At 62.4% G+C, this 57,055-nt stretch carries 58 protein-coding genes and 3 tRNA genes (2 of these 61 running past the window's edge); 41 read left to right on the top strand and 20 right to left on the bottom strand.

Annotated features, from left to right (window positions below; translation table 11 throughout):
- A protein-coding gene (locus EEB12_RS13705; RefSeq protein WP_020905848.1) for an alpha/beta hydrolase crosses the window boundary here: on the top strand, positions 1-90 show its 3' end. 921 nt of this gene lie to the left of the window's left edge; only the last 90 of its 1,011 coding nucleotides appear in the window; the start codon falls outside the window, past its left edge; the stop codon is at positions 88-90.
- A gap of 20 nt (positions 91-110) precedes the next feature.
- On the opposite strand, the gene EEB12_RS13700 is transcribed toward EEB12_RS13705, so the two are convergent.
- The 3 genes from EEB12_RS13700 to hisC form a co-directional block, all read right to left on the bottom strand.
- Positions 111-980 (bottom strand): MYG1 family protein, encoded by an 870-nt coding sequence (locus tag EEB12_RS13700; protein ID WP_021342509.1) that lies wholly within the window; start codon positions 978-980, stop codon positions 111-113.
- A gap of 37 nt (positions 981-1,017) precedes the next feature.
- A complete protein-coding gene (locus EEB12_RS13695) occupies positions 1,018-2,712 on the bottom strand; it encodes a bifunctional metallophosphatase/5'-nucleotidase (RefSeq protein WP_021342510.1) in 1,695 nt (564 codons plus the stop codon).
- Between the two features lie 100 nt (positions 2,713-2,812).
- The gene (gene hisC / locus EEB12_RS13690; protein WP_021342511.1) at positions 2,813-3,889 is read right to left on the bottom strand and encodes a histidinol-phosphate transaminase; all 1,077 of its coding nucleotides are present in this window, start codon (positions 3,887-3,889) and stop codon (positions 2,813-2,815) included.
- Between the two features lie 61 nt (positions 3,890-3,950).
- Here hisC and EEB12_RS13685 point away from each other — a divergent pair, with 61 nt between their 5' ends.
- The 10 genes from EEB12_RS13685 (at position 3,951) to EEB12_RS13640 (ending at position 11,908) form a co-directional block, all read left to right on the top strand.
- The gene (locus EEB12_RS13685) at positions 3,951-4,670 is read left to right on the top strand and encodes a dienelactone hydrolase family protein (RefSeq protein WP_019746473.1); all 720 of its coding nucleotides are present in this window, start codon (positions 3,951-3,953) and stop codon (positions 4,668-4,670) included.
- A 96-nt stretch (positions 4,671-4,766) separates the two neighbouring features.
- A tRNA-Ser gene (locus tag EEB12_RS13680) sits at positions 4,767-4,858 on the top strand.
- Between the two features lie 82 nt (positions 4,859-4,940).
- Positions 4,941-5,013: transfer RNA gene (locus EEB12_RS13675), tRNA-Arg, on the top strand.
- Between the two features lie 187 nt (positions 5,014-5,200).
- Complete coding sequence (locus EEB12_RS13670; RefSeq protein WP_029537413.1) at positions 5,201-5,977, top strand: helix-turn-helix domain-containing protein; 777 nt, start codon at positions 5,201-5,203, stop codon at positions 5,975-5,977.
- Between the two features lie 156 nt (positions 5,978-6,133).
- Complete coding sequence (locus EEB12_RS13665; RefSeq protein ID WP_020968170.1) at positions 6,134-7,168, top strand: iron-siderophore ABC transporter substrate-binding protein; 1,035 nt, start codon at positions 6,134-6,136, stop codon at positions 7,166-7,168.
- A complete protein-coding gene (locus EEB12_RS13660; protein WP_029254260.1) occupies positions 7,165-8,208 on the top strand; it encodes a FecCD family ABC transporter permease in 1,044 nt (347 codons plus the stop codon). Before EEB12_RS13665 ends, EEB12_RS13660 begins: the two co-directional genes overlap by 4 nt.
- Positions 8,205-9,257 carry a FecCD family ABC transporter permease gene (locus tag EEB12_RS13655; protein WP_069146648.1) on the top strand — a complete coding sequence of 351 codons (1,053 nt, stop codon included), beginning with the start codon at positions 8,205-8,207 and terminating at the stop codon, positions 9,255-9,257. The genes EEB12_RS13660 and EEB12_RS13655 overlap by 4 nt, the downstream gene beginning before the upstream one ends.
- Positions 9,254-10,069: an ABC transporter ATP-binding protein gene (locus EEB12_RS13650; protein ID WP_069146647.1), complete on the top strand. Its 816-nt coding sequence runs from the start codon at positions 9,254-9,256 to the stop codon at positions 10,067-10,069. The genes EEB12_RS13655 and EEB12_RS13650 overlap by 4 nt, the downstream gene beginning before the upstream one ends.
- The gene (locus tag EEB12_RS13645) at positions 10,066-10,695 is read left to right on the top strand and encodes a pyridoxamine 5'-phosphate oxidase family protein (RefSeq protein ID WP_003943810.1); all 630 of its coding nucleotides are present in this window, start codon (positions 10,066-10,068) and stop codon (positions 10,693-10,695) included. Before EEB12_RS13650 ends, EEB12_RS13645 begins: the two co-directional genes overlap by 4 nt.
- A gap of 34 nt (positions 10,696-10,729) precedes the next feature.
- Positions 10,730-11,908, top strand: coding sequence for a cation:proton antiporter (locus EEB12_RS13640; RefSeq protein WP_069146645.1), 1,179 nt, complete (start codon positions 10,730-10,732; stop codon positions 11,906-11,908).
- A 1-nt stretch (position 11,909) separates the two neighbouring features.
- Here EEB12_RS13640 and EEB12_RS13635 read toward each other — a convergent pair whose 3' ends face one another.
- The 5 genes from EEB12_RS13635 to EEB12_RS13615 all read right to left on the bottom strand — a co-directional run bounded on the left by EEB12_RS13635 (position 11,910) and on the right by EEB12_RS13615 (position 16,360).
- A complete protein-coding gene (locus EEB12_RS13635) occupies positions 11,910-13,148 on the bottom strand; it encodes an alpha/beta hydrolase family protein (RefSeq protein WP_069146644.1) in 1,239 nt (412 codons plus the stop codon).
- 79 nt (positions 13,149-13,227) lie between these two features.
- Positions 13,228-13,917, bottom strand: coding sequence for a DUF998 domain-containing protein (locus EEB12_RS13630; protein ID WP_141487949.1), 690 nt, complete (start codon positions 13,915-13,917; stop codon positions 13,228-13,230).
- 10 nt (positions 13,918-13,927) lie between these two features.
- Positions 13,928-14,332 (bottom strand): very short patch repair endonuclease, encoded by a 405-nt coding sequence (locus EEB12_RS13625; protein WP_019746481.1) that lies wholly within the window; start codon positions 14,330-14,332, stop codon positions 13,928-13,930.
- Between the two features lie 10 nt (positions 14,333-14,342).
- A complete protein-coding gene (locus EEB12_RS13620) occupies positions 14,343-15,218 on the bottom strand; it encodes a hypothetical protein (RefSeq protein ID WP_019746482.1) in 876 nt (291 codons plus the stop codon).
- Positions 15,215-16,360, bottom strand: a complete 1,146-nt coding sequence (locus tag EEB12_RS13615; RefSeq protein WP_153211133.1) for a DNA cytosine methyltransferase — start codon at positions 16,358-16,360, stop codon at positions 15,215-15,217. The genes EEB12_RS13620 and EEB12_RS13615 overlap by 4 nt, the downstream gene beginning before the upstream one ends.
- A gap of 238 nt (positions 16,361-16,598) precedes the next feature.
- Between EEB12_RS13615 and EEB12_RS13610 the strand changes: the two genes are divergently transcribed.
- A complete protein-coding gene (locus tag EEB12_RS13610) occupies positions 16,599-17,186 on the top strand; it encodes a putative glycolipid-binding domain-containing protein (protein ID WP_019746484.1) in 588 nt (195 codons plus the stop codon).
- An 11-nt stretch (positions 17,187-17,197) separates the two neighbouring features.
- Here EEB12_RS13610 and EEB12_RS13605 read toward each other — a convergent pair whose 3' ends face one another.
- Positions 17,198-18,172, bottom strand: coding sequence for a prephenate dehydrogenase (locus EEB12_RS13605; protein ID WP_069146643.1), 975 nt, complete (start codon positions 18,170-18,172; stop codon positions 17,198-17,200).
- 48 nt (positions 18,173-18,220) lie between these two features.
- Here EEB12_RS13605 and EEB12_RS13600 point away from each other — a divergent pair, with 48 nt between their 5' ends.
- The 4 genes from EEB12_RS13600 to EEB12_RS13585 all read left to right on the top strand — a co-directional run bounded on the left by EEB12_RS13600 (position 18,221) and on the right by EEB12_RS13585 (position 19,700).
- Positions 18,221-18,760: a tRNA adenosine deaminase-associated protein gene (locus EEB12_RS13600; protein ID WP_047888780.1), complete on the top strand. Its 540-nt coding sequence runs from the start codon at positions 18,221-18,223 to the stop codon at positions 18,758-18,760.
- Positions 18,761-19,222 carry a nucleoside deaminase gene (locus EEB12_RS13595; protein ID WP_047271540.1) on the top strand — a complete coding sequence of 154 codons (462 nt, stop codon included), beginning with the start codon at positions 18,761-18,763 and terminating at the stop codon, positions 19,220-19,222.
- Between the two features lie 139 nt (positions 19,223-19,361).
- Positions 19,362-19,553 (top strand): CsbD family protein, encoded by a 192-nt coding sequence (locus tag EEB12_RS13590; protein ID WP_003943869.1) that lies wholly within the window; start codon positions 19,362-19,364, stop codon positions 19,551-19,553.
- 56 nt (positions 19,554-19,609) lie between these two features.
- Positions 19,610-19,700 (top strand) — tRNA-Ser (locus tag EEB12_RS13585).
- 226 nt (positions 19,701-19,926) lie between these two features.
- On the opposite strand, the gene EEB12_RS30505 is transcribed toward EEB12_RS13585, so the two are convergent.
- Entirely contained in the window at positions 19,927-20,100 is a 174-nt protein-coding gene (locus EEB12_RS30505) for a hypothetical protein (RefSeq protein WP_003943953.1), read from the bottom strand.
- 245 nt (positions 20,101-20,345) lie between these two features.
- On the opposite strand from EEB12_RS30505, the gene EEB12_RS13580 reads away from it, so the two are divergent.
- From EEB12_RS13580 to EEB12_RS13570, 3 genes are all read left to right on the top strand, one after another.
- Positions 20,346-21,029, top strand: coding sequence for a YceI family protein (locus EEB12_RS13580; RefSeq protein WP_069146641.1), 684 nt, complete (start codon positions 20,346-20,348; stop codon positions 21,027-21,029).
- A gap of 123 nt (positions 21,030-21,152) precedes the next feature.
- The gene (locus EEB12_RS13575) at positions 21,153-21,503 is read left to right on the top strand and encodes a YidH family protein (protein ID WP_029537421.1); all 351 of its coding nucleotides are present in this window, start codon (positions 21,153-21,155) and stop codon (positions 21,501-21,503) included.
- Positions 21,504-21,842: a DUF202 domain-containing protein gene (locus EEB12_RS13570; RefSeq protein WP_041814532.1), complete on the top strand. Its 339-nt coding sequence runs from the start codon at positions 21,504-21,506 to the stop codon at positions 21,840-21,842.
- Here the strand turns inward: EEB12_RS13570 and EEB12_RS13565 are convergent.
- Positions 21,808-22,749, bottom strand: coding sequence for a sterol desaturase family protein (locus EEB12_RS13565; RefSeq protein WP_141487948.1), 942 nt, complete (start codon positions 22,747-22,749; stop codon positions 21,808-21,810). The two genes, EEB12_RS13570 and EEB12_RS13565, sit on opposite strands and share 35 nt — an antisense overlap.
- A gap of 128 nt (positions 22,750-22,877) precedes the next feature.
- On the opposite strand from EEB12_RS13565, the gene EEB12_RS13560 reads away from it, so the two are divergent.
- Entirely contained in the window at positions 22,878-23,333 is a 456-nt protein-coding gene (locus tag EEB12_RS13560; protein WP_003943908.1) for an RrF2 family transcriptional regulator, read from the top strand.
- Positions 23,334-23,345: 12 nt separating this feature from the next.
- Here EEB12_RS13560 and EEB12_RS13555 read toward each other — a convergent pair whose 3' ends face one another.
- The gene (locus EEB12_RS13555; protein ID WP_141487947.1) at positions 23,346-24,455 is read right to left on the bottom strand and encodes a GGDEF domain-containing protein; all 1,110 of its coding nucleotides are present in this window, start codon (positions 24,453-24,455) and stop codon (positions 23,346-23,348) included.
- Between the two features lie 250 nt (positions 24,456-24,705).
- Here EEB12_RS13555 and EEB12_RS13550 point away from each other — a divergent pair, with 250 nt between their 5' ends.
- The 5 genes from EEB12_RS13550 to EEB12_RS13530 all read left to right on the top strand — a co-directional run bounded on the left by EEB12_RS13550 (position 24,706) and on the right by EEB12_RS13530 (position 32,351).
- Entirely contained in the window at positions 24,706-25,335 is a 630-nt protein-coding gene (locus tag EEB12_RS13550) for a TetR/AcrR family transcriptional regulator (protein ID WP_007731646.1), read from the top strand.
- A 71-nt stretch (positions 25,336-25,406) separates the two neighbouring features.
- Positions 25,407-27,761 (top strand): MMPL family transporter, encoded by a 2,355-nt coding sequence (locus EEB12_RS13545; RefSeq protein WP_141487946.1) that lies wholly within the window; start codon positions 25,407-25,409, stop codon positions 27,759-27,761.
- Positions 27,762-27,875: 114 nt separating this feature from the next.
- Entirely contained in the window at positions 27,876-29,609 is a 1,734-nt protein-coding gene (locus tag EEB12_RS13540; RefSeq protein WP_141487945.1) for an ABC transporter ATP-binding protein, read from the top strand.
- On the top strand, positions 29,606-31,537 hold the full coding sequence (locus EEB12_RS13535) for an ABC transporter ATP-binding protein (protein WP_020968186.1): 1,932 nt from the start codon (positions 29,606-29,608) through the stop codon (positions 31,535-31,537). Before EEB12_RS13540 ends, EEB12_RS13535 begins: the two co-directional genes overlap by 4 nt.
- A gap of 70 nt (positions 31,538-31,607) precedes the next feature.
- Positions 31,608-32,351, top strand: a complete 744-nt coding sequence (locus EEB12_RS13530) for an IclR family transcriptional regulator (protein ID WP_141487944.1) — start codon at positions 31,608-31,610, stop codon at positions 32,349-32,351.
- 5 nt (positions 32,352-32,356) lie between these two features.
- On the opposite strand, the gene EEB12_RS13525 is transcribed toward EEB12_RS13530, so the two are convergent.
- Together EEB12_RS13525 and EEB12_RS13520 are read right to left on the bottom strand one after the other, a co-directional pair.
- A complete protein-coding gene (locus tag EEB12_RS13525) occupies positions 32,357-33,538 on the bottom strand; it encodes a multidrug effflux MFS transporter (RefSeq protein ID WP_133728637.1) in 1,182 nt (393 codons plus the stop codon).
- A 7-nt stretch (positions 33,539-33,545) separates the two neighbouring features.
- The gene (locus tag EEB12_RS13520; RefSeq protein ID WP_141487943.1) at positions 33,546-34,397 is read right to left on the bottom strand and encodes an alpha/beta fold hydrolase; all 852 of its coding nucleotides are present in this window, start codon (positions 34,395-34,397) and stop codon (positions 33,546-33,548) included.
- Positions 34,398-34,498: 101 nt separating this feature from the next.
- Between EEB12_RS13520 and EEB12_RS13515 the strand changes: the two genes are divergently transcribed.
- From EEB12_RS13515 to EEB12_RS13445, 15 genes are all read left to right on the top strand, one after another.
- On the top strand, positions 34,499-34,984 hold the full coding sequence (locus EEB12_RS13515) for a hypothetical protein (protein WP_141487942.1): 486 nt from the start codon (positions 34,499-34,501) through the stop codon (positions 34,982-34,984).
- Complete coding sequence (locus tag EEB12_RS13510; protein WP_019746497.1) at positions 34,981-35,379, top strand: hypothetical protein; 399 nt, start codon at positions 34,981-34,983, stop codon at positions 35,377-35,379. The genes EEB12_RS13515 and EEB12_RS13510 overlap by 4 nt, the downstream gene beginning before the upstream one ends.
- Before the next feature lie 81 nt (positions 35,380-35,460).
- The gene (locus EEB12_RS13505; protein WP_007731634.1) at positions 35,461-36,750 is read left to right on the top strand and encodes an aromatic ring-hydroxylating oxygenase subunit alpha; all 1,290 of its coding nucleotides are present in this window, start codon (positions 35,461-35,463) and stop codon (positions 36,748-36,750) included.
- A 122-nt stretch (positions 36,751-36,872) separates the two neighbouring features.
- Complete coding sequence (locus tag EEB12_RS13500) at positions 36,873-38,216, top strand: M20 family metallopeptidase (protein ID WP_007731632.1); 1,344 nt, start codon at positions 36,873-36,875, stop codon at positions 38,214-38,216.
- A complete protein-coding gene (locus EEB12_RS13495) occupies positions 38,216-39,172 on the top strand; it encodes a 3-(2,3-dihydroxyphenyl)propionate dioxygenase (protein WP_007731630.1) in 957 nt (318 codons plus the stop codon). Before EEB12_RS13500 ends, EEB12_RS13495 begins: the two co-directional genes overlap by 1 nt.
- 30 nt (positions 39,173-39,202) lie before the next feature.
- Positions 39,203-40,075, top strand: coding sequence for an alpha/beta fold hydrolase (locus tag EEB12_RS13490; RefSeq protein WP_141487941.1), 873 nt, complete (start codon positions 39,203-39,205; stop codon positions 40,073-40,075).
- 109 nt (positions 40,076-40,184) lie between these two features.
- Complete coding sequence (locus tag EEB12_RS13485; protein ID WP_141487940.1) at positions 40,185-41,141, top strand: NAD(P)-dependent oxidoreductase; 957 nt, start codon at positions 40,185-40,187, stop codon at positions 41,139-41,141.
- Between the two features lie 187 nt (positions 41,142-41,328).
- Positions 41,329-42,312: an ABC transporter substrate-binding protein gene (locus tag EEB12_RS13480; protein ID WP_141487939.1), complete on the top strand. Its 984-nt coding sequence runs from the start codon at positions 41,329-41,331 to the stop codon at positions 42,310-42,312.
- Complete coding sequence (locus tag EEB12_RS13475) at positions 42,309-43,172, top strand: ABC transporter ATP-binding protein (RefSeq protein WP_007731623.1); 864 nt, start codon at positions 42,309-42,311, stop codon at positions 43,170-43,172. Before EEB12_RS13480 ends, EEB12_RS13475 begins: the two co-directional genes overlap by 4 nt.
- On the top strand, positions 43,169-44,005 hold the full coding sequence (locus EEB12_RS13470; RefSeq protein ID WP_021342537.1) for an ABC transporter permease: 837 nt from the start codon (positions 43,169-43,171) through the stop codon (positions 44,003-44,005). Before EEB12_RS13475 ends, EEB12_RS13470 begins: the two co-directional genes overlap by 4 nt.
- Positions 44,006-44,018: 13 nt before the next feature.
- Positions 44,019-44,804, top strand: coding sequence for a class II aldolase/adducin family protein (locus EEB12_RS13465; protein ID WP_070385912.1), 786 nt, complete (start codon positions 44,019-44,021; stop codon positions 44,802-44,804).
- Positions 44,805-44,971: 167 nt separating this feature from the next.
- A complete protein-coding gene (locus EEB12_RS13460; RefSeq protein WP_141487938.1) occupies positions 44,972-45,982 on the top strand; it encodes an NAD(P)/FAD-dependent oxidoreductase in 1,011 nt (336 codons plus the stop codon).
- 3 nt (positions 45,983-45,985) lie between these two features.
- Positions 45,986-46,306 (top strand): DUF362 domain-containing protein, encoded by a 321-nt coding sequence (locus EEB12_RS13455; protein WP_021342539.1) that lies wholly within the window; start codon positions 45,986-45,988, stop codon positions 46,304-46,306.
- On the top strand, positions 46,306-47,130 hold the full coding sequence (locus EEB12_RS13450; RefSeq protein WP_021342540.1) for an alpha/beta fold hydrolase: 825 nt from the start codon (positions 46,306-46,308) through the stop codon (positions 47,128-47,130). The genes EEB12_RS13455 and EEB12_RS13450 overlap by 1 nt, the downstream gene beginning before the upstream one ends.
- A gap of 167 nt (positions 47,131-47,297) precedes the next feature.
- Positions 47,298-48,200 carry an IclR family transcriptional regulator gene (locus EEB12_RS13445; RefSeq protein WP_007731601.1) on the top strand — a complete coding sequence of 301 codons (903 nt, stop codon included), beginning with the start codon at positions 47,298-47,300 and terminating at the stop codon, positions 48,198-48,200.
- Between the two features lie 11 nt (positions 48,201-48,211).
- Here the strand turns inward: EEB12_RS13445 and EEB12_RS13440 are convergent, their stop codons facing one another.
- The 5 genes from EEB12_RS13440 to EEB12_RS13420 all read right to left on the bottom strand — a co-directional run bounded on the left by EEB12_RS13440 (position 48,212) and on the right by EEB12_RS13420 (position 54,994).
- A complete protein-coding gene (locus tag EEB12_RS13440; RefSeq protein ID WP_019746505.1) occupies positions 48,212-49,735 on the bottom strand; it encodes an AMP-binding protein in 1,524 nt (507 codons plus the stop codon).
- Positions 49,736-49,750: 15 nt separating this feature from the next.
- On the bottom strand, positions 49,751-50,698 hold the full coding sequence (locus EEB12_RS13435; RefSeq protein WP_007731598.1) for a zinc-binding alcohol dehydrogenase family protein: 948 nt from the start codon (positions 50,696-50,698) through the stop codon (positions 49,751-49,753).
- A 50-nt stretch (positions 50,699-50,748) separates the two neighbouring features.
- Positions 50,749-53,085: a CaiB/BaiF CoA-transferase family protein gene (locus EEB12_RS13430; protein ID WP_258537334.1), complete on the bottom strand. Its 2,337-nt coding sequence runs from the start codon at positions 53,083-53,085 to the stop codon at positions 50,749-50,751.
- Between the two features lie 119 nt (positions 53,086-53,204).
- Positions 53,205-54,176, bottom strand: coding sequence for an ABC transporter substrate-binding protein (locus EEB12_RS13425; RefSeq protein ID WP_007731596.1), 972 nt, complete (start codon positions 54,174-54,176; stop codon positions 53,205-53,207).
- Positions 54,177-54,202: 26 nt separating this feature from the next.
- Positions 54,203-54,994, bottom strand: coding sequence for an enoyl-CoA hydratase/isomerase family protein (locus EEB12_RS13420; protein WP_020723626.1), 792 nt, complete (start codon positions 54,992-54,994; stop codon positions 54,203-54,205).
- 191 nt (positions 54,995-55,185) lie between these two features.
- Here EEB12_RS13420 and tgt point away from each other — a divergent pair, with 191 nt between their 5' ends.
- Positions 55,186-56,475 (top strand): tRNA guanosine(34) transglycosylase Tgt, encoded by a 1,290-nt coding sequence (gene tgt, locus EEB12_RS13415; RefSeq protein WP_019746508.1) that lies wholly within the window; start codon positions 55,186-55,188, stop codon positions 56,473-56,475.
- Here the strand turns inward: tgt and EEB12_RS13410 are convergent.
- On the bottom strand, positions 56,466-57,055 hold the 3' portion of the coding sequence (locus tag EEB12_RS13410) for a queuosine precursor transporter (protein ID WP_019746509.1). Its footprint extends 145 nt past the window's final position; the window shows 590 of its 735 coding nt (coding positions 146-735); its start codon lies off the right edge, out of view — the gene reads right to left on this strand; it ends in the stop codon at positions 56,466-56,468. The two genes, tgt and EEB12_RS13410, sit on opposite strands and share 10 nt — an antisense overlap.

Genomic DNA, 57,055 nt, shown 5'->3' with positions numbered 1-57,055 from the left:
TATCGAAACGTCGGCACCCATTCATGGCCGTACTGGCAAGACGCGCTTCACGATTCCTGGCCGACAGTGAAGACCGCCCTGGGAATGTGAACTGGGCTGTGAGCTGAGAACTACTCGGCCAGTGCCAGTTCGAGCAACTGGAGGGCGCCGTCACGGGTCTGCGCAGCCGCGATGAACCCAGCTTTGTGGCAGAAGACCGAACTGTCGACGCCCGTCTCGGCGGCAAGGTCCGAGCCGTTCAGGCCGCGCCACGGCTCCGGCAACAGCTTTCGTGAACCGAACTTGGAGTCAGCGGGCTTGACCGTCTGAATCGACCAGCCGCCGTTGGTGTTCGGGAAGATGGTGAACAGAAGTTCTGGCTGGGCCGACGCGGCGCGGCCGTGGGGAACGAAGCGTTCCAGCACGACGAAGCGCGGATCCGTTGCTTTCTCGTAGGTCTCGGTGAACTCGCGCTCGGCTGCAGCGTCGCCGGCGTACTTGGCGCGCAGGCGAATCAAGACCTGAGTTGCGAGAACCACGGCCAGCTCGAACTGGGTGTCGAACTCTTCGTCGGTGGACGAGATCGGATTGAACAGGTCCAGCACCGACGACAGATCAAAAGGCTTGGTGCCGTAGTCGTTGAGGGTGTAGATCTCCTGGCCGTTGTCGACGGCGTCGATGCCCTCGACCAGACGACTGTCGATTCGGCGGAAAACGGAGGCGTCGCCTTCGCAGAACTGCAGGCCGTATTCCTGCCAGAGCAGACCGAAAGCGGAGTACAGGATGCCGTTGCTGCGCTCGCCGGCATCGCGCTGGTGATGGTCGAAGCGACCCTCGGCCGGGTTGTAGCGACCGCCGACGTCGAGCACGATGTCCGCGCTGCCCAGGACGGACTCGTCACGGCTGCGAACGACGGTGGCGTCGGGGTACAGCTGCTTGAGCAGCGATACGCCGAAGACGTCGTCTGCATGGAACTTGCCGTTATGGGTCGCGATGATCACCCGTCGAGACTAGGCAATCGAGCGCGGGGATGCCTAGTCAGCCGATGGTGCGGATGCGGTCGGTGGCAGGTGGCGAGACCGGCGACCCGGCTGCGAACAGGGCGGTCAAGGCGTCGAGGTCGTTGCCGGCACCGGTCATCTGGGTGGAGTTCTTCAGCGCGGTGAAGCCGTCCCCGCCCTCGGCGAGGAACTTGTTCACCACGACGCTGTAGACGGCGTCGGGCGCGATGTCCTGCCCGTTCAAGCGCATTTCCGAGATTCGCGCGCCTGGTGCCGCCCGCCGGTCCAGGGCGTAGGTGAAGCCCGCGGACGGGGAGAGGATGCGCTCGGTAGCGGTGCCGTCGAGGTCGATCTGGAATTGCTGTTCGAGAGCGTCCTTCAACACCGCTCCTGTGACGGAGAGCACCTCGAGGCTGTTACCGAATGGCTGAACACCGTAGGCCTGGCGGTAGGTGACCTGACCGGAAGTGCCGAAGTCCAAGTCCTCGCGCATGCCGCCGGGGTTCGTCAACGCTAGTTGGGCGCCTCGTGTCGATCCGGCGGCGAGTTGAGCGTCGGCGACCAGGTTGCCGAGTGTCGATTCGCCGCTGGGGACGCGGTCGCGTGTCAGATCGGCGGTAATGGTCCCCACCGGCCGCTGAGCGCTGTCCGACGCCTCCGACCAGGCCCGGTCGGCGAGAGCCTGAATATCGGGATCCGGCGAAATATCGTGTGTCACTATCTGATTGAACGCGGACGTCTGATCGCGAACGACCTCGCGTGTGTTGCGATCGATGGTGACGTCTGCGACGGACACGATCCGGCCGTGCGAAGCGCCCTGCATCACGACTCTGGGATTGCCTGCGGGATCAGGGAATTCGCAGTTGTACTGCTGGTGGCTGTCGGCGGTGAAGATGACGTCCACCTTCGGTGAGGCGCGAAGGGCGATGTCGCGGGCCGGCCCGGACTCGACGTTGCAGTCGTTGGGCCCACCTTCGACGGCCGGTTCGTCCCCACGGTGCAGGAGGACGGTGATGGCTTTGACGCCGAAGAAGTCGAGGACGTCGGCGGTGCGGTTGATCGCTTCGACTTCGTCGCCGAACTGCAGATCGGCGATCCCGCCCGGCGTGACGATCTGCGACGTGTTGGCGGGGGAAATCGCGATGACTCCGAGCGGAATGCCGTCGACCATGTTCACGGTGAAGGGCAGCGTGGCCGGAGTGCCGTTGGTGTACGTCATGTTCGCGGCCATCAGAGGGAAGTTGGCGCCGCCGAAGGACGGACTGAACGTGCACGCGTCGACGGCGGAGCAACCGCCGGACTGCATACGACGGAACTCGGCGAGCCCTTTGTCCAGTTCGTGGTTGCCGATCGCGGAAGCGTCGATCTTCATCCGATTCAGCAGTTCGACCGTCGGTTCGTCGTTGAACATCGCCGATTCCAATGCCGACGATCCCCAGTTGTCACCGACCGAATACAGCAGCGAGTTGGTGGCTTGGCTGCGAAGTTGCGTCACGTATGCCGCGAGATACGCCGCGCCACCTGCGGGGGTGAGCGAGCCGTCGGCCTGCCTGATCTCGCTGCGAATGCCTTCCGGCGGGCGGAGGCTGCCGTGCAGATCGTTGAAGGCCAACAGACGTACCGACACCGTGTCCTGGGACTCGGCGGTGGCGACGGCACTCAGGGAGGTCGCGGAGGTGGCGAGAAGGGTCGTTGCGAGCACGGCACACGTTCGTGTCATGCGTCGCGTCATGCGTCGTGCTCCCTCACTCGGACCGGCCTCGAACCTCCCTGAGTGTGCCCGTCCGCCGAAACGAATTCCAGTCCTCGGCGTAACAGTTATGTATCGAGTGTCACGCGGTGACGCCGATGCCCGCGGCCTGCTTCGCGACGTCGGTGTTCGCGAAAGCGAGGAACGCGTCGTTCTCGTGTGGATCGCCGATGGTCATCCGGACGCCCTCGACGCCGTACTGACGGATCAGAATGCCCGCCTCGGTACTCGCCTCGGCGAAACCGGGGGAGAGCTCTCCGAGGGGGAGATAGACGAAGTTCGCCGACGACTCGGGGACGGTGTACCCGGCTTCGATCAGTGCACTGCGCACGCGCGTCCGCTCGGCGATGACGCCTTCGGTGCGGGCAAGCAGTTCGTCTGCTGCAGCCAGGGAAGCGATTGCGGCGGCCTGCGCGACAGCGCTCACGGTGAACGGGGTGTGCACCTTGCCGAGGGCCACGATGATCTCCGGATCCGCGACTGCGTAACCCACGCGGATTCCCGCGAGGCCGTACGCCTTCGAGAAGGTGCGCAGAACAACCACGTTGGGGCGGCTGCGGAACAGTTCGATGCCGTCGGCGTCCGAGCGTGAGTATTCGAAGTACGCCTCGTCGAGTGCGACGACGACGTGCGTCGGGACCGCGTCGAGGAAGCTCTCGAGCTCTGCCTTCGACAGCGCGTTGCCGGTCGGGTTGTTGGGGTTGCATACGAAGATCAACCGCGTGCGATCCGTGATCGCGGCCAGCATCGCGTCGAGGTCGTGGCCGAAGTCCTCGGTCAGCGGAACCTTGACCGAGACGGCATGGCCGACCTGGGTGACCACGGGGTACGCCTCGAACGAACGCCACGCGTAGATGACCTCGTCACCCTGATCGCACGTGATCTGCACGAGTTCCTGGCACAGTGTCACGGAGCCGCAACCAGCGGCGACGTTGGCCGGCTCGACTTTCAGGAAGGCGGCCAGCGCCTCGATGAGTGCGACCGCGGCATTGTCCGGGTAGCGGTTGGCATTGGCGACCGCGTCGGCGACGGCGTCACGCACACCGGGCAACGGCCCTACTGTCGTTTCGTTGCTCGCCAGCTTGATCGCACCCGGAAAATTGCGTCCGGGAACGTAGGCGGGGATGGAGGCGAGGTCAGGGCGAATGTGTGCGGTCACGAGTCGATTATGCGCGCACCGATTTGGTGCGTAGCGGCCGTCTGCGTGTCAGAGTTAGAAGATGTCGGAAATCTTCCGAGCCACCGCGTATCTGCGCGGAGCCGAAGGGGAGGTCGCCACGGCTGTTCCGCTGACCGTGGTGGAGCCGGACGGCCCGACGCGGGGCGGGATCGTCGTCCTGCATGAAGCCCGGAAGTTCAGCCCGGCTCTGCTGAATCTGATGTGCGCGCTTGCCGGCGAAGGGTGGGTGAGCGTCGCACCTCACCTGTTTCACCGCGAACCCGAACACATGCAGGGTGAGGTGTTCGGTGACAACCTCTTCGCCGACTTCGACGCGACCCTCGATTGGCTCGTCGGACGCGAAGTTCTCGCAGACACCATCGGGGTGCTCGGATTCGACGACGCCGGTACCGCCGCGATGCTCGTGGCCACCAGCCGTCCGGTCGGCGCCGCGGTGAGCGTCGCCGCCCGGGGAATCGTCGAAGCCTTGTCGGTGGATGCTCAGGCGCTTGTCGACGCGGCCACTTCCCTGCAGGCGCCGTGGCTGGCGCTGTACGGCGAAGACGATCCCAGCACGCCGCGTGAGCACGTGACCCTGCTCCGGGAAGCGACCGCCAAGGCCGACGTCGCGACACTGGTGGTCAGCTACGCCGGACTGGCTCACCGGGCGGACGAGCCGCCACAGCTGTCCGAGGACGCCGACCTCGACGACCCTGGCTCGGCTTCGATCGTCGAAGCTCAGACCCGGATCTTCGACTGGTTCGACAGCCACCTGCGGTAAGTCGACAAGACAAGGCGCTGACCACACGTTTTGCCTTTGGTGGCGAAGGGTGTGTAATCTTTCGATCCGGCGGTCCGAAAGGATCGGAACCCCCAGGGAGGCGTGCCAGAGCGGCCGAATGGGACTCACTGCTAATGAGTTGTCCCTTTTACGAGGGACCGGAGGTTCAAATCCTCTCGCCTCCGCCAAGCCGGTGATTTTGACCGGCGGGTTAGAAATGATAGAAAGTACGACGGTAAGACACGCAAGACCAGCAAGACAACAGAACATGCGCCCGTAGCTCAACGGATAGAGCACTTGACTACGGATCAAGAGGTTAGGGGTTCGAATCCCTTCGGGCGCACAAGAAAGAAGGTCACAGACTCCGGTCTGTGACCTTCTTTTTGTTGTGGTGCATTCGCAATTTTTGAATGTGTGTGACGTCACCTCGGCGAATTTCGGTCGGTGACCCTCGCGATCGTAGGAACCAACAACCGATCCCCGCGACCTATGCTTTCTCCGGAGCAGCCGCGCAAACCGAGGAGAACCCGTTGGAGACCGTCGACAGTCGGACGCTCCCGGTCTACTCGGCCGGGGCGGTCGAGGTGCCCTTTGTCATCGCGGGCATGGACGAACTTGTCTCCCGCGAGACCCGGTGGGAGGCGCACTCGCACCCGACCCACGAATTGTTGTGGAACGAGCGAGGAGCGTCGAGCGCCACGGTGGGATCGCGCACGTGGACGATCACCCCGACCGTCGGTCTGTGGATGCCCGCCGGCGTCCTGCACTCGGCGATCGCGCCCGCCGGAACCTGGTATCGGGCCGCTCAGCTCGACATCGCATCGGTTCCGTCTCTGTCCGACGTGCCGGTGGCGATCGAGGTAACTCCGCTGCTGCGGAACCTCCTCGAGCGACTGGCAGACGATTCACTCGGAACCTCTTCGCGCTCGCTCACAGAGCAGATGGTGATCGACGTACTGGCGCCGTCACCCAACGAGTTGCTGGTTCTGGTGCCGGACTCGGCGCTTCTGCAACCCATCGTCGACGCGATCGGTGACGATCCGAGTGACATGCGAACGCTGTCCGACTGGGCAAGGCTCCTCGGCGTCAGCCCGCGAACCATCACCCGGGTATTTCGGTCGGAGACCGGGATGAGTTTCGGGCAGTGGGTGTCAGCGGTGCGCGCCCAACGGGCGGTGACGCTTCTTGCACACGGCTTGGATCTGCAAGAGGTTGCCGAGCGCGTGGGCTACCACTCGACCAGTGCGTTCGGTGCGGCATTCCGGCGCACCACCGGGGCCACACCAGGGATGTTCCGGGCTAGCTGATCGGCCATCACACCTTGTCTCGATCGCTACAGGGGGTGTCCCAAACACGCGATTGCGCCACATTGCCCTCCCGTATACGGTTTAGGCAAACCTCACCTAAGTGCCCGATTGAGCCGGGTTGAGGGCCGTACCCCTTCTCGAGAGAGTTCTGTTTTCATGCGTTCAAAACGCTTCTTGGCGGTGGCCGCAGCAGCGGTCGCAGTCGCCCTCGGCATGACAGCTTGCAGTTCCGACTCCTCGGAGACCGCCGACGGCGGCAGCGCCGGAAGCGGATCCAGCTCCTTTCCCGTCACGATCGAGCACGCTTTCGGAACTACGACGATCGACGCCAAGCCGGAGCGAGTTGCCACCGTTGCCTGGGCCAATCACGAAGTGCCCCTTGCTCTCGGCGTGGTTCCCGTCGGAATGGCAGCAGCGACTTTCGGTGACGACAACGGCAACGGAATGCTGCCGTGGGTCGAGGAAAAGCTCGACGACCTTGGCGCGAAGCCGCCGGTGCTCTTCGACGAGACCGACGGCATCGACTTCGAAGCCGTCTCCGATACGAACCCTGACGTCATTCTTGCCGCGTACTCCGGATTGACGCAGGAGGACTACGACACCCTCAGTGAGATCGCTCCGGTTGTGGCGTATCCCGAGGGGCCGTGGGCGACGTCGTGGCGCGACGTCATCAAGTTCAACAGCATGGGCCTCGGCATGGAATCCGAAGGGCAGGAACTGATCTCCACCATCGAGAAGGAGATCGCCGACGAGGTTGCCTCACATCCGCAGCTTGCCGGCAAGGCAACAATGTTCCTGACGCACGTCGACACTGCCGACCTGAGCCAGGTCAGCTTCTACACCGCGAACGACACACGCGCCGCGTTCTTCGAGGACCTCGGACTTTCGACGCCGAAGAGCGTTGCCGACGCCTCGACGGGTGGTGAGTTCTCGAAGAAGGTCAGTGCCGAGCGTGTGGACGTCTTCGACGACGTCGAACTGATCGTCACCTACGGTGACCAGGCACTTGTCGACGCACTCAAGGCTGACCCGCTGCTCTCGCAGATGCCTGCTGTAGCTAACAATTCGATCGTCTTCCTCAACGGAACCGGCCCGATGGGAACGGCGGCCAACCCGACTCCGCTCGCCATTTCGTGGGTACTCGGCGACTATGTCGATCTGCTCGCCGGGGCTGCTGGAAAGTCGGAGTGACTGTAACCTCGCAGGATTCGACGTCGGGCGCCAGCGATACGCGGCGCCCGACGTTCGGCAATTCGCTGTGGCTGATCGCCCTTCTCGTGGTCCTCGCCGTGCTCATGTGCGCCTCGATCGTCATCGGCTCTCGTGAGGTCGATTGGTCCGACATCGTTGCCGCACTTGGCGGTTCCACCGACAACATCGGTCAGGGTGCGATTGCCAAGCGCATTCCGCGGACGGTGCTCGCGATCATCGTGGGTGCTGCGCTCGGTCTTGCCGGCGCGGTGATGCAGGGGATTACCCGAAACCCTTTGGCGGATCCCGGAATCCTGGGCGTCAACATGGGCGCTTCGCTCGCCGTGGTGATCGGAATGGCGTGGTTCGGATTGTGGACCCAGACCAGCATGATCTGGGTGGCCGTACTCGGTGCAGCCGGGGCGGCATTGTTCGTCTACGTAGTCGGGTCACTCGGGCGAGGTGGAGCCACGCCACTCAAGTTGGCTCTTGCCGGGGCCGCAACATCGGCTGCGTTTGCTTCGTTCATCACTGCGATCATGCTGCCGCGAAACGATATTGCGGGCAACATTCGTTCGTGGCAGATCGGCGGCGTCGGTGGCGCGAGTTTCGAGGTGATCCGGCAGGGTCTGCCTTTCCTCATTGTCGGCTTCGTGATCTGTCTGCTGTCGGCGCGCAGTCTCAACTCTCTTGCGCTCGGCGACGAGGTTGCATCAGGTCTCGGCGAACGCGTCGCGGTGGTTCGTGCAGTGGCAGCGCTCGGTGCAGTGTTGCTCTGCGGTGCGGCCACTGCCATTGCCGGACCGATCGGCTTCGTCGGTTTGGTTGTCCCGCATCTGTGCCGGTTGCTGATCGGGATCGACAACCGTTGGCTACTACCGTTTTCTGCGCTGACAGGTGCCGGCCTTCTCGTCGCCGCCGACATTCTCGGACGAATTGTCGCCCGGCCGAGCGAAATCGACGTCGGCATCATCACCGCGCTCGTCGGAGCGCCCTTCTTCATTTACATAGTCCGCCGTCAGAAAATACGTGAGCTGTGACCACTACATTCGTTACTCCCGAAGTCGAGGTCGACGCAGTCGGAGCAAGCCGTATCCGACGAGGTAGACGCCGCCGCATCGTGATTGCCGTGCTGACGGTCCTCGCCGTCGCCTCCTTCGCGGTCACTCTGATGGTGGGAAAAACCTTCTACCCGCCGTCAGATGTGCTTCGGGTCGTGCTGGGGGAGAACGTGCCTGGTGCCTCGTTCACCGTCGGTCGCCTCCGGCTGCCTCGCGCTGTCCTTGCTGTGGTCGCCGGAATCTGTTTCGGCTTGGGTGGCATCACGTTCCAGACGATGCTGCGCAACCCGCTCGCGAGCCCCGACATCATCGGGATCAGCTCGGGCGCAAGCGCTGCAGCGGCTTTCGCGATCATTTCGCTTTCGCTCGGCGGCTCGCAGGTCTCGATCTTCGCCATCGTTGTCGGTCTGGGCGTCGCAGTCTTGATCTACGTTCTGTCCTTCCGAGACGGTGTAGCAGGCACTCGGCTGATCCTGATCGGTATCGGCATCGCCGCGATGCTCGACAGCGTCACCGCCTACCTGCTCAGTACCGCCGCCGCGTGGGATCTGCAGGAGACGATGCGTTGGCTCACCGGCAGTCTCAACGGTGCCAACTGGGGTTCGACGGTTCCCGTGGTCCTGGCGCTGGTTGTCCTCGGACCGGTGCTGCTGAGCCAATCGCGCAACCTTTCGACCATCCAGCTCGGTGACGACGCAGCACAAGCGCTCGGCGTCAGAGTGGAACGAACGCGCATTCTGTCGATCATTGCGGCCGTCGGACTCATCGCCTTTGCCACTGCCGCTGCGGGGCCCATCGCCTTCGTCGCATTTCTGTCAGGGCCCATCGCCGCCCGCATCGTCGGTCCGGGAACATCACTTTTGATTCCGTCGGCGCTGGTCGGAGCGCTGCTGGTGCTAGTTGCCGATTTCTGCGGACAGTACGCCTTCGGCACCCGCTACCCCGTTGGCGTGGTGACCGGCGCGCTGGGAGCGCCGTATCTCGTCTACCTCATCATTCGCTCCAACCGAACGGGAGGTTCGCTGTGACCGAATCCCATACTCTGACTGCCGAAAACCTCGAACTCGGTTACGGAGGACGGACCGTCGTCGAATCGCTCGACCTCGCGGTGCCGCCGGGAAAGATCACGACCATCGTGGGCGCCAACGCGTGCGGCAAATCGACGCTGCTGCGGTCGATGTCGCGGCTACTCAGTCCCCGAAGCGGTCATGTTCTCCTGGACGGCAAGGATATTCATCGCCTACCCGCGAAGAAGCTCGCTCGCACGCTCGGCCTGTTGCCGCAGTCACCGATCGCACCGGAAGGCATTGTTGTCGCCGATCTCGTCGGCCGAGGCCGACATCCACATCAGCGGGTGCTGTCGAGGTGGAGTCGAGAGGATGACGCAGCCGTCGCCGAGGCGCTTGCGGCAACGGACACAACCGAATTGGCCGAACGATCGGTGGACGAACTTTCCGGTGGTCAGCGCCAACGTGTGTGGATTGCGATGGCGCTCGCCCAACAAACCGATCTGCTTCTTCTCGACGAGCCGACTACCTTCTTGGACGTGAGCCACCAGGTTGAGGTCTTGGACCTGCTCACCGACCTGAACCGGACTCGGGGTACAACGATTGTCATGGTTCTGCACGATCTCAATCTCGCCGCCCGCTACGCCGACTACCTCGTCGCCATGGCCGATCGCCGGGTCTACGCGGCGGGTGATCCTGCCGAGGTGCTCACGAGCGACAACGTCCGCACCGTTTTCGGTCTCGAGAGCCGAATCATCCCCGACCCCATCTCGGGTAAGCCGTTGGTGTTGCCGCTCGGGCGCCACCACGTTCTCGACGACGTGTTGACGTGACGGCGTCGAACGCCCCGGGCGGGCGGATCGAATCCGTGGAACAACTCAATGCGATTCTCGGACAGCCCCATCCGACGATCATGGAGAAGCAGACCGCTTACACGACTCCGTTGATCCGTGAATTCATCGAGCAGGCACGGTTTTTTGTGCTTGCGACATCCGATGCGGCTGGAAATTGCGATTGCTCGCCGCGCGGAGACTTGGTCAGTCAGGTTCTGTTTCCCGACGAGAAGACGCTCGTGCTCCCGGATCGTCCGGGCAACCGGCGCGCCGACTCGTACCGGAACATGATCGAAAATCCTCACGTGGGGATCCTCTTTCTCGCGCCCGGGCACGACGAGATCGTGCGCGTCAACGGCACGGCGACTCTGTCCACCGATCCTGATCTGCTGGACTCGATGGCGATGAACGGCAAGCCGGCGCAGCTTGCGGTGATCGTGAAGATCGACGAGGCGTATCTGCATTGCGCGAGAGCGATTCTGCGGGCGAAGCTGTGGGATCCGTCGACGTGGCCCGCATCCGATGACGTACCGAGTCTGCGCGACATGATGGCCGAGCAGCACAGCCTGCTGGTCGAGGATCTGGAGCCGGCTCGGCAGGAGGCGTACCGCAAGTACCTGTACTGAGCGCAGATCCGTCACCTATGTCCGATAATGATCCGTGCCTTCAATTGCCTCGTCGCTGTTCTGGATTGCGCTGATCGCGGCCATCGCGCCGATAGTCGCGGGGTTGATCCCGCGTCGACTGGTTCCCGAAGTGGTGTTGCTACTGGTCGCGGGCGCAGTGGTCGGGCCGTTCGCCCTCAACATCGCCGCTGACAGCGAGGCGATCGGAATCCTCCGCGAACTCGGCCTCGGCATGCTGTTCCTGCTCGCCGGCTACGAGATCGACCGACAGGAACTCAGTGGGCGCGGCGGACGTCGAGCGCTCTACACGTGGCTGTTCTGCCTCGCGTTGGCGTTCACGGTGGTCGCGCTGCTTGGCATGAGGAACGTGATCTCCGCGGAAGCCGCTGTTGCCATCGCAATGACGTCGACCGCACTGGGCACGCTGTTGCCGATCCTCAAGGACAACAAACTCCTCGACACACGCTTGGGCAAGACGGTCCTCAATCACGGGGCCGTCGGCGAACTCGGGCCGGTCGTCGCGATGGCGGTGCTGCTGAGTGCCCGTGGTGCCGTCCTGTCGCTCATCGTTCTTGCCGTCTTCGCCTTGATCGCCATCGTCGTGGCGGTGCTGCCCGGCAAGCTGATTCACGAAGGCTCGTGGACACATCGGCTGGTGCGGGCAGGAGCGGACACCACGGCGCAGACGACGGTCCGCCTCACCGTTCTGTTGTTGGTCAGCCTCGGAGTGCTGTCGGCCGTGTTCTCACTCGACGTCATTCTCGGCGCGTTTGCCGCCGGCTTCATCCTGCGGCGACTGATGCCAGAGGGCGACGAGCGCCTCGAGATCAAGCTCGACGGGATCGCCTTCGGGTTCCTCATCCCGATCTTCTTCATCACTTCAGGCATGGCAATCGACGTCTCGGCGGTCGCCGCCAGTCCCGGCACACTGATTGCGTTTCTGATCCTGATCGTTGTCGTCCGCGGCGTGCCGGTGTTCTTCGTGACCAAGTTCGAGAAGGTCGAGCCGCCCTTCACCACGCGCGAAAGTGCGCAAGTCGCGTTGTACGGGGCTACCGGTCTGCCCATGATCGTGGCGGTCACGGGCGCTGCCGTCGACGCGCATCAGATGTCCTCGGACAACGCGTCGATTCTTGTCGCGGCCGGTGCGATCACCGTTCTACTGCTGCCGATGCTCGCCACTCTCTTGACGAAAAAGGAGAAAGTGTCCTGATTCAGAGATCCAACTGCTCGTCGAGCCAGTCGAACATTCGCTGATCCGTCAGACGCCTCGCCATGGGCTGGCAGTGGAAGTTCGCGCCCTCGGCAGCGGTAAAGGGAACCACCGTCGTCGGTCCGCCGGATAGGGCGGCAAGCCGCTTGGATTGACCGGGCCAGAACTGCTCGCCTTCCGGATCGGTGATGAGCAGGGGAGTGGAGATCGAGCCGGCGACGTGTTCGAGGTGGTACTTCCGAACCTCGGCGAGAGTGTTGTAGTAACCGTCGGCGAGGTACGGACGCGCTCGGAAACGCCAGATCCGGGCGGTGTCCTTGGAGAACTTCATCCCCATCGCCATGTCGCGGTCGAAGGCCTCCGCCTTCCCCTCGTCGAGCAGCTTCTGCATGTTCTTGGGGATATGGGCGAGCCACGACGCGGCCACGTCCACGACCCCCGGATCGGCGATCGCTGCCGCGATCCGATGCTCGAACGCCAACGACTGCGGCACCCAGTAACCGCCCTGACTGATCCCGTACATCGCCAGCTTCGACGCATCGACGTCCGGCCGGTCCACGAGATAGTCGACGACGGGCGTGATGACGGCTTCCCAGTCGTGACGGAACGGGATGTTGCGCTCGAAGAGCATCGACTGCTGACCGGGTCCGTCGAACATCAACACGTTGTAGCCCCGCTCGAGCGCTCCGGCGCCGCCGCTGCCCCACAGTCCGCTGATCGGGCCGTCGCTACCGTTCACCATGATCAACGTCGGCCGTCGCACGTCGCCGGGCGGCCGGAAGAAGTACCCGGGCAAGTAGGTGTCCTCGTAAGGGATCCGGACGCGTTCGACGGGCTGGGCGGTGGTGTCGACGAAGCGGTCCCACGCTTGTCGGTGACGTTTGAAAGTGGGGACCAGAACCGAATCGTCGCTGAGACCGTCTACGGCGTTGATCGCCACACCGAAGTACGACGCCGCCCGCAGGTACGCGTTGGACGCGCTTCGCGAATGCCCGGCCGCGGCTGCCTCATCGGCCTGCCCGAATACTCGTGTGCCGAGGTCGAACCAGGCCTCGTACCAGCCCTCGAGGTCTTTCTCGCCGACATGAGCGATGGCCGAGAGCACTTCGCCGGTATCTGCCGCGCCGTAGGTGGCTTGCCCGAGAACGACTCTTAGCTCGAAGTCGAAGGACTCGTTGCGGTAGAAACCGGCAGTGAACGCCTGGTGTGGATGGGCGAAGAACGACGACGCGAGAGACATGGGCACACCTTCGCTAGTTCGGGGCAGCCATTTTCAGTTGTAGTTCCAGGATCGCCCGAATCGGTTGCCGGAAAACCTGTCAGCGTGGCGACGCCGGGAGCCCGGTGGATGGCGGCCTCGACATCGCAAATGCCAGGGTGCACAACCACAACGACATCCCCAACACCTGTGCGCGTTGAGCGATACCCAGTCCGAGATTACCGCCGCCGGAGACTTCGATGCTGTTGGTCGTCAACATCCACACCGTCGCAAGGGAAGTCAGGATCAAAATGGTCAGACCCGTCATCCGCAAAGAAGGGTGTTCGCGATACCTGAACGCTCCCACGGTGAATGCGATCATCGCGGTGAAGATCGCGAACACCGCCACGCTGCTCGTCAATGCGTGAACATGGTGGAGCTGCGGAAGTAGACCGTCGGGTGCGCTCGACGGGCAACCCTCGCCCGAGCATTCGAGAGGGAACGACGCGTCGGCGATTGTGGCGATGCCGAACACTGCAAGTGCAATCCAGCCCGTGACGTAGAGCCTGCGCCTGGGCGTGATCAGCAGACCCAGCGCTCCGGAGATCAACATCGAGATCGCGGACAGGACGTCGGCATTGCCGAAGACGTCACGGTATTTCTGGTTCTCGGCATCGAGTTCGCTGAGGAACGATGTCACCGGGTCGAGGCCGGTGTCGAGGAAAAATTCGAGAATCCACGACGAGTAGACAATTCCGCCCAGAGCCAGCGCAGCCACCAAACCCCACCGCGCAACGTTGCGTTCCTTCACGAAATCGAGCTTACGGACCGAGCAGGGCTTTCTGGACGCGTTCGGCTGCTACCAGCGGATCTTCGTGCTCCCAGATGCGGATGACGGTCCAACCCTGCTCTGCCAGACGTGCATCGGTGTCGCGGTCTCGAACCACGTTGGCGGCCAACTTGTCCGTCCACCACTGCGCGTTGTTCTTGGGAAACGTCGCATGCTGCGGGCAGCTGTGCCAGAAGCATCCGTCCACGAACACCGCGACTTTGCGGCGCGGAAACACCAGATCAGCGCGTCGGCGAACACCTTTGACAGGCGCCCGGTCAACGAAGTACCGGAGTCCGCGCCGATGAAGCTCGCGTCGAAGTGCAATTTCAGGTTTGGTGTCGCGCCGACGCTGAGCGCTCATCCGAGCGCTGGTGGCAGGATCCGTCGCAGGCACCGTGGTTCCCTCAGCCGTCGGAATCGTCGCTGTCTTCGGGATCGGACCAGGTGGGCGCAAACCTGTTGCGACGCTCCACTTCACCGTGCACGACGGTCACGAAGTCGGTGAACGAGAGCGTCTGAGCTTCGGTGGGCCGGCCGTTGCGCGGCGGCGGCTCGTCGACGTCGAAGAACCGAACCGCGCCATCGGGTTCGTAGAGTCCGATGTAGACCTTCTCGAAGAGGTCGTAGCGGGTGTCCTCGGCGCCGAGATCCACCCAGGCCTTTCCGGGAACGCCGACCACCGCGCGCTTGCCCCGGCCCGAGCGCTTCGAGAGCGTCGTGACGTGGTGTGCAAACGAGGATTTGCCGGTGTCACTGGTTTTGGTCGGGTCGCCGTCGTCGCACGTGGCGTACGGCTCGAACATGACGGCGACCAACACGCTGTACGGCTGACGCTGATGCAGAACCATTGCCTCGCCACGCAATTCGTGGTCGTTGCGGACGATGTTCTTGGTCCACCGTCCAAGTTTTCCGCTGCGGGGACTGTAGTCCTGGAAGTTGTACGTCTTGATGGAGACGCAGAGGATCAGGCCGAGAGTGGGGTCGAGGGCCTTGACGTCCAAGCGCTTTCGGCCCTTGGCGACATCAACGGTTGCCTCCTGGCCTTCGCCGGACGCTGTCGGGGTGATGTTGGGATACAGCGGACGCAGAGCGTCGGCCACCGTCTGTGCCAGTTGATTGGAGAGTCGCTGGGCGTAGTTCTTCTTCTCGCCGCGATCGGCGTCGGCCGGAGGCTTGTCGCCCGCGAGTTGCAGTGCGCTCCACAGTGGTTCGTGTTCCGGCTCGGAAAACAGCGGTTCGGGGAATAGCGTTTCAGGTTCGGGGAACAGTGATTCCGTCATGCCGCGGCCTCGGGGTATCCGCCCATCCGCTCGAGATGGCTTTCGACGTCCTCGATGAAACCGGGGATGAACCGAAGATTGCCCATGCGTGCGCGCTTGAGGAAGCCGGCTGTGGCCCGCGCCGACAGCAACCGCGTGTCCTCGAGGAAGCCACTCAGATCCTCGTAGTCGTACTGGACCGGCCAGGTCGAGGTGTGGACGCGGAAGGCTTGGCGGTTACGGCCCCATGCCGCACTCGGCCACGCGTCGCCCGGTTCGAGTGGCGTCTCGCCCGCGGCGTCGTATGCGATGGGATCGTTCAGCCGGCCACCGACCCACGACGCCATCCGCACGCTCACGGCATTGCCGACCAGCTTCCATCGGTGGCTGTGGCGTAGGCCGGGAACCTCGACGGACGGAAGCGTCCAGTCGGGATCGAAACCCTGCAGGCGTTCGGCGTCGACGAGACCGGGAGTGACGATCTCACCGGACGGCAACCGGACCGCCGGCTGGCTGGGGATGCCGACGGACGAGCCGCCCTTGAGCGTCGGCACCGCATTGACGGCCCATCCGAGTCCGCGGGTGCCTTCGGTCCAGTAGAAGCCGCAGGGGTAGTCCGCGGGATCACCTCCCAGGCGCTCGCCGGCGTCCTGGCCGAACAGGATTTCGCGAGGATCGTCCGTGCGCGAGGCAAGCATGATGACGCGCTGGCGGCGCTGGGGGAGTCCGAAGGCGCGGGCGTCGACCACCCGGTATGCCCAGGTGTATCCGAGGTCTTCGAGAGCGTCGGTGATGTGCCGCATGGCAGCGCCCTTGCCGAGTTGCAGCATGAACGGAACGTTCTCGATCAACAGCCAGCGCGGGCCTTTCTTGCGCTTGACCAGACGGAACACCTCGTCCACCAGGCCTGAGCGTGCGCCGGTGATGCCTGCTGTTTTGCCGGCTTGAGAGAGGTCCTGGCAGGGGAAACCGGCGGCCACCAATTCGATGTCGCTGGGCAGCGCACGCAGTTTGGTGACGTCGCCGTGCAACGGCACGTCGGCGAAACGCGAACGGAGAACTGCCTGGGCGCCCGGATCGATTTCACACAGCAGTTCGGTGTTCCACCCATGTTCCGAGAGCCCCAACTCGAGCCCGCCGATACCGGCAAACAAACCCACCATGCTCCGCGACGACGTCACAGCACCCTTCCTCACGAACCGACCTAGAAGCACGGTACTCGAGAACTCCGACACCGTTTGCCAACTATTCGGTCTGCGGGGTGCTCCTGGCGGAAGAAGCGTTGTGAAACGGCTTACATCGAGATCTTCGGGGCCGATCGAAGTCCCTAAAAGGTCCCTGATCGAAGCAATAACCCGAACCAGCGGTGCTCCGCGCCCGTTCGTCCATTACCGTGGTCGGGTGAGCATCCAACCTTCCGGTGACGCGTCCTGGCCCGCGGTATTGACCTGGCAGGCCCACAACGCTCCTCGTATGGAGTCTGTTCGTGTGCAGCTGAACGGAAATCGCATCAAGGCTTCCGGCCGGATCATCGGTGGAGCCTGCAGTGAGCACCCGGCATTCAGCGCGTCATACGACCTGGTCACCGACGAGGCCGGCATCACCCGCAGGCTGTCGGTGCGGACCGCCCTGGCCGCCGGTGAGCGTCAGATGTCGATCAGCCGGGACGAAGAAGGCACCTGGATGGTCGAGAACGGCGCCAGTCACCAGCGCTCTGCGTTCGATGGCGCACTCGATGTCGACGTGATCCTCAGCCCGTTCTTCAACACGCTGCCCATCCGCCGCGTCGGCTTGCAGAACGACATCGAAGACGCCGAGGTCCCGGTCGTCTACGTCAACCTTCTCGACCTGCGCGTCGAGGGTGCGACCATCACCTACAGCAGCGGCACCGACGGAATCAGTGTGCTGTCCCCGGTGTCCAGCTCGACGCTGGCCGTCGATACCGAAGGCTTCGTCCTCGACTACCCGGGTCTGGCAACTCGAATCTAGGTTTCGTACTTCTAGGTTTCGGATCGCCGGATGACACCACCGCGTCGACCGGCGTCCCGCATCCGCTCGATCCAGTCGGGTTCTCCGACCCGAAGGTCTTCGATGTCCCACCGCTCGTGCGACTCGTAAGCGCCGCGCGCAGCGAACCCTGCGTCCACCAATCGTGCCGTGGAGCCGTTGTCGAGCAGATCGGTGCGTGCACCCTGCAAAAGGTCGAGCGCTTCGTCCAGCGCGACCAGCAGGGCGTCACGGTTGCCCTCGCACATCGCCCGCACCAGGCCAGGAGCGCTCCCGGCTACGCGGGTGCCGTCGCGAAATGACCCGGCGGCCAGCCCAAGAGCCAGTTCGCCGCCGGCAGCTCCGGTGATCGCGAGTGTTTCCGCCAGTAGGTGGGGCAGGTGAGAGATACGCGCGACTGCTCGATCGTGCTCGAGAGATTCGGCTGGCACCACCACCGAGCCGCAGTCGAGTGCCAGGTCGGCGACCTGCGACCACACGTCTGCGTCGACGCCGTTGTCGGTGGCAACGACCCACACCGCGTCGACGAACAGATCGGCATCCCCGACCGCCCAACCCGAAGCTGACGTCCCCGTCATCGGATGACCGCCCACGAACTTGGCGCTCAAGCCCGCTCGTTCGACCGCGGCCTTCACTTCGCCCTTGACGCTGACGACGTCCGTGATCGGATTGTTCGGCGCATGCGCGGCGATTGCCTCCAAGGTGGCGTCGACGGCAGGCATCGGCACGGCGATCACAATGATCGCACCGCTCTCGTTCGCTCTCTGCAGCACTGAAACCAGATCGGTGTCGGCGTCGAAACCGTCGGCTCGGGCCGCGTCGGCGGACTCGCTGGAACGGTTGTAACCCCACGCCTGACGGCCGGATCGGACGGCGGCGCGAAGTAGCGAACCGCCGATCAATCCGAGGCCGAGAACGCAGACTGGTGGGGCGGAATCGATCGCAGACACGAGTTCAGGTTGGCACATCGATGCTCGGACTTCACTCACTGGCACCAGGCGGGCTACCGTTGCGCCATGGGTGCACAGCGCGCGGGTAACAAGAGCGCCTCTTCGAACCAGTCGGAGGAGCTTGAAGGCTTCGGTGTCGCGGTGGTCCGTGAAGAGGGGCGTTGGACGGTCAAGGCATTGACGCCCGACGCGTTGACCTCGCTCTCGGCCGCCGAAACGCAGCTGCGTGAGCTGCGAAGTTCGGGTGCCGTCTTCGGTCTTCTCGACGTCGACGACGAGTTCTTCATAGTGTTGCGTCCGGCGCCGTCCGGCACGCAGTTGCTGATTTCCGACGCGACCGCCGCCATCGACTACGACATCGCAGCTGACGTCCTCGACGCCTTGCACATCGAGATCCCCGACATCGATCCGGACGACCTCGACGACGTCGAACCCTGGGAAGAGGGCGATCTGTCCGTGCTGGCCGATCTGGGCCTGCCGGAACCCGTGCTCGCCGTCATCGCGGCCGAGACCGATCTTTATCCGGACGAGCAGTTGGGGATGATCGCGCAGCGACTCGGGTTCGCATCCGAGTTCGGCGTAGCGCTCGACAAGCTCCCGCGCTAGATGACTCTCGCTGACGATCAGCGCATGATCCGTGCGGCCATCGTGGCCGCACGTTCCGCCTCCGACGCAGACGTCCCGGTCGGGGCAGTGGTGTTCGACGCAGACGGCGTCGAAGTTGCTCGGGCCTCCAATGCAAGGGAAGCGTCGTCCGATCCGACCGCGCACGCCGAAATCCTCGCGTTGCGTGCTGCCGCAAAAATCTACGGCGACGGCTGGCGCCTGGAAGGTGCGACGCTGGCCGTCACCCTCGAGCCCTGCACGATGTGTGCGGGCGCTCTGGTCCTCGCCCGGGTTTCTCGGGTCGTTTTCGGGGCGTGGGAGCCGAAAACCGGAGCCGTCGGATCATTATGGGACGTAGTTCGAGATAAAAGATTGACCTATCGGCCGCAGGTGCGCGGCGGGGTCCTCGAGGACGAATGCGCTGGGCTTTTGGAAGATTTCTTCCGCGAGCAGCGGGCCTGAAATAGGTATTCCCCATCGAGAGTGATCGCACACTCGGGTAGCCGGAACCGGTAATCACGGGCATGGTGGAGATCAGATGCCGTCAGGGTATCGGCGAATCGCCGGAAGGTGATTCGTTCGCGTTCACAGAGGAGTACTCATGGGAATCGCAGACAAGGCTCAGAACAAGGCCGAAGACCTCGGGGGCAAGGCCAAGGAAGCTGCTGGCAGCGCTACCGGTGACCGGGACCTCGAAAACGAAGGTAAAGGCGACCAGGTGAAATCGGCCGTCAAGGATGCCGGCGAGAAGGTCAAGGACGCCGCATCCAGCATCAAGGACAAGCTCACGTAATACCGCTCCACCTGGCGATTTCGGCCACGGGCACTCCATCCGGTAAAGTCACCAACGGTGGCGTGTCCGAGCGGCCTAAGGAGCACGCCTCGAAAGCGTGTGACGGGTAACCCCCGTCCGAGGGTTCAAATCCCTCCGCCACCGCCAAAGCTCCCCACCTGTTCACGCAGGTGGGGAGCTTTTTTGTATGGTAAACCTGGCGTGCGAGCGCTGACGACCGTCAGGACGGACACGCTCCGACTGGACCATCGGACGACCAGCCAGTCCGCCATTCGGACGAGGACAGCGCTGGACTTCGGAGGAGATCGGAAGCCGCACTAAGTCGTATGGGGGAGGGGCCGTCCTCCGGTGGACATTCACAGGTTGACGAAGTTCAGGAGCGGCGAGCGATCCACTCTGCAGCGGCGGCATCGATGTCCTGCTTCAGCTTCTCGAAGAACGAGGGTGGCGGGGTAGGGATCAAATCTGCTGCGGTAGTGAGGGATCGACTGAGGGCGATCCGACGCTCGCGTAACTCGTCGTCGGTCAGGAGCGTCAGGTCCGCCATTGCGAGCCCCCCCGATCGGTGTGATTCGTGTTTCGGGCAGACCGTGCGCATCGGGATCGATGCATGATTCGATGCGCACGGCCCAGGCACTCCAGGCTGGGGGCCGGAATGCAAAATCCACTTTACCAAATGATTACTAATGGTTGTGGGTGTGCCCCGTTCTCGGCCTTCGTGGAGCGCTTTCACAGGGTTCTCCCAGTTCGTAACTCCTGACAATCGTTGAAGCTGCAACTATCGTCGAACCCATGAAAAAGATCTGGTGGATCGGCGGAGCAGTAGTTGTGGTCGTACTCGCCCTGCTTGTGGGGCCGTGGGCGTACGGGAAATTCATCGCTGAAGACGATGCGCCGGCGGCCGTGGTATCCACTCAGGGTGCAGAAGCGGCGTCCGGATCGATCGACGGGCAGTGGACCGTCGTCGCCGGGCAGGGGGACAACCAGACGGCAGCGGGATACACCGTGCACGAGATTCTCAACGGATCGAGTGTGACCGTCGTCGGAACCACCGGCGAGGTGAGCGGAAACGCGGTTGTCGAGGGTGAAAAGCTCACGTCAGGCGAAGTGACGGTGCAGGTGGCAAGCATCAAGACCGACTCGGATCGGCGCGACGGCCAGTTCACGGGCAATGTGATGGATACCAGCACGTATCCGACGGCGACGTTCACGATCGACTCGCCGGTGGACTTGGCTGCTGTACCGACAGATGGCACAACTGCGACGGTCACGGTGTCTGGCACCTTGACTCTCAAAGGTCAGTCCAAGCCGGTGTCGGTCGACATGACCGTGCTGCATTCGGGTGATTCGCTGATTGCATCGGGCTCGATTCCAGTTACCTGGACCGATTTCGGAGTTGAACCCCCGTCCCTCGGTTTTGTCACCGTCGACGGCAGTGGCTCGGTGGACTTCCTGGTCTCACTCGCCGCGAGCTGAATTACGTCCACCCGATTCGCACCGCTTCGGGGCGGGCAGGGAAGATTAAGGACATGACCTTCCTTTCTCGTTGTCCGTTCCGAAGGCAGTGCGCGATTTCTGCCTGGACGGAATGAACAGGTGATGCCCCGGTGGAGACCGTTCCGAACGGGCGAAGACCCCGATCCACGGTTCACTCTCGCCAATGAGCGGACGTATCTGGCCTGGATCCGCACGGCGACGGCCTTTGTCGCGTCGGGCGTCGGACTCGAAGCGTTCGGCGGCGACATTCTCAACCCGACGGTTCGTGCCGGCTTGGCCGCGTTGTTACTCGTCGGCGGCGCTCTGATCGCCATCACTTCTTTTGTTCACTGGATCAGCGCCGAGCGAGCACTGCGTGCTGAGCGCTCGTTGCCGGTACCGCTGATGGCGCCGGTGGTCGGCATCGTGCTGGTGATCTGCGCGACCGTCTTGGTGGTCGAGGTCGTGAACTGATTGACCGCGCTGGAACCGTCGGAAGGTGTCAAGCCTCCGGACAAGGGCTTGCAGTCCGAGCGCACATCGCTCTCGTTCGTACGGACGAGTCTGTCGATCCTCGGCTTGTCTGCCGCCTGTTTGAGATGGTTGCCGCCGTTCGGTTCGGTAGCACTGATCGGCCCGTCCCTCGCTGCCGTGCTTGTCGTGGCGGTGACGGTCTACGAACGTCGGTCGCGGCCCAGGCGGTTGGCCCAGTTCTCAGCCGAAAAGGCAACGCCTGCTTTGGGTATGGGTGCTGCTCTCGCGGTCGCCCTGCTCCTGCTCAGTGCGACGGGGCTGTGGATTCTGCTGACGTGACCTCGGCTTTCGGTGCCCAGCCGGGTGGGCCGAACACGTAGCCTGCGCGCTGGCGCCACGACTGCGACGCTTTCCAGTCGCGAGCGATGGCAGCGTATTCGCGTGTTTGGAGCTTCCAGATGTTGTACGTTCCGACCGGCGTCGTGAGTCCGTAGGTGGGCCGGTGGGTTTCGGCTGCGAAGGTCCCGAACATCCGGTCCCAGATGATGAGGATTCCGGCGTAGTTGCGGTCGAGGTACTCGGCGTCGGAGCCATGGTGGACGCGATGGTGCGACGGCGTGTTGAAGATGAATTCGATGGGCCGCCAAAGTTTTCCGACACGTTCGGTGTGGACGAAGAACTGGTAGACGAGGCTGACGGAGAAGCCGACGAACACCATCCACGGCGGAATCCCGAGGAACGGCAACGGCAACCACATGATGATCTCACCGCTGTTGTTCCACTTCTGCCGCAGTGCGGTGCTGAAGTTGAAGTACTCACTCGAATGGTGAGCCTGGTGTGTGGCCCAGATGACCCGAACTCGGTGCGCGATGCGGTGATACGCGTAATAGAGGACGTCGATTCCGAGCAGCAGGATCACCCAGGTGTACCAGGCCGTCGGCGAGAGGTGCCACGGAGCGAGGTACACCCATATTGCGGAATAGCCGATCAGCGCCAGCACTTTCCAGAAGGTGCTCGTTGCGATCGACACGAGTCCGAGCAGAACGCTGGTTCTGGCGTCGATGCTTCGGTAGCCGCCTTCCGCGGGTCGTGCGCGTCCGTCGGCGTCGTCGGGATGATCCTCGAGAGCGCGGGCCGCGAACCATTCGATTGCCAGGAAGATGACAAACGCGGGGATTGCGAGCGTGACTGGATCATGGAGCGGTTCGAGAAGTGACTTCCATGATTCGAGAAGGGTTTCCCACACGCGATTTGTCCTGTTCTCTAGCTTCGATCGTTACATCATGCATCAAAATGTAACGCCATGGAACCCTTTGCGGCGAAGAACTCGCAGGTTTGTTGCGACTATTCATAGAACGATGGTAGGAATTGCCGGTGCATATCACCGCGAAGGTGGACTACGCCGTGCGGACTCTGGTCGAGCTCGCGGCAGTAGGTCCTGACCCGGCCAAGGCCGAGTTTCTCGCCAAATCCCAGGTCATACCCCACAAGTTCCTGGAAGCGGTGCTCTCGGACCTGCGGCGCGGCGGCTTGGTCAACAGCCGTCGAGGCCCGGACGGGGGATACTGGCTCGCTCGGTCCGCGGACGAGATCACGATTGCCGACGTCATACGAGCCGTCGAAGGACCGCTTGCTTCGATTCGGGGTCAGCGACCGGAAGACGTCGACTACGGGGGGCCGGCGACGCCCCTCAAGGAGGTGTGGATTGCAGTGCGCGTCAACCTCCGTGCTGTGCTCGAAAATGTCACACTCACCGATGTAGCAGGTGGAGAGTTGCCCGAGTTCATTCACGAACTGACGGCAGATCCCGAGGCGTGGAATCGGCGCTGATACAGCCCGGTTTCAGGGTGCCCGTCGACGTGGAACAGTCATAGGAGCAGTGTTCGCAGTGTTGCCTCCCGCGGATTTTGCGTCGTACATCAGATGATCGGCCGCAACGATTGCTCGGGAGAACTCGTTGTAGTCGAACTCTTCCTGATGCGGGATGAAAGGTAGCGTCGCTGCTCCGACGCTGACCGTGGCCAAGGGGTCGTCGGAAGCGTTCACGACGGCTTTGGGCAGTGTCGCGATTCTTTTGCGAAGTCCGTACGGGGTGCCGATCATCACAACGGTGAACTCCTCGCCGCCGGTGCGCGCGGCGTAGCCGAAACCGTTCACATGCTCCTGCAGGCGCGTTCCTGTCCGGATGATGACGGCGTCACCGACTTCGTGACCGAAGGTGTCGTTCACAGCCTTGAACTTGTCGATGTCGACGACGGCAACAGCAATGTCGGCACGATTTGCCGACGCGACCGACCAGATACGCTCCGACATGTCCCACAGCCCTCGCCGGTTCAGCAGTCCGGTGAGTGCATCCACCTTGGATCCCGTTGCGCGCGAGAGTAATTGCCGCCAGGTGAATTGAATGGTGGCCGGAATGAAGATCACGGCACACAGTACGACGTCGGTGCGTGCAATCACGCTGGTTGCCGAGTAGTCGCCGTTCGTCAGGCCGAGCACGGTCAGGGCGATGACAAACGTCGTGGCAAAGGCGAGGTGGAATGCCAGCCAGCGGCGGTCGAGAAAATAGGTGAAGTAGGCGCCGGTGGCGACAAAGAGTGCCGCGCCGAAAAGGGCGGCGTTATGGCTGGTGAAGGTGATGAGAATCGAGGCAGTTCCGAGATCCGCCCACAGACCGTAGAGCTTGAGCATGCGTGAACCTCTGATTCGGCCGACAAACCAGAGAATCGTGGGGATCAGGTTGACGGTCGCAATGCCGACGAGCCAACTGCGCGCAAACGGTCCGTCCGGGCCCTCTCCGCTGAGGAGAAACAGGAACGCCACGATCGAGAAATTGAGTGAGCAGAATCCGATGGTCAGACGGACGAGACGTAGTACGGAGCCTCGTCCGGACTTCGATCCCCACAGCATTACCGTGGACGAAACCGGCCAGGTATGCAGGAGCGGGTCCATCAGATTCCTTCGCCGAGCACATTGCGGTTAATTCACCGCAAAGTATGTCAGGCCATGTTGATTCACGCGTCAACTTGGCAGTGGGCGTCACGCCGTGGAGCTGCTCACAACTCTCTCTGTCGCGCTGTTCAGGCATTTGCCGTGCGTGAGTGTGAGGTACGCCTCGAGTTTCCGCGCTGTGTGTTCGATCGCACAATATTGCAGACCTCTGCAAAGTTGCAGAGCTCTGCAAGTTGGGTACCGTGTTGGGGTGATCATCGAACAAGGCCTTCGCGACCGCAAGAAGGCAGCAACCCGTGCCGCACTCAGTGGCGCGGCAGCACGGCTCGCTCGTGCGCTGGGGATCGAATGCGTCACCGCTGACGCGATCGCCTCCGAGGCCGGAGTGTCGACGAGGACGTTCCACAACTACTTCTCCAGCAAGGAGGAGGCAGTGCTCGCCAGTTTCGAGGAATCGGTGAACCTGTGGATCGAGGCGCTTGCGTCGCGGCCCGCGGACGAACCAATTCTCGACGTCCTCGAAGAACTTGTGGTCGAAATCGTGAACGACTCAGGTCCGAGTGGGAGTGAGAAGGCAAGTATCTGGCTGCTGTCGGATTCGAGTCCCGCGCTCTACCGGGATGCCGCAGACATGCATCAGCGGATCAACCGTGCAGTCGTTCAGGCATTGGCGGAACGCACCGGTACCGACGCCGAGAAGGACCTGTACCCGACGCTCCTCCTGGGAGCGGTGGGCGGAGCCGCTAAATCGGTGATCGACGTCTGGACTGGCGGAAAGTCGGAGGCTTCCAGTCCGGAGGAGTTGGTTCACGACGCTTTTCGGCAGATTCGTGCCGGATTGCCCGCGCCGCCGCCCGCCCCTGAGATGTCGCGTCCCTGAGATGTCCCGTCTCTGAGCCCCACACGTAATACCTGTCCACGTACACGCACCGAAACAGCAAGGAGCCCGTCGTGGCCACCTATCTTTATCGGATCGGCAAGTTCGCCTACCGGCGAAAAGGCGCGGTCCTCAGCGTTTGGCTGATAATCCTGGTCCTGATGGGCGTCGGGGCAGCCACTCTGTCCGGCCCCACCAAGGATTCGTTCTCCATTCCGGGAACCCCGGCACAGCAGGCGCAAGACCTGATGGCGGAGCGTTTTCCCGACGCGCCCAACCCGATGGATTCGCTGAGCGCGCGATACGTAGTGCAAGCTCCGGCGGGCACGACGCTGGCCGATCCGGCGAACGTCAAGGCCATGGACGACATGCTCGCGAGTATTCGTGGCATCGACAAGGTCGCCGACTCCGCCAAGGTGGACCCGGCGACTGCCACTCCGGAACAGGCCGCGAAGGCGTTGGTCAATCCGGTTACCGGCAACGACTCCATGGTTGCGATGTTCAAGGAAAAGGCTGCTGCGGCTGGAACTTCCGAGACGCAGGCCGTGGACGACGCGCGCGCGTTGTCGCCGCTCAGTGCCGACGGCACGGTCGGGTACGTCGAGGTTCCGTTCAGCGGTGACTTCGCCGATCTCGATCAGGCGTTGCGTGATTCGATCAACTCCGCAGCCGATGTCGGTCGGGCCGAGGGACTCAACGTCCAGGTCAGTGGTTCTGCTGCTCAGGAAGCGGAGATGCCCGGTGGTGTCACCGAGCTGATCGGTATCGCCGTTGCCGCTGTCGTTCTGGCCATCACGTTCGGTTCGCTTGTGGCCGCGGGGCTTCCGCTCCTGACCGCGATCATCGGTATCGCTATCGGCAGCCTTGGAATCACGGTTGCCACCGGATTCATGGATCTCAGTTCGATGACTCCGACGCTGGCGATCATGATCGGTCTGGCCGTGGCGATCGACTACTCGCTGTTCATCATGTCCAGGTTCAGGCATGAGCTCACCCTCACCGACAACCGTGCCGAAGCAGCAGGTCGCGCCGTCGGAACTGCCGGTTCCGCAGTGGTATTCGCCGGTTTGACAGTCATCATCGCGCTCGTTGCCTTGCGTGTCGTCGGCATCCCGTTCCTCTCGGACATGGGTGCGGCAGCGGCCTTCACCGTGCTGATCGCGGTACTGATCGCATTGACCTTGCTGCCCGCGATCCTGGGTATGTTCGGACGCAAGGCTTTTGCCGGCAAGATTCCCTTCCTCAGCAAGCGTGCGGAGGAGTCCGAAAACAATGATTCAGGCAAGCCGAAGCTGGCTCTGCGCTTCATCACCGCCGTCGTTCGTCGTCCGCTCGTGCCGCTGATCGGTGGAGTAGTTCTTCTGGGCGCATTGGCTCTGCCCGCAACGGGATTGAGCCTGGCATTGCCGTCGGAGGCCACCGGTGACCCGGCGACCAGTGCGCGTCAGGCGTACGACCTGATCGACGAGGGCTTCGGTGACGGCCGCAACGGACCGCTGATCGCGGTTGTCGACGCCAAAGATGCCAGCGTCCCCGCCGGGGAGGCCTTTGCGGAGGTCGTCTCGACCATCTCGAGCTTCGGTGACGTCCAGAACGCACAGGTCGTGAGGGTCAACGAAGCCGGCGACACCGCGCAGGTACTGATCACTCCGAAGAGCGGACCGACCGATCCGGCCACGATGGACCTGGTGGGCAGCCTCCGCGGAGCAGAAGGCGGACTCAACGATTCGATCGGCGTCAGCTACGGCATCACTGGTCAGACCGCACTCGAAGGCGACGTCTCGGACACGCTGAAGGATGCATTGGTGCCCTACCTTGCCGTAGTGGTCGGCCTTGCATTCATTCTGTTGCTCTTGGTGTTCCGTTCGATCCTGGTTCCGCTGACCGCGACGCTCGGCTTCCTGCTCAGCGTGCTCGCGACATTCGGTGCGACGGTGGCGATCTTCCAGCACGGTTGGTTGGGCATCATCTCGAACCCGCAACCGCTCGTGAGTTTCATGCCGATCTTCCTGATCGGCGTGGTGTTCGGGTTGGCGATGGACTACCAGGTGTTCCTCGTGACGCGTATGCGTGAGGAGTACGTCCACGGTGCGAGCGCGAAGGAGGCCGTGACCATCGGCTTCAACCACGGTGCCCGCGTGGTCAGTGCGGCCGCGGTCATCATGATCTCCGTGTTCGGTGCCTTCATCGCAGAACCGAACTCGTTCATCAAGTCGATCGGATTCGCGCTCGCCGCGGCGGTGTTCTTCGACGCCTTCATCGTGCGCATGGTGATCATCCCGTCCGTCATGGCACTGCTCGGCGACAAGGCGTGGTGGCTGCCGAAGTGGCTGGACAAGATTCTGCCGAACGTCGACATCGAGGGTGAGAAGCTCAGCAAGGCCCTCCGTGACGAGAAGGAAGCGGAACTGCAGTCCGCATCTGCTTGATCTCTGCTGTGCGCCTTTATTAACCCCCCGCGGTTAATAAAGGCGCACAGCTGTTTTTGTGTATCGAAATATCCAGCGGCACATGTCGGCCAGGATTGGTAACCTTCGCTCACTATGCTGATCAGGCTGCTGCGCACTTATCTGACGCCGTACCGGGGTGAACTCACGGGCGTTGTCGTCCTGCAGTTTATTTCGACTATGGCGGCCCTTTACCTTCCGAGTCTCAACGCCGACATCATCGACAACGGCGTGACCAAAGGCGACACCGGCTACATCCTCTCCACCGGCGGGATGATGCTGATGGTCACGCTGACGCAGATCCTGTGCTCGGTGGGTGCCGTCTTCTTCGGAGCACGAGTCGCCATGGGCGTCGGGCGCGACCTCCGAGCGTCGGTGCTGCATCAGGTCGGGACGTTCTCGGCCAGGGAGGTCGGGCACTTCGGTGCGCCTTCGCTGATCACCCGCAACACCAACGACGTCCAGCAAGTGCAGATGATGGTCGTGATGAGTTGCACCATCCTCGTCATGGCTCCGATCATGTGTATCGGCGGCATCATCATGGCTCTACGACAGGACCTGAATCTTTCCTGGATCCTCGGGATCAGCGTCCCGCTCCTCGTAGTCTCGATGGGTTTCCTGATTGCCCGGATGGTCCCCGGATTCAGGGTCATGCAGGGCCGCCTCGACGCCGTCAACCGTGTTCTTCGCGAACAGATCACGGGCATCCGCGTCGTCCGAGCGTTTGTACGGGAACCGTACGAGGTAGAGCGTTTCGGCGACGCCAACCGCGAACTGACGGAGACTGCACTCGGCGTCGGCCGCCTCATGGCACTGATGTTCCCGCTCGTGATGCTGATCAGCAATGTCACCAGCGTCGCGGTCATCTGGTTCGGTGGCCATCAGATCAACGAGGGGTCGATGCAGATCGGCTCGCTCACCGCGATGCTCAGCTACATCATGCAGATCCTGATGGCCGTCATGATGGCCACCTTCATGGCGGTGATGCTGCCGCGTGCGTCGGTGTGCGCCGAACGTATCTCCGAGGTGCTCGACACGGATTCGTCGGTGATTCCGCCCGAGAACCCGGTCCGAGAACTGAAGGACCCGGGCGTCGTCGAACTTCGTGGAGCTCAGTTCCAGTTCCCCGGAGCCGAGGAGCCAGTGTTGCGCGACATCACCTTCCGCGCCGAACCAGGCAAGACGACGGCGATCATCGGCGGCACCGGGTCGGGAAAGACCACTCTGCTCAACCTGATTCCGCGTTTGATCGACTCCACCTCCGGATCGGTATCGGTGGGCGGCGTCGACGTCCGCGACATCGACACCGAGATGCTCTGCTCGGTGATCGGTCTGGTCCCGCAGAAGCCGTATCTGTTCTCCGGCACTGTCGCCACCAATCTCCGCTACGGAAACCCCGAAGCTACCGACGAATGGCTGTGGGAGTGCCTCGAGATCGCCCAAGCTGCCGACTTCGTCCGCGCCATGCCAGAAGGCCTGGACACACCGGTGGCACAAGGCGGTACGACGGTATCGGGCGGTCAGCGTCAGAGACTCGCCATCGCGAGAGCGTTGGTGCGTAAGCCGCAGATCTATCTGTTCGACGATTCCTTCTCGGCACTCGACCTCACTACCGACGCACGGCTGCGTGCGGCGCTCCGGCCGGTCACGCAAGACGCCTGCATAGTCGTTGTCGCGCAGCGTATCTCCACCATCGTCGAGGCCGATCAGATCATCGTGCTCGACGACGGCGCCATCGTGGGGATCGGCACGCACGACGAACTCGTGGTCAGTTGTCCCACCTACGGCGAAATCGTCGCCTCTCAGCTAGCCGTACAGGACGCATCATGAGTAATCGACCGACTTCCTCGCCTCCCATCGGCCCGCCCGGCGGCGGCGATCCCACCAAGAAGGCCATGAACTTCGGCCCTTCGCTCAAGCGTCTCCTCGGTCGCTTGAGCCCGGACAAGCCGATCGTCATCCTGATCTTCGCTTTGGTGACGGCAAGCGTCGTACTTTCCTCGATCGCGCCGAAGATCCTGGGAAACGCCACCAATCTGATCTTCGACGGCATCGTCAGTAAGCAACTCCAGCCGGGGACGACAAAGGAACAGGCTGTCGAAGGATTGCGCGCTTCGGGGCAGGGTCAACTCGCCGACATGGTGTCCGGCATGGCCGTTGTGCCCGGAACCGGAATCGATTTCGACGCGGTCGGCAAGGTCTTGATGATCGTGCTGCTGCTGTTCGTCTGCGCGTCGCTGTTCAGTTGGCTGCAGGCGTATCTGCTCAACATCGTTGTGCAACGGACCGTTCGCCGGCTGCGTGAGGACGTCGAACAGAAGATTCATCGACTTCCCTTGCGGTACTTCGATACCCATGCCCGCGGTGACGTACTCTCGCGCGTGACCAATGACATCGACAATGTCGCGCAGAGCTTGCAGCAGACGCTCAGCCAGTTGGTCATGTCGGTGATGACCGTCCTGGGCATTCTGGTGATGATGCTGTGGATCTCACCGTTGCTCGCCCTGATTGCAGTGGCAACTGTTCCGCTGTCGATCATGGTCACGGCGTTCATCGCGAAACGTTCGCAGAAGCACTTCGTCGCGCAGTGGAAGAGCACCGGCGGAATCAATGCACAGGTCGAGGAAGCATTCAGCGGTCACGAGTTGGTCAAGGTGTTCGGCCGCCAGCACGAGGTCGAGGAGCGCTTCCGCAAGCAGAACGAGGATCTGTACGAGTCGAGCTTCAAGGCGCAGTTCATCTCCGGTCTGGTCATGCCGGCCGTGATGTTCCTCGGCAACCTCAATTACGTTGCCATCGCAGTGGTGGGTGGTATGCGCGTCGCATCCGGAACGATGACGCTCGGCGACGTGCAGGCGTTCATCCAGTACTCGCGTCAGTTCACCCAGCCGCTCACGCAGATCGCGTCGATGACAAATCTGCTGCAGTCCGGTGTCGCTTCGGCCGAGCGTGTTTTTGCGCTGCTCGACCAAGACGAGCAGTCGGAGGACCCGAAGGGCGCGAAGTCGCCCACGGTTGACAAGGGCCGCGTCAAGTTCGAGAACGTCACCTTCAGCTACAAGCCGGAACAGCCGCTGATCGAGGACTTGTCCCTGACCGCCGAGCCCGGCCAGATGGTTGCGATCGTCGGCCCCACCGGGGCAGGCAAGACCACCCTCGTCAACCTCATCCTGCGGTTCTACGAACTCAATTCGGGCCGAATCACTTTGGACGGTATCGATATCGCCGACATGACGCGAGACGATCTACGTTCACGCATCGGTATGGTTCTGCAGGACGCGTGGCTGTTCGGTGGAACCATCCGCGAGAACATCGCGTACGGCAAGCCCGGTGCCACCGACGAGGAGATTCGTCGCGCGGCCGAGATGAGCTACGTCGACAAGTTCGTGCACTCTCTGCCTGAGGGTTACGACACGGTCATCGACGAGGAAGGCAGCAACGTCAGTGCCGGCGAGAAGCAGCTCATCACCATCGCCCGCGCCTTCATCTCGCAGCCGTCTATTCTGATCCTCGACGAGGCGACCAGTTCGGTGGACACACGCACCGAACTACTGGTTCAGAGCGCCACCGCGGTTCTGCGCAGTGACCGCACCAGTTTTGTCATCGCGCACCGTCTTTCGACAATTCGTGATGCGAACCTGATCGTGGTGATGGAGGAAGGCCGGATCGTGGAGCAGGGGAGCCATGAGGCTCTGCTCGAATCCCGCGGCGCGTACTTCCGTCTGTACAACAGCCAATTCGTGGGCGCGGAGATCTAATGCCTCAGTAGACTGGAGCAGACTTGGTCCGCTGGGTGGACCACATTCTGTGTACTGGAGGCGCTCGGCGATGCATTCGTTGCTGGGGAAAGCGCGCCTGATACTCGATTCCTTCGATGCGGTTTCGGGTGCGCTGTCGCTGACCGAACTTGCGAATCGAAGTGGTGTTGCGAAAGCGACGGTGCATCGAATAGCCGGTGAACTGGTGTCTCTCGGTCTACTGGAACGGGTCGGCACCAAGTACCGGTTGGGGTTACGGCTCTTCGAACTGGGGCAGTTGGTGCCTCGTCAACGGATTCTGCGCGAGGTGTCCTTGACGTATGTGCAGGATCTTCACGCGGCGACCAGGGAGACGGTTCACCTCGCGATTCGCGACGGCCTCGATGTTCTGTACATCGACAAGATCTCCGGTCATCACGGGGTGGACCTGCCGTCGCGGGTGGCCGGCCGGCTGCCGATGTATGCCACGGCAACTGGCAAAGCGATACTCGCGTACTCACCGGATTCCGTTTTTCGAGCGGTGACAGGCAACGGATTTGTCGAGTTCACCGATCGGACGGTGAACTCGGAAGCCGGGTTACGCAGGCAACTCGACGCTGTTCGTTCGCAGCAGTTGGCGGTCGAGACCGAAGAGGTTCGCCTGGGAACATCGAGTATCGCTGCCCCGATCTTCGGTGGACACGGTGAAGCAGTTGCCGCGATCGGTGTGTCGAGTCCGCGGTATCGAATGGATACCGAGCGTTTTGCCGAACCGTTGCGCGCGGCGGCCGCGGGAATCAGCCGGAAGGTATCGGTTCTCGAACGCTCGGCATAACCGTTCTATCGACGCACGCAGAGCAGCGCGATCACGCCGAGAACCGAAGCCCCGGTCATGGAGATGGCAACGGCAAGACTGGTGTTGCCGAGAAGACCGACGATGGGCGCAACAACAGCGGCAGCGCCGAACTGCGCAAATCCGATCAGCGCGGCTGCTGAGCCTGCGGCTTCTCCGTGGCGGGACAGTGCAACCGCCGGTGCATTGGGCATGACAAAACCCGTTGCGCAGAGCATCAGCAGGATGGGGACGGCAAACCCGACGAATCCCCACGAGTCGGTGGCGGCAACAACAACAAATGCAGCGCCGACGGCACTACTGCCCCACATCGCCCAGATCGTGATGGAATTCGGCGACCACCGGCCGAGAAGCACGACGTTGAGCTGGGACGAACCGATCAGAACGACGGCGCCGCCGGCAAAGGCAAATCCGTATGCGGTGGCGCTCAGTCCGAACTGTTCCTGCATCACGTAGGACGACGCGGCGATGTACGACCACAAAACGCCGCGGCCGAGACCGCACACGAGCACCAACACCATGAAGTGGGCATCACGGCCGAGCGCAATGTAGTTTCGCGCGATGGAACCGATGCCCTTGCCCGACCGATTTTCGGGTGGAAGTGTTTCCGGCAGCGATACTGCCGCGAGTGCGATCATCGCGATGCCCAGGATGAAGAGAGCGAGAAAGACTCCGCGCCACTGTGTTACGGACATCAGTGCCCCACCGATGGAGGGAGCCAGGATGGGCGCTACGCCCATGACCAACATCAGTCGCGAAAGTACAACCGCCGCATCGTGTCCGGTGAATAGATCACGAACGATCGCCATCGCGATCACGCCCGTCGCAGCGGCGCCGAAACCTTGCAGGGTTCGCAGCGCAGTGAGGACTTCGATGGACGGAGCAAAGAAGCAGGCCAACGACGCGCCGACGTGAATTACTGTGCCCACGAGCAGGGGACGTCGACGTCCGTAGATGTCGGACATTGGGCCGATGAGCAACTGGCCGAAAGCCAGACCCAGCAGTGTGCCCGTCAGGGTCAGCTGAACCATCGTGTCCGACGTGCCGAATTCTTGCGTGATCTGTGGCAGCGCAGGAAGATACATGTCGACGGTGAACGGCCCGAGGGCGGTGAGAATTCCGAGAAGCAGTACCAATCGGATTCGTGCACCGCCCGTCGGGGCGATCACCGTTCGTTCAGTTGTGCTGTTGGTCAAGGAAACCCGAAACTACACTGTAGTAGTCGTATGGTCGCTCTTCCTGAAGATGATGCGACGCCTTGTCCATGATGTAGAGATGGCCGTGGGGTATCATCCGCGCCAGCATGAGCGGGTAGTCCGGGGTGAGGAATGCGTCGTGCATGCCCCAGGCGAAGAGCGTCGGCGCCTGGATCTGGCCGAGTTCAGCTGTGAGATCCTGCCAATCGCCACGAGGTGAGTCCGCCGAGGCAGCCAGGGCCATTTCTTCGGGGTCGAGACTTTGCTCGTATCGCATCTGGAGGGTTTCGGCGGGCAACTTCGATCCGTCGAACCATTCGAGGCTGGTGATCAAGGTGCGGAGTTTTTCGAGGGTGGGGCCGGTGCCGCCGTAGTAGACGTCGCGGGCGTTGCGACCACGACGGCCGTCCTCGGGGAGCGGCGCGAGTGGTCCGTAGAAGACGGGCATGCTGCCCGTGATCACCAGGGAGCGAACGCGTTCCGGGTACTTTGCCGCAAGATTGAGCGCTATGGTGCCGCCCCACGAGTTGCAGACGAAGTCTGCGCGTTCGATTCCGAGCTCGTCGATCAGGGCAACCATCTTGGCGGCGTGGAAGTCCCACATGGGGCCGGTGATGGTGCACTTGTCGGACCGACCGTATTGCAGGAGATCAACGAGAATCGCTCGTCGATCCGAGGCGAAGAGCGGTGCCACCGGCCCGAAGTCGGACCACGCAGTGCAGCCGGGGCCGCCTCCGTGCAGGAAAATCGTGGGGTCGCCCTCGCCGAGGTCGTAGTAATGGAATGTGACGCCATCTGCTTTGGCGTACAAGCTCTTCGGTTGATCAGCCATGGCTATACCTGACCTCGAGGTGAGCGGTATGGGAAGTATTGCGGTCCGGCAGGCGAACCCGGTTCGTGGCTGTGAGACTTCCGAATGCCTAGCGTGCTGGCATGAGAACAGAACTCGAGCACGCGCGTGATCGCGCGGAGGCGATGATCGGTACGCGGGAAACGAGAGAGCTGGGACCAGTGCGTCCGGCGGAGTCGGTTGCGTTTGCGGTTGCCACCGCCGAGACGGACTCCCGATTTCTCGACCCGGAGCACCCGGCATTTGCCGTCCATCCGATGTATCTGCCTTCGCTTTTGCGAGGACCGCAAGGCGGCTCCGATCGAGAGTACCGAGCAGACGGCATGTTCCGTGACGAAGTGCCGGGCACAGACGGTATCGACGTGCGCTTGATGGCCGGCGGGCAGAGTGTGACGTTCTTGCGACCGGCCCCGCTGGATGAGGCTGTCGTCGTAGGGCGCGTACTCGATACTGCGACGACCAAGGGCCGGGCTCCGGACGAGTTTCTGCTGCTCTCGGTCACCAAGACTTACCGGGGTGCGCAGTCCGGCGCATTTGCCGAGGTCGTCGAGAAGTTCATCGTCCGATGACCGAAACAGTAGTCGTGGGCACGCCGATCGAATCGGTAACCTTGGTCTGCGATCCGGTTCGGATCCTTCGATTCGGGGCGTCGACGCACAATTCGCACCGTATTCACTACGACGCCTCCTATGCACAGACGGAGGGGTTGTCCGCCCCGGTGGTCATGGCCCAGTTGCAGGGCACGCTGTTCTTTCGTGCCGCGTCACACTTTGCCGGTGGATACGAAGGAGTTGTGTCAGTCTCCTGGCAGAATCGTGCGCCCGCGCCCGTCGGAACCACACTCGAGGTGTCGGGTGAAGTGTCCCAAATCGACAGTGACCAAATAACTTTGGCGTTGCGGGAGCATTCGGACAATGGCGTGCTGTGTGCCGTCGGAACCGCTGTGGTGGTCCGGGTCTGCTGAGCGAACCGAATCCATTGGCGTAGACCGCAGTCTCACCCAAGATCTGTTTCATTCAAACGTTCAGTGTCGAGAGGACTTCACATGACTGGTGTCGAGGCGTCGGAAGCCACGTTCGCGCTGCCCGAGCGGCCACGAGCGGCCGGTCGGCAGGATTGGACGGCATGGCCGGGTTACAACGCAGCCGGCAGCGGATACCGCGGTTACTGGTACCCGGTCACGTGGTCGAACCACATCACCAAAGACCCCAAGAGCTTCACCATCTGTGGTGAAAAGCTGGCGATCATCCGCGACGCAGGCAAGGCTTATGCCCTGCACGATCGGTGCCCGCACCGCGGCGTTCCGTTGTCCGAGGGCGATCAGCAGTTCCCGGGAACCGTCAGCTGCCCGTACCACGGCTGGACGTACCGGCTCACCGACGGCAAGCTGGCCGCGGTCATCACCGACGGTCCGGATTCCAAGATCTGCGGCAAGCTGAACGTCCAGACCTATGCGATCGAGGAGCGACTCGGTCTGGTGTGGGTGTACATCCCGATCGCCAACGAGCCGGCGCCGTCCATCGACGACCAGTTGCCGCGTGAGCTGGTGGAGAACAAGGGTATCGTCGGTGGTCGTATTCAGCCCCGAGAAGGCAACTGGCGCTTCGCATGTGAGAACGGTTTCGACGAGGGACATGCGAAGTACCTGCACCGCACCGCATTGTGGCGTCTGTTCAAGCCGATGCCCACGTGGAACATCACGAGCATCGTTCCGGAGGGACGCTGGATCTACCGCGTGCAGGAAGAGGTGTACTGGGAGGCGGAATTCCCGGGCGTGGGAACCTGGACGAACAAGCGGTGGTGGAAGAAGAAGCCGGACGAGACCCAGATTTCGCAGATCGGAAACGTCGGCGCCGGCCTGGATGTCAATCCTGTGATCGCAGCTCAGAACTTCCCCGGTTTTGCTTCACTGTCCATGCCGGGTGTCCTGCGCATCGCGTACCCCAAGTTCATTCATTACGAGTTCTACGTCCCGGTGGACGAAGACAACCACAAGTACGTCGGCCTCATGGTCAACTTCGTCTCCGGCGCAGCAAAATTGGGCTTCTACGCCAAGTATCTCGGTGCGATCCGCTGGCTGTTCCACGGTCAGTTCTCGGGTCAGGATGCGTGGATGGTCGAGGTCACCGACGCGCCGCCGGAGAAGCTGTACCGACCGGACGTGTCGCTGACGACGTGGCGAAATCTGGCAGAGGAAGAGTACGCCGAGAAGATCGCCGACGCGGCCAAGCACACCCCCAAGGCGCCGGTCAGGCCCACCCGAGAGCGACGGACGCCAACGCCCCGCTCGGCCCCTGTCGCCGACGCTCAGATTCCCACCGGCACCAGCGAATAGGAGAGATACATGTTCAAGATTCTGACGGCTGTCGCTATCGGTGCCGCTGTTGCAGTGGCAGTTCCCAAGCTGTGGCAGATGGCCGGCGAGCGCAGCAATACTCAGGTACATCAGGTCAATCCATGACCACTGCGAGGGCCGACGCTCTCGCAGGCCTAGGCGACGAGCGCCGGGAATGGGTCGAGCGAGCCTACGCCCATGTCGATCGTGCGCGATTGCGGGATCTCGCCACTTCGGTGGTGAACATTCCCAGCCCGACGGGTGATGAAGCACCGCTGGCCCGCCACATCACGGCGGTCCTGGCAGCGTCGGGAATCGAGGCCCACACAATGGATCTCGATGATCGGCAAGCGAACTCGTGGGGAAGGCTCCGCGGTGACGGGTCCGGACCGGACCTGTTGCTGTATGCGCCGATCGACACCGTCACGACCGGCGATCCGGCGGAAGACCTGCCGTGGGTGGGAAATGAGCTGCGAGCGGATCTGACGCCGCACGCCCAGTTCGACGAGAACTACGTGATCGGATTGGGTGCGTCGAACCCCAAAGGCCACGCCGTCTGCATTGTCGCGGCGGCCGAAGCAATTGCCGCAGCCGGTATTCCGCTCCGCGGTGACCTGGTGCTCGGATTCGGCGCCGGCGGTATGCCGACCAATGCCCGCCCCGGTGTCGGAAACCCCCGACGCAACACCGGCCAGGGCGTCGGCTGCTCGTTCCTCCTGGAACAGGGAGTGTGGGCGGACTGCGCGTTGATCGCCAAGCCCGGCTGGACGGTTTCCTGGGAAGAAGTGGGACTGGCCTGGTTCGAGATCACGGTGCACGGTCTGCACACCTACGTCGGCTCGCGCCACCGGTTGCCGTACCGCAACGCGATTACCGCAGCCGGCGAGGTGGTCGCCAAGTTGGAGGAATGGTTCCCGAAGTACTCGGCGGCGCATCAGGACGGTTTGGTTGCGCCTCAGGGGATCGTTGCCAACATCCGCGGCGGGTGGGAGCGAACAGCGTCGTTCACCCCCGAGCAGGTGCGCCTTACCGTTGATCTACGGCTCAGCCCGCGGACGACGCCCACCGCGGCCAAGCGCGAACTCAAAGCCGTCGTTGCGGAGATCGCACAATCGCTGGATCTGCAGATCGACGTCGAACAGGTTCTTGCCATCCCCGGTGAGGGTTCCGACCCTCGAATGTGGTTGCGCCGCGCCGCAGTCCACGCGTGGGAAGCTGCCGAAGGAGAGCCGCATCAGGACTTCTTCGACGCGAGTGGAGCCACCGACGCAAACATCCTGCGCAGCCGCGGCATCCCGACGATTCGGGTGGGTATGCCCAAGGTGGTCGACGCACCGTTCGAGGTGGACTTCGCGATGGGGATGAACACTGTGGATCTGGCTGCGGCGGAGAGATTTACGAAGTATCTGATCCGAGTGGCCCTCGACACCGTCACCCGCTCGCTCGAGGAAGTAGGAATCGACTGATGGCGAAGATAGTTCTGGGTATCGGTGCCTCCCACAGCACCTTGATGAACACCCATTGGGAAGAGACGACGCACAAGGCGGAGGCCGAACGCTTCCGGGACGCGCTGTATCTGAGCCGGGAGAAGATCGCGGCGTCGAAACCCGATGTTGTCTTGATTCTCGGCTCCAACCACTTTCGCGGTTTCTGGCTGGATCTGATTCCGGCGTTCACTCTCGGCGTCGGAGAGTGCATTTCCAGTGGCGAGTCAGGAACACCCAAGGGGCCGCAACGGGTCGACGTGGAGTTCGCCAGGCACCTTGCAAACGAGCTGATCGAAGGTGGCCGGTTCGATCTTGCCTACTCGGCGCGATTGCAGATCGATCATGGTCAGTCTCACGCGATTCAGTACCTTCTCGACGGAATCGATGTTCCGATAGTTCCGTTGGTGGTCAACGTATTCGCGCCGCCCCTCCCGACGTTCAAGCGATGTGAGGAAGTGGCGAAGGCCCTGCGGGATGCCGTTGCGTCGTATCCGGCGGATACCCGGGTCGTGGTGATCGCGTCCGGTGGATTGTCTCATCGTCTGCCCTGGCCGGACTGGCGGGATCCGCACGGTGAGGACGAGGATTTCATGGTTCAAGCCTGGCTGGACGGCCGGGAGAACTGGTCCGACTACGACGTCCGGCGACGCCAGATCATCCGCGCAGCCGATGCCGCGATCACTCCGGAGTTCGATGACCGAATTCTTGATCTGTTTGCCAGCGGCAAGGCAAGTGAGCTTGCCGAGTTCACGACGCAGCAGATCGAAGACGAGGCGGGCAACGGTGCGCAGGAGTTGCGGACCTGGCTCATGATGGCCGCGATGCTCGACTACGTTCCGGGTGAACGCCTTGCCTACGAAGCGATTCCCGAGTGGCTCACCGGTATGGGTGTCACGATTCTCGATCCAGCTGGAACAGACAGCGCAACAACATAATCTGCACCTTCAGTAAAGGAAGTTTCTCTGATGACAATCTGGAACGAACTTGCCGGGCTCGATTTTGAGTTGACGACCGTCGACGCCGGCGGTGTGCCCACGCGCTCTCTGCAGGCAGGATCCGGTGACGAGGCCGTGATCTTCCTGCACGGCACCAGCGGACACCTCGAGGCATTTGCACGCAATATTGCACCGCACGCCGAGTCTTACCGGGTTCACGCGATCGACATGCTCGGCCATGGTTACACCGGCAAGCCTGACTACCCGTACGAGATTCCGCGCTACGTCGAGCATTTGGTGAACTACCTCGACGCGGTCGGACTGGACCGTGTGCACTTGGTGGGTGAAAGCCTCGGTGGTTGGGTCGCTGCCTACCTGGCCAGCGAGCAGCCCGAACGTGTTCTGTCGCTGCAGTTGCTGGCAGCAGGCGGAACAGTCGCGAACCCGGTAGTCATGGAGCGCATCAAGATGTCGACCGCGAAGGCCGTCCAGAGCGACGACATCGAATTGACCCGCGCACGTATGCAGTTGCTCATGCATGATCCCGCCGATGCAACCGAGGAATTGGTTCAGGCTCGTCACCGGATCTACCATCAGCCTGATTTTGTCGCCAACATCCACAACCTCCTTTCCTTGCAGGAGATGGAGGTTCGCCAGCGGAACCTGCTGCGCCCGGATCGAATGGCACTCATCAAGGCGCCGACTCTTGTGGTCTGGGGTCAGGAAAATCCGTTCGGTGATGTTCCGGAAGCGAAGAAGATGGCCGAGGATATTCCGGGCGCTCAGCTCGAACTCTACTCGGAGTGCGGTCACTGGCCGCAGCACGAGCAGGCAGCGAAGTACAACCCGCTGAGCCTCGAGTTCTTGGCAAAGGCATCAGCCAGCGCGAAGGCAGCTATCTGAGAAGTTCCTGCCAAATATACTGCTGCGTAATGGAGCCGGTCTCTCGATTGGGAGGCCGGCTTCCGCGTTTTCGAAGGTACAGTCATCGTCTTACAGCGAAGGAGTTCTCGTGAAGAAAGTACTTCTGCTGACGGCCGACGCCGACAACGGACTCGGTACCGCAATCCGTGACGCCGTCAGGGGTGAGGCGGAGGTAGTTCGATTACCTGAGCGCACCACGGGGGCGCTCCGTGCGGAGTTGCCGACATGCGACGTCGTGGTGGGGGACTGGAGTGGTGATCTGCCACTGGGCAAGGAGGAAGCAGAGCTCGGCCGGAATGTGCTCCTCGTCCAACAGCCTGGTGCCGGAACCAATTTCATCGATGCCGAAGCCTGGCGCGCCGCCGGAGTTCCGGTGGCGAATACTCCCGGTGCAAACGCGAATTCGGTTGCGGAGTGGGCGGTGCTCGCGGCAGGTGTGTTGTGCCGCTCCATGTTCTGGGCGCACAACGAGGTTACCGATGGTCGATGGCCACAGGAATCCATCCTGACGCGCGATTGCCGCGATCTGGCGCAGCGCCGGGTCGGCGTCGTAGGTGTCGGTTCGATCGGCCGCCGGTGTGCAGAATTGTTTGCCGCCTTCGGTTGCGACGTCTACGTCACCGCGCGTTCGAGACCGCGTGACACTGTGGCTGCGACGTTTGTGTCACTCGACGAGTTACTGCCTCTCGCGGATATCCTGGTGCTGGCCGTCCCGCTTACGGAATCAACTCGGGGACTGATCAATTCCCATCGAGTTGCGCAGTTGCCCACCGGAGCGATCGTGGTCAATGTGGCGCGCGGCGCTGTCGTCGACGACGCGGCATTGGCGCGTGCCTTGCGTTCCAGGCATGTCGGCGGCGCTGCCCTCGATGTGTTCGACGTTGAACCACTACCGATTTCGACCCCGCTCCGTGGATTCGATTCGACCCTCCTGAGCCCGCACGTCGCCGGCGGCAGCGCCGGAGCGCGTGCGTCGATCTATTCGATGACGGCGCAGAATGTCGCCAGTGCGCTGCGCTCGCAGACAATTCGGTGGACATTGTGATCGAGGGCCGTGTTACCGAAGTATTTCGGTCCGCACGTTCCTCCAGGTGCAGTGTTTCGCCGAGGTAAGTTCCTGTCCCCGGTCCGCACGGTGGACCCGGTTGGTTCTCGGGTGTAGGTACACACAGCTAGGTTTGCTCTCCACGACCCGCAACTGCGGCACAGATCACAAACAAAGGTGTGAGTAGATGGCCTCGCTGTCAAAGTTTGGAAGGACTGCTCTTGTTTCGGCTGCGCTGCTGCTGACCGTTGCAACCGGCGCATGCAGCCGCCCGGCGACGCAAAGCACAGCTGATTCCGCCGGAAGTGGACCACTGCGTATCGCAGTCGGAATCGATGCTTCCTACGCTCCGTTCTTCGTAGCGGATCAGGAAGGCATGTTCGACGCTGCCGGTTTGGACGTCGAACTCGTCCAGTTCGGTCGTGGTGGCGAGGCCGTCGACGCACTCTCGACCGGGCAGGTCCAGATCGCCGGTAGCTCCGATACGACCACGATCGCCCAGTTGCGTCAGAATCCGTCGTTGCGCGCGATGTACTCGTACGAGGCGTCGGGTGACTACATCAAGGTCGTGCTGCGTAACGGTGTCGACTCACCGGCTGCGATCAAGAAGATGGGCATCGTCCCGGGTCTCAGCCAGATTTCGACGGACAAGTACCTCGCTGCCAACTCCATTGCCCCCGGTTCGGTCGAGATGATCTCGGCGACCCCGACGGACATGCCCGCACTGCTCAGTCGTGGCGACATCGACGGGTTTGTCCTGTGGGAGCCGTGGCCGGCCACCGCCCTGGATCAGGGAACCGGCCACGTGGTGGCAGTAACCGGAGACTACGGCTGGTTCTATCATCATTGGGCGATCACGACGGCTCCGTGGTTGTCGGCCAACGAAGAGACAGCGCGAACCGTCGCGAAGGTGCTCGACGAGGCAACGCGCAAGGTCGAGTCGGATCCGGGCGTGGCAGCGGCCGCGACCAAGGCGGCTGTGAACGTCAGCGAGGATCAGACTATTGCCGCGGTGGACGAGATCGACTTCGCCGTGGTGAATCTCGAAGCTGCGGATGTCGAGTCGGCTCAGTCGATCGTAGATTTCTACAAGTCGATCGGTGTTCTCAGCGACCAGCCGGATCTCGAATCGGCAATGCTTCTGGATTGGTACAAGGATGGTGCACAGTGAGTATCGCAACAAGTGGTTCAACGACCAGCTCGACGAATAGCGCGGGGACAGCCGGCCCCGGCAAGAAGAACACCGGTGTTGCCATCGACGTGGTCGACCTCGGAATCAGCTTCGGCGCGGCGGAGATCGTCGCCGGAATCGACATGCACGTGCAGCCAGGTGAATTCGTCTGTCTGCTCGGTCCGAGTGGCTGCGGCAAGTCGACGCTGCTGTCGTCCATGGCCGGCTTCGTGGAACCCAGCGCCGGCGAGATCGTGTGCGACGGAGATGTCGTCGCCGGCAGTAATCGCCACGCCGGCATGGTGTTTCAGAGCTCCGAAGCGTTGTTCGAATGGATGACCGTGAGCCAGAACGTGGCCTACGGCCCCAGGATGCGTGGAGCGAACCGCAGCGAGCAGGCGAGTATCGCGGCCGAGTACCTCGCGATGGTCGGCTTGCCCCACGCGGGTGCGAAGTTCCCCTCGCAGCTGTCCGGCGGTATGCGGCAACGTGTTCAGATCGCACGAGTTCTTGCCAACCAGCCGTCGTTGGTTCTCATGGACGAGCCGTTCGGTGCGTTGGACGCTCAGACTCGTCAGGTTCTGCAGACCGAACTCGACCGTATCTGGCGGCACACCCGCTGCACCGTGGTATTCGTGACTCACGATATCGACGAGGCACTGACGTTGGCTGACCGTGTGATCGTGATGTCGGCCGGCCCGCGGGCCCGGATCAAGAGCGTCTACGAGGTCAATGCGGCTCGTCCGCGAGACCGCAACGATCCCGAGGTGATCGAGCTCTACGAGAAGCTGCGGGACGACATTCGGGCAGAAGTGGTTGCGTCGCTGCGGAACCAAGGCATTGAGGAGGACGAGCTGTGACGGCTGTAGTGACCGGTGGTTCAGCCGGTGTGAGAACAGCGAAGGTGGCGCAGACAAAAAAGCGTTCGTCGGCGCGGCGATCCAAGATTGTCAAAGCGACGCTGATGTATGCAGCCTCAGCGGCAATCGGTTTGGGCATCTGGTCGTTCCTGGCGTGGTGGTACGGGCCGACCACCATTGCATCACCGGCCGAAGTATGGTCGGCGGCACAGGAACTGTGGGAGAGCGGCGTTCTGTGGTCGTCGATCACCGCATCGGGTCAGCGCATCCTCATCGGCTGGTTCCTGGGTGTCGTGATCGGTGCTCCCGTCGGAATTCTGATGGGCCGCATTTCCATCGTGCGACAGCTCCTCGATCCGTACATCGAGTTCTTCCGGTTCATTCCGCCTATTGCGTTTGTCACTCTCGCCGTCGTCTGGTTCGGCATCGGTGAGACGTCGAAGGTTGTTCTGATCTTCTACACCTCGGTATTCATCGTCACGGTCAGCACGATTGCCGCGACTGTGGCGATCAGCGAGAACAAACTGCAGGCAGCGGCAAATCTTGGTGCCAACAAACTTCAGATCATGAAGACGGTGGTCTTGCCGTCGTCGATCCCCGGCATCGTCACGGGCGCTCGCCTGGCGATGGGCAACAGCTTCCTCACCATCGTGTCGGCGGAGATCGTCGCCGCCGACCAGGGTATCGGTTCGATGATCTGGCAGGCTCGAAACTACGGCCGGATCGACTGGACGTTCGTCGGCATCATCGTCCTGGGCATCATGGGCTTCATCTTCGACCGGATTCTCCGCATTCTGTCCTCGCGGTACCTCGCCCGTTACGGCGTCAAATAGTCAGGAGCGCAGCATGAATCACCCGCTGAGCATTGCCGAGCAGGCCGGAATTCCGGGACCGCCCGAGTTCACCGATATCGAGAGTGAGCGGCGTCGTCGCAAGACCGCTGTCATCGGCGGGTATCGGATTTTGTCGAAATTCGGTTTGGACGAGGGAATCTCGGGACATATCACCGCCCGAGACCCAGAAGATCCGGAGACTTTCTGGACTGCGCCGTTCGGGCGGCACTTCTCCCAGGTTCAGCCGGAGGAATTGCTGCATGTGGCGTCGGACGGCACGGTCATTTCCGGAGACGGACCGCTCAACCGAGCAGCGTTTGTCATCCACAGCAAGGTTCACGAGGCTCGTCCCGACGTCATCGGAGCTGTTCACGCTCACGGTTTGAACGGTAAGGCGTTCTCCTCGCTGCACACCCGCCTCACGCCGATCACTCAGGACGCGTGCGCCTTTCACGAGGATCACTCGATCTACGAGGAGTATCACGGGGTGGCGCTGGACGAAGAGGAGGGGATTCGCATCGCGGATGCCCTCGGATCGAACAAGGCCGTGATCCTCACCAACCACGGTCATCTGACCGTCGGAACTTCCGTGGAGAGCGCAGTGTGGTGGTATGTGTCGATGGAGCGGTCGATGCAGGCGGAGCTGACGGCGCGAGCCGCCGGTGATCCGGTTGTCCTGCACGAGAAGATCGCGGCGCAGACCTACGAAGCAGTCGGCACCGAGAAGGTGGGGTGGTTTGCGTACTCGACCATCATCCAGAAGATCGCAGCAGACGAACCCGAGGTATTCGCGCACTGAATTCTTCGTGCACTGAATTCTTGCGCGCACTGAATTCCTGCGAGCATTGGGCCCGTCGACCGAGAGGTCGGCGGGCCCTTTTCGTGGTGTCCCGCAACTGTTACCGAGGTCTGTTGAGCGGACCGGTTTCATTTGCGTGAGTCCGTCGGCGCAATACCGTATCGAGTGTGAACACAACGTCTTCCACGGCGACCGACAACGAGATCGGCGTCGATATTCTGATCATTGGTGCCGGCCCCGCCGGGCTGTACGGCGCGTACTACGCAGGCTTCCGCGGCCTCTCGGTTGCCGTGATCGATGCCCTTGCGGAACCGGGGGGACAGGTCAGTGCGATGTACCCGGAGAAGGCGATCCTCGACATCGCGGGATTCCCTTCGGTCAAGGGACGCAACCTCATCGAGGGTTTGATGGCGCAGGCTGCCCCGTTCGATCCGGTGTACCTTCTGGGCATGCAGGCTCGTGAGCTGTCGCATGACGACGACGGCCGGGTGCGGATCATCACCAGCTCGGGCCAGGTAGTGGTGGCCGGCGCGGTTGTCATCACCGGCGGCATCGGAACCTTCACCCCGCGGCCGTTGGCGAAGGGTTTGGAGTTCATGGATCGGGGGCTGAGTTACTTCGTCCCGGATTTGTCGGCGCACACCGGGAAAGATGTTGTCATCGTCGGTGGCGGCGACAGCGCATTCGACTGGGCCGTTCACCTGGAACCGATTGCCAAGTCCGTCACCCTGGTTCACCGGCGAGATCGTTTCCGCGCGCACAAGTCCACAGTTGCCAAGGTGCGGGAAAGCAGTGTCCAGGTTCTCGTCAACGCCGATGTCTCGGCGGTACGTGGAAACGGGTGGATCGGCGAGGTCGACATCACCCACAAACAAGACAAGAGCACGTCCACCCTGCCAGCTCAATCCGTCATCGCGGCATTGGGATTCACGGCCGACCTCGGTCCGATGATGGAGTGGGGAATCGATATCGAAAATCGCCACATCGCGGTGAATACACGGATGGAGACGAATGTTTCGCGTGTGTACGCCGCCGGGGACATCACGGATTATCCCGGCAAGGTCCGGTTGATTACCGTCGGTTTCGGTGAAGCCGCGACTGCGGTGAACAACGCTGCGGCAGCGCTGGATCCGGAAGCGGAGATCTTCCCCGGACACTCCACCGAACAGGAGGGTTAGGCCATGGCATTTGTCATCGGTGAAGCATGCATCGACTACACGGACCGATCGTGCATGGAAGAATGCCCCGTGGATTGCATCTACGAGGGTGATCGCAAGCTCTACATCAACCCGAACGAATGCATCGACTGCGGCGCTTGCGAATTGGCCTGCCCGGTGGAGGCGATCACCGTCGACCGGAAAGCAGACCCGGATTTCAAGGAAGACAACAAGCGCTTCTTCCTCGAGATCTTGCCTACCCGTAGCGAGCCTGTCGGAAATCCGGGTGGTTCGGCAAAGATCGACATCGTCGGCGTCGATACTCCGATGGTTTCGGCGTTCTGATGACTGGCGGCCTGCAACTCGGATACGTGGATTCGTCCTTCGGGCAATTGCATTATGCGCAACAAGGTTCGGGTGATGCGATTCTCCTGCTTCATCAGGCGCCCCGTTCGTGGGATGAGTTCCGCGAGCTCATTCCACTCCTTGCCGACGACTTCCTCGTTGTCGCGATGGACATGCCGGGGTACGGCAACAGTGCTCCGGTGCCCGGCCCGCAGACCATCGAGACCTATGCGCGAGGCGCGTGGGAATTGCTCGACACCCTGGGCGTCGATCGAGTCACGGTCATCGGCCACCACACCGGTGCGGCAGTGGCGCTCGAGATGGCGGCATCACGCCCCGAGAGGGTGCACGCTGCCGTGCTCTCGTCGTGCCCGTGGACCGACTGCAACTATCGCGAGGGGCACTCGGGACCCGGTGGGATCGATTGCGTCGACCGAGCCGCAGACGGTAGCCATCTCACCAGACTGTGGGAGATGCGTCGCCCCTACTACCCGGAACCAGGCACCGCGCTACTCGACAGGTTCATCCGGGACGCGCTTGCCTACCGGGTTGATCCGGCGGAGGGCCACAAAGCCTGTGCCCGCTACGTCATGGAGACGAGGATCGGTTCGGTGACTGCCCCGGTTCTGCTGATCGGAGCGCAGAAGGATCCCTTCTCGATGCCCAACCTGGGCCCCTTGCAGACGAACCTGACAGGTGCGGCGGTCGTGGAAACGGCAATCGTCGAATCCGGGACGGTGGCTCTCATCGAAGAGCACGCCCCCCAGATCGCCGAAGCCGTCCGCGTGTTTCTAGAGAATTACGCAGGTAGACGCCCGGTGTAAACTCTGCGAGACGGGTTCACTGAGCGGACCGTGTGGCGTGCGTCTCACCGTACAGTCACCATAGTGTCAGTCTCGAAGCACCTGCACCTAACGAGGACCCCGACCGATCTCGGTCGTTGTGGCACTCGGTCTCGGCAGGCTGTCACAGATCGTTCAGGAGGACACTCATGGCCGCTCCACAACAATCCGTCGGGTTCGGATCCGTACTACCCATCGCGTCGGAAACGACCGCTGCATCGCAGCCTGCAGGTGAACTGTCCTCGGTCCTGGGCAAGGCTCGAATGATCTTGGACGCTTTCGACACCGACCACAGTGACCTGTCTCTGACGGAGCTCACCCGGCGCAGTGGGGTCGCGAAAGCGACGGTTCACCGGTTGGCCGGCGAGCTGGTCGAGTGGGGATTGCTCGAGCGCGCGGGTACCAAGTACCGGCTCGGCCTGCGATTGTTCGAGCTGGGCCAATTGGTGCCGCGTCAGCGGATTCTGCGCGACGCGGCGCTGCCGTACATGGAGGACCTACTGCTGGCGACGCAGGAGACGGTTCACTTTGCGGTTCGTGACGGCATCGACGTCCTCTACATCGAGAAGATCATCGGACACCGCGGGCTCAATCAGCAGTCGCGGGTGGCCGGTCGGCTCCCGCTGTACTGCACCGCCACCGGCAAGATCATCCTTGCCTTCTCCCCGCAATCGGTCTTCGACGAGGTAGTCGAGCAGGGTTTCACCGCCTTGACCAGTCGAACGACGATGTCCGTCAGCGTGCTGCGCCAGCAAACCGAGCGGATGCGTAAGGAACAACTCGCGGTGGAGGTCGAGGAGACACGGCTCGGGTACATGAGCGTCGCAGTGCCGGTGTTCAGCGGCCCGCGCACTCTGGCCGGCGCGTTGTCTGTGACAGCGCCGACGGCTCGCCTCAACGTCAGCCGCATCACCGGGGCCCTGCGCACTGCCGGCGCCGGAATCACCCGAAAACTTCATGCCATGAAGTGCACACATTCGCCGAGCGACCCGCTGGCTCTGCGCACGATCTGCAGTCCGGTAATGTGTTCGTTCAACGGTTGCGGCAAGTAGCGAGGCGCGGTCTATCGCCGGGCGCGGAACACGCTCTTCTCGCAGTCCCAGGTGTGTGGGCCGACGCCCCTCTCACGTAGCACTGCTTTCTGTACCTTGCCGGTTTCGGTGAGTGGCAACGTGTCCACGACGTCGATGTACCGGGGAAGTGCAAAGTACGGCAGCTGTTGCTGGGAGAACTCCAGAATCGAAATGGGGTCGAAAGATACTCCGGGGCGCAGTATTACAGTTGCCATGACGTCGTCCTCGGCCAGATCCGACGGTACCGGGAAGACGGCAACCTGACCGACCGACGGATGCAACGCCAGAACGGTTTCCACTTCGGCCCCGGAAATATTTTCACCGCGGCGCCGAATCACGTCTTTGATGCGATCGACAAATCGGAACCAGCCGTCTGCTTCCCGAATCACCCTGTCACCGGTCTGTATCCAACTCTCCGTCGCCGGAATCTCCTCGCCCAGATAGCCCAGTGAACAGGCGCCGGGGATCGTGCTGCGGACCACCAGTTCGCCGGGCTCCCCGTCTGCGGCAGCAGTACCGTCGTTGACGACTGCGGCGTCGTAGCCACTCATCACCCGCCCCATGTACCCGGCCCGCCGATCTCCCGGAAGTGTGCCGATCACGAGATTGGTTTCGGTACTTCCGAATCCGTCCACGAGTTCTACACCGAATCTCTGGGCAAACGGTTCGATCAGATGAGCCGGCGTTGCGGGGGCAAGTGCCACGTGGACGCTGTGCTGTCGGTCTTGCGGCGATGGGTCCGCGTTCATCAACATGGCCACCATCGCACCCAGCAGGTAGTCGACAGTTGCGCCGATCTCGCGAACTTCGCGCCAATGATTGCGGACCGAAAAGCGTTGTCCCAGGAAAAAAGTAGACCCGGCCCAAAGGGACTGAACAAAGGCATTGAGAGCATTGGTGTGAAACAGCGGCAGGCAGTTGTACAGCACATCGTCCCCGGTGAGCCCGAGTGAGGCGCCGACGCCTTTGCCCCACTGCAGGAACTGCGCGTGCGGGCATCGGACGCCTCGGGGCAGACCGGTGGTGCCGGAGGTGAAGAGTATCGCGGCCAGGTCGAGCGGATCGAGGGTCTCGGGCTCACAGCCCGGATGCGAACCGGCAGTGGGGACGCACTGTTCACCCATGACCCACACGGTGCCGTCGAATCCGGCTACAGCGCCTGAGTATTCGGGTGAAACCAGGATCCGTTGTACACCAGCCTGTTCGAGTGCGCCGGCAACACTGTCGGCTCGGAGGGCCGTATTGAGTGGGACGACAACCGCACCGATCCACGCGCATCCGAGAACAAGGTCTGCCAGTTCGATCCTGTTGCCGGACAGTGCCGCCACGCGCTCCCCACGGCCGACACCGTGATTACGGAGATCCGCCCCCATCGATGCTGCACGATCCCGCAATTCGCGGTAGGTGACCGTGATCCCGTCGACGACGAGCGCCGGGTGCTCCGGACGCTCCAAAGCTCGCCTCCGGATCAAATCCGGAAGCGAGCGCGGAATGGCATGTGCGTCGTGGTGCATGGGTAATTGTATCCCTCAGGGTACGACGACGGCCCGGCCGGCAACCTTGCCCTCACCCATCAACTGCAGTGCCGTTGCGATGTCATCCAGCGGAAACTCCTGCACTGCAACGGAAATCTTGCCTTCGATGAGCAGCCGGATCATTTCAGGTGCCAGTTCGGCTTGCCGGGCAGTCTTGCGAATCATGTTGACGGGCAGGATCCGGACATCGCTGAGCAACCAGTTCGGTAAGTCCAGGGTGAGGCTCTTACCCAAGGTATATCCGATCAGGGCAGCCCGGCCACCGGGGACAACACTCGCCAGAAGGTGCGGCAAGCCGTCGCCGCCAAGCGTGTCGATCACGGCGTCGACGGAAGGCTCGGATCCCACCACTCCGGCAAGTTCGTCGCCTTGCCCGACGACGGGACGCACACCCTCCGGAAGCAAGGCAGCCTGATCTTCGCGCGGTACAACACCGATTACCTCGGACGCTCCGGCAAGCAGAGCGAACTGTGCTGCCATCGATCCGACAGCGCCGGATGCTCCGGCGACAACAACTCGTTCGCCGGGAGCGACGGCTGCAATGTCGTTGACGGCAACATAGCCGGTTGTGCTGGGCAGGAAGAAGGTTGCGGCGACGGCCGGCGACAGTGCGGGATCAAAGGGTGTGAACGCCTTGTCTGCCGCTACCAGATACTCAGCCCAGCAACCGTTCTTGAACAGGCCGACTCCGCCGCCTCGGACCAGAAGGCGGGTGCCAGGCTCATAGGTGTCGGATTCGATTACCGTCGCCGCTCCGTCTGTTCCACCGATATGTGGCAGGTTCGGCTTGACTCCGAAGTTTCCGCTCGCGACGGTGATGTCGAGATGGCCGAGCGCGGCAGCGTCGATGCGCACGAGCGTCTGACCGGATTCACGTGTGGGAATGTCGATGTCGTCGATGACCGGTGAAGTGCCGAACTGATGGAGTCGGGCCGCGCGCATTGTGTCTCCTAGTAGCGATCTGTGAATGGATGTACTGAATATGAGTGCGGTCAGGACAGGATCGACTGGTCGCGAAGTCCGGCGATCAGTTCGTCGCTGTATCCGAGCACCGACTCGAGGACGTCGTCGGTGTCCGCGCCCAGCACCGGCGCAGCGCGTCGGATCGAGCCGGGTTCGGAGTTCCGGCGAACGGGGATGCCTTCGTGGAGGAATGTTCCGGCGAGGGGATGTTCCTGTGCCGAATAGAAACTGCGTGCCCGAAGATGTGGATCGCTCTCGACCAGGTCGCGTCCGTCCTGGACGGTGCCGGCCGCGATACCCGCCGATTGCAAGCGTTCCATGACGGTTTCGGGTGACAGAGTCCTGGTCCAGTCGGCGATGGCGTCGTCGATACGTTCGTGATCGGCTTGGCGGCTTTCTGCACTCGCGAAGTCAGGATTGCCGATCCATTTCTCTGCTTCGATGATGCGGCACAATGCATTCCATTCCGTGGTATCGCGAACGGCAATCGAGCACCACCGGTCGCTGCCGAGGCACGGGTACACGCCGTGTGGTGCCAGTTCGTGATGGCTGTTGCCGATCGGATCGGGGGACTGTGACCGGGCGGCTCGGAGAACGCTGGTACCCATGTGCGCTGCCATGGCTTCGAGTTGTGACAGGTCTACGTGCTGTCCCCGGCCGGTCCGGTCGCGGTAGTCGAGGGCTGCCAGCATCGCGACGCCGGCTTGCAGTCCGGCGACGATGTCGCCATGGCCGTAGATGACTCCGACAACGTCATCGGCGTTCCAGCCGGTCAGTGCGGTCAAACCGGTACTTGCCGAAACGATGTCGGCATACGACACCCAGTCCTTGCGAGGACCGGTGTGACCCATCCCGGACATCGACACGTAGATGATGTCCGGGTTGAGCTCCCGGAGTTGTTCGTAGCCGAGCCCCATCTTGTCCATGACCGACGAGCTGAAATTCTCGACCACGACGTCGGAGTTCCTGATCAGGTCGCGCAGTACCGAAAGGCCCTCTGCGGATCGGGTATCGAGTGTGATGCTGCGCTTGTTGCGGTTGACGTCGTTGAAGTACCCGCTGGTGTTCGGATTGTCGTGCGGTCCTCGCGAGAGATGCATGAACGGTGCAAAGCGAGTCGGGTCCGGGCGTCCGATCGATTCGACCTTGATGACATCGGCACCGTGGTCGGCAAGGATTCTGGTGCCGTACGGGCCCGCCAACACCCACGTGAGATCCAGGACGCGGACACCTTCGAGGCTGGGCGTGCTGCCACCGCTGAACTCGTGGGTTTCGTTCACTGCCACAGGCGAGGTGGCCTTCAAGAGTTCCTGATGCTGGCCCAACCGGGCAGCCTCGAGCGTTCCGATGCGCCGGCCTTCGGGGAAAGCGAAGCCGAACCCGAGATCGCGGTAGGTACCGTGATCTCCGGTCACGTCGGTGAAGAAGTCCCGGTCGTTGAGTTGCGGGTTACGCAGCAGTTCTTCGGGCCGGTCGACCGCTGCCCACGGCAACTTGCGTGACTGCGCGCTGACCGCGAATTCTTCCTTCGGCCACTTCGCGATGAAGGCGGACAGAACGTCGAAAATGTGTTCCTGATGCGTCTTTCGGTAGACCGCGTCGGACCACTCCGGTTGATCGAGATCGTCCTGAGCATCGTTGTCGATCAGCCAGGCCAACATGCCGTCCCACATGCGGGTGCTACCGCCGAGGCCGCCACCGACATAACCGTCGGCGGCCTGGAACAGTCCGTGCGGAACGAGCGGATGTACCCGGCCCGGACGCGGTGGTACGCGGTCCTCGTGAATGTAGGCAAGAGTGCCCGCTTCCAGCGCGGCGGCAACACATTCCTGAGCGCTGATCTCCAGCAACGGGTTGTGGCCCTTGGATCGCGAACGCAGTCCGAGAAGCACGCCGATTGCGGCATTGATTCCGGCGAGCTGCTCAGCCTGGAGTTCGGGGAGCAGCAGTGGAGGGTGCTCGGGATCGCCGACCTGGGCCATCATCCCGCCGAGTGCCGCGACGGTCAGATTTGTTGCCTTCCAGTCACTTCGCGGTCCGGTTGTGCCGAAGGGTGTCACTCGTACGTGAACGAGAGATCCTCGGTTGTCGCGTAGAGCGCCGGTCGCGCTGCCGTCGAGCAGGACGTCGGCACTGCGCAGCAGTGCTTCGAAAGCGAGGCGATCGTTGCTGTCGTCGATATCGAGGACAACGGACTTCTTGCCCGCATGCCAATGCAAGTACGAATCACCCTGGGACTCGGTGCGACTGGGGTCACCGGTGGGTGGTTCTACCAGAATGACCTCGAAACCCAGCCCGACCAGGATGCGCCCGGCGAATCGCGCAAACGGACTGGAAATCTCTACGACCCGTACCGAAGGATGCACCACAACTACTCCGTTTCAATCGAAAGATATCGCCGAACCGACTGGAGTCGAACGTAGTTCTGCGGGCCGGTGGGCGACATGATTTCGGTCTGCCCACCGGACCCGTTCTCACTCTCCGCTCAGGCGGCGTTCTGCTCGAACCATCCCGAGAGGAGGACAGCGGACGGATCGATGTCCGCGGAGATCTTGCCCTGCTCGCGGAAGAATGCAACAAGTTCGTTTGCGCGCTCCACGTCGTCCTCGGTGAATCCGCGTCCACCGAAATCGATTTGGGTCACCCGGTCTGCGGCCTCGGCCGGGTCCATCTGGATAGACGCGGCAATTGCGGTTGCAGCCCGATCCGGATCCGAGTTCACGATTGCCGACGCTTCCGAGATCACCTTGAACACCTTGCCTGCGGTTTCTTCGTTCGCGGACAACCAGTTGTCCGAAGCGATGATCCATTGGGCGTACTTGGCGCCGAAGTCGCCGGTCGTGGCAACAACGCGCCCGCCGGTATTGACACTCTGCGTCACCCAGGGGTCGAAGGACAGGAAGCCGTCGATGTCACCGCGCGCCAGCAAAGCAGGCTGTTCGGGCGGGCTTGTGCTCACGAGTGTGACCGTCGTGGGGTCGATGCCGAGACTGGCCAGGTACTGGTTCGTGAAGTAGAGGCCGATGCCGGGGAAGACGCCCATGGTCTTGATCGACTTCGGCTCGACGCCATTCCTCAGTACAACCTGGAAGTATCGGTCGGATTCCTGAAATACGCCCAGCGCCCGCAGGCTCGGATTGGCGGCCATGACGGACAGTGCTGTCGAGTCGGCATTGCCGGAGAGTTCCGAAGTTCCGGCTACGACGTTCTGGGCGCCCGCCGCCCCGCCTTCCGTCTGGATGACCTGGACGTCGAGGCCGGCGGCCTCGAACATGCCCTCGTGGTCGGCCAGGAAAATCGGGGCGTACGACGGGTCTACACCCACCGCGATCCGTACCAGGCCACCACTTTCCGCGGAGTTGTCGGTAGCGGGCCGGGTGCATCCGCTGACCGCGATCGTCAGGGCGGCGAGAGAAGCGACTGCGCCCACCCATTTCTTCTGAAATTTGTTGAGCATGATGGCCTCTCGGTAAATGGGAGCTGTCAGCGTCCCGTGAAGGTGGGGGACCGCTTGTCGAGGAATGACTGAAGTCCCTCAGCAGCGTCGTCCGTCTTGATCAGGTCGAGCACTGCCTCGAATTCGAGATCCAGCGCTTGATCGAGCGGCAACGACATGCCCTCGTCGACAATGCGTTTGATCATTCCGATGGTGGCAGTGGGTTTCGTCGCGAGTTCGCGTGCGAGGTCAGCGCAATGCGCATCGAGGTCGGCGTCCGCAACGACGGTGTCGACCAGGCCGATATCGAGTGCATGCTCGGCGCTGAGGCGCTTGCCTTCGATCATGAGCACTTTGGCTCGGTGAGCGCCGATGAGGCGTGGAAGTCGCTGGCTGCCACCGGCACCCGGAAAAAGCCCAAGTCCGATCTCGGGGAAGCCGATGGTCGCCGACTGCGCCATGATGCGGAAGTCGCAGGCCAACGTCAGTTCTGCTCCGCCGCCGAGTGCGTGCCCGTTGATCTTCGCGACGACAGGTTTGGGAGCCGACTCGAGGATCCGCTGTACGTCGACCCACGGGCGCATCGCGCGCTGAGTTTCTTCCGTCAGCTCGCGCATCACGGTGATGTCCGCACCGGCGACGAAGAACCGTCCAGTGCCCGTCACGACAATGACGCGGACGGTCTGGTCCGACGCGAGTACCGGCAGTATCTCCAGAAGCTCGGCGATCATGCTGGGGTTGAATGCGTTGGCTGGAGGTTTGTCGATAGTCACGGTGGCAATCGAGTCTGTGACGTCGACGGTGACGAAGTTGTAGGTCTGGCCGGTCTGTCTCGTCAAGTGAGCTCCTGTCAGCGGGTTGGCGGGGTAAACCGGTCGAGCCGGGGGATGTGTAGTGGGAAGTATGGTGGGGACCCTCACGCGGCGGTACCGCTCGGGTTCGGTCAGTAGACCAATGCGGATGCTGATCGCGTAGGAACTTTCTTCGCTGTGATCACGGCGATATTTGCTCCTGTGACAGGATTGAGCCCGTGACTTCTGCAGTACCGACACCGCCCGCGCCCTCCGTCGACAAGCGTCCCGAGTCGATTTTCACCATTGGGACCAGGCTCGAGGACCGACTCGGACGAACCGGCACCATCCACACACCACACGGCGATATCGCGACTCCGTCGTTCGTGGCAGTCGGAACCAAGGCCACGGTCAAGGCCGTGTTGCCCGAGTCCATGAAGGAACTCGGTGCGCAGTCGTTGCTCGCCAATGCGTACCACCTGTACTTGCAGCCGGGACCCGACATCGTCGACGAGGCCGGCGGGCTGGGCAAGTTCATGAACTGGGACGGGCCCACCTTCACCGACAGCGGCGGCTTCCAGGTCATGTCGCTTGGTGTCGGGTTCAAGAAGGTGCTCGCGATGGAGGCCGTCGGTGTGCAGTCCGACGACGTCATCGCGAAGGGCAAGGAGCGTCTCGCGACAGTCGACGACGAGGGCGTGACGTTCAAATCGCACCTCGACGGCAGTAAGCATCGCTTCACCCCCGAGGTGTCGATGCAGATTCAGCATCAGCTGGGTGCCGACATCATGTTCGCGTTCGACGAGCTCACCACGTTGCTCAACACCCGCGGCTATCAGGAGCGATCGGTCGAGCGCACGCAGGCGTGGGCGATCCGCTGCATCAACGAGCACGAGAAGCTCACCGCTGAACGCGCCGAGAAGCCCTATCAGGCTCTCTTCGGGGTGATCCAAGGCGCGCAGTACGAAGATCTGCGTCGTCAAGCCTGCCGTGGCCTCGAGTCGATCGAAGGCGAGAACGGATACGGCTTCGACGGGTACGGCATCGGCGGCGCCCTCGAGAAGCAGAACCTCGGCACAATTGTGCGTTGGTGTAACGAGGAACTACCCGAGACCAAGCCGCGTCATATGCTCGGCATCAGTGAACCGGACGACTTCTTCGTCGCAATCGAGAACGGCGCGGACACTTTCGACTGCGTCAATCCGTCGCGTGTTGCTCGCAATGCCGCGATCTACGTCCGCTCCGGCCGGTTCAACATCAATACCAGCCGATTCCGTCGTGACTTCACGCCTATCGACGACGAGTGCGACTGCTACACCTGCGCCAATTACACCCGCGCGTACATCCATCACCTGTTCAAGGCGAAGGAAATGCTCGCGTCGACGCTGTGCACGATCCACAACGAGCGATTCACCGTGAAGTTGGTCGACGACATCCGAGCCAGCATCGAAGGCGGATACTTCCACGACTTCAAAGCGGACATGCTCGGAAAGTTCTATGCGGCGAAGACGCCTGCACCTCAGACGTAGGTCGGTTCGCGCTTCTTCACGTAGGCGATGACGCGGTAGGTGATCGGCATGACCAGAACCTCGACAAGCGTCTTCCACAGGAAGCCGACCAGCACGTAGTTGATGAAGTCTTCCCACGTGCTGATGCCGATGACACCGGCTGCGATGGAACAGAAGATGAGGGTGTCGGCGAATTCGCCGACGACGGTCGAGCCGATCAGCCGCGCCCACAGGTGCTTCTCCTGCATGCGCTTTTTCATCATGACCAGGACCAGGGAGTTCAGCAGCTGGCCGACGAGGTAGGCGGCCAAGCCTGCAACCAGCAGCCGGGGAATGACGCCGACCACGGTTTCGAGGGCGGCCTGGTTCTCGTAGAACTCTGCCGACGGGAGTTGCACAGCGATCCAGAAGCACGCGGCGGCAAGAATCAGTGCGCCGAAGCCCAGGTAGATCGCGCGTCGGGTCGCTTTGAAGCCGTACACCTCGCTGAGTACGTCACCGAGGACGTAGGCAAGCGGGAACAAGAAGAATCCACCATCGGTGATTATGGGCAGAATCTGCAAGGGACCGAGCGAGAAGTCGGAATCCGCAAAGAAGGCGA

The organism is Rhodococcus sp. WS1, assembly GCF_003797745.1.
GTDB classification, from domain to species: domain Bacteria; phylum Actinomycetota; class Actinomycetes; order Mycobacteriales; family Mycobacteriaceae; genus Rhodococcus_F; species Rhodococcus_F erythropolis.
Note: the sequence above shows the minus strand (reverse complement) of the source record. Positions and strands in the feature narration are given on the sequence as shown.

What these genes read in the sequence shown, in the direction of transcription:
- EEB12_RS13580 (WP_069146641.1), top strand. Translation starts at nt 20,346, where the DNA reads ATGAAAAAGATCTGGTGGATCGGCGGAGCAGTAGTTGTGGTCGTACTC.
- EEB12_RS13445 (WP_007731601.1), top strand. Translation starts at nt 47,298, where the DNA reads ATGGCCGCTCCACAACAATCCGTCGGGTTCGGATCCGTACTACCCATC.
- EEB12_RS13495 (WP_007731630.1), top strand. Translation starts at nt 38,216, where the DNA reads ATGGCGAAGATAGTTCTGGGTATCGGTGCCTCCCACAGCACCTTGATG.
- EEB12_RS13590 (WP_003943869.1), top strand. Translation starts at nt 19,362, where the DNA reads ATGGGAATCGCAGACAAGGCTCAGAACAAGGCCGAAGACCTCGGGGGC.
- EEB12_RS13575 (WP_029537421.1), top strand. Translation starts at nt 21,153, where the DNA reads ATGCCCCGGTGGAGACCGTTCCGAACGGGCGAAGACCCCGATCCACGG.
- EEB12_RS13665 (WP_020968170.1), top strand. Translation starts at nt 6,134, where the DNA reads ATGCGTTCAAAACGCTTCTTGGCGGTGGCCGCAGCAGCGGTCGCAGTC.
- EEB12_RS13535 (WP_020968186.1), top strand. Translation starts at nt 29,606, where the DNA reads ATGAGTAATCGACCGACTTCCTCGCCTCCCATCGGCCCGCCCGGCGGC.
- EEB12_RS13685 (WP_019746473.1), top strand. Translation starts at nt 3,951, where the DNA reads ATGTCGGAAATCTTCCGAGCCACCGCGTATCTGCGCGGAGCCGAAGGG.
- EEB12_RS13505 (WP_007731634.1), top strand. Translation starts at nt 35,461, where the DNA reads ATGACTGGTGTCGAGGCGTCGGAAGCCACGTTCGCGCTGCCCGAGCGG.
- EEB12_RS13530 (WP_141487944.1), top strand. Translation starts at nt 31,608, where the DNA reads ATGCATTCGTTGCTGGGGAAAGCGCGCCTGATACTCGATTCCTTCGAT.
- EEB12_RS13695 (WP_021342510.1), bottom strand. Translation starts at nt 2,712, where the DNA reads ATGACGCGACGCATGACACGAACGTGTGCCGTGCTCGCAACGACCCTT.
- EEB12_RS13615 (WP_153211133.1), bottom strand. Translation starts at nt 16,360, where the DNA reads ATGGTGGGTTTGTTTGCCGGTATCGGCGGGCTCGAGTTGGGGCTCTCG.
- EEB12_RS13510 (WP_019746497.1), top strand. Translation starts at nt 34,981, where the DNA reads ATGACCGAAACAGTAGTCGTGGGCACGCCGATCGAATCGGTAACCTTG.
- EEB12_RS13595 (WP_047271540.1), top strand. Translation starts at nt 18,761, where the DNA reads ATGACTCTCGCTGACGATCAGCGCATGATCCGTGCGGCCATCGTGGCC.
- EEB12_RS13450 (WP_021342540.1), top strand. Translation starts at nt 46,306, where the DNA reads ATGACTGGCGGCCTGCAACTCGGATACGTGGATTCGTCCTTCGGGCAA.
- EEB12_RS13465 (WP_070385912.1), top strand. Translation starts at nt 44,019, where the DNA reads ATGAATCACCCGCTGAGCATTGCCGAGCAGGCCGGAATTCCGGGACCG.
- EEB12_RS13515 (WP_141487942.1), top strand. Translation starts at nt 34,499, where the DNA reads ATGAGAACAGAACTCGAGCACGCGCGTGATCGCGCGGAGGCGATGATC.
- EEB12_RS30505 (WP_003943953.1), bottom strand. Translation starts at nt 20,100, where the DNA reads ATGGCGGACCTGACGCTCCTGACCGACGACGAGTTACGCGAGCGTCGG.
- EEB12_RS13555 (WP_141487947.1), bottom strand. Translation starts at nt 24,455, where the DNA reads ATGGACCCGCTCCTGCATACCTGGCCGGTTTCGTCCACGGTAATGCTG.
- EEB12_RS13635 (WP_069146644.1), bottom strand. Translation starts at nt 13,148, where the DNA reads ATGTCTCTCGCGTCGTCGTTCTTCGCCCATCCACACCAGGCGTTCACT.
- EEB12_RS13480 (WP_141487939.1), top strand. Translation starts at nt 41,329, where the DNA reads ATGGCCTCGCTGTCAAAGTTTGGAAGGACTGCTCTTGTTTCGGCTGCG.
- EEB12_RS13620 (WP_019746482.1), bottom strand. Translation starts at nt 15,218, where the DNA reads ATGACGGAATCACTGTTCCCCGAACCTGAAACGCTATTCCCCGAACCG.
- EEB12_RS13500 (WP_007731632.1), top strand. Translation starts at nt 36,873, where the DNA reads ATGACCACTGCGAGGGCCGACGCTCTCGCAGGCCTAGGCGACGAGCGC.
- EEB12_RS13520 (WP_141487943.1), bottom strand. Translation starts at nt 34,397, where the DNA reads ATGGCTGATCAACCGAAGAGCTTGTACGCCAAAGCAGATGGCGTCACA.
- EEB12_RS13435 (WP_007731598.1), bottom strand. Translation starts at nt 50,698, where the DNA reads ATGCGCGCGGCCCGACTCCATCAGTTCGGCACTTCACCGGTCATCGAC.
- EEB12_RS13440 (WP_019746505.1), bottom strand. Translation starts at nt 49,735, where the DNA reads ATGCACCACGACGCACATGCCATTCCGCGCTCGCTTCCGGATTTGATC.
- EEB12_RS13455 (WP_021342539.1), top strand. Translation starts at nt 45,986, where the DNA reads ATGGCATTTGTCATCGGTGAAGCATGCATCGACTACACGGACCGATCG.
- EEB12_RS13605 (WP_069146643.1), bottom strand. Translation starts at nt 18,172, where the DNA reads ATGTGCCAACCTGAACTCGTGTCTGCGATCGATTCCGCCCCACCAGTC.
- EEB12_RS13600 (WP_047888780.1), top strand. Translation starts at nt 18,221, where the DNA reads ATGGGTGCACAGCGCGCGGGTAACAAGAGCGCCTCTTCGAACCAGTCG.
- EEB12_RS13490 (WP_141487941.1), top strand. Translation starts at nt 39,203, where the DNA reads ATGACAATCTGGAACGAACTTGCCGGGCTCGATTTTGAGTTGACGACC.
- EEB12_RS13425 (WP_007731596.1), bottom strand. Translation starts at nt 54,176, where the DNA reads ATGCTCAACAAATTTCAGAAGAAATGGGTGGGCGCAGTCGCTTCTCTC.
- EEB12_RS13540 (WP_141487945.1), top strand. Translation starts at nt 27,876, where the DNA reads ATGCTGATCAGGCTGCTGCGCACTTATCTGACGCCGTACCGGGGTGAA.